Below are 43,498 nucleotides of genomic sequence, written 5' to 3' on the forward strand. Positions count from 1 at the left end.
CTCGGCCTGTCCGTGCTGCTGCTGTCCGGGCATCCGGCCCCGGCAGTGATCGGCGCCGCCGCCGGCGCCGGAGCCGCCGTCGCCCCGGTCGCCGTCCAGGCCGGAGCGACCCTCGTCCCGGCGAGCTGGCAGCGCACCGGCGCGACCCGCGGCGGGCGGATGCGGTGGGTCGCGTACGCGGTCATCTCAGCCGCCTCGGCGATACTGCTCGGCCCCTGGCTGGTCCTGGTCCTGCTCGCCGCCGGTGCCGTCGAAGCGACCTGCCAGGGGCACCGCCCCCGGATCAGGCGCGCTCCCCACCCGGGGCTCGCGCTGGCGGGCTGGGCTTCGGTCGGCACCCTCGGCTCGGTGGCCTGGACCGCGCTGAAGGTCGGCGCCCTGTCCTACGGCGGCGGCTTCGTCATCATCCCGCTCATGCGCGCCGACGCCGTCGATCGGCACCAGTGGCTGACCGGCGACGAGTTCCTGTACGCGGTCGCGCTCGGCCAGATCACCCCCGGACCCGTCGTCCAGACCGTCTCGGTCATCGGCTACGCCGCCGCCGGCATCGCCGGTGGCCTGCTCGCCGCGGTGGTCGCGTTCACCCCTTCGTTCGTGTTCGTCCTCGGCGGCGGCCGGCACTTCGACCGCCTCCGCGCCAACCCGGCCGCGCAGGCGTTCCTGTCCGGGGCGGGACCCGCCGCCATCGGCGCCATCCTCGGCTCGTCGGTCCTGCTCGCCCGCTCCATCACCCACACCTGGCAATGGCCGGTCCTGGCCCTCGCGGCCATCTGGCTGCTGGTGTTCAAACGCGGCGTGGTCAGCGCCCTCATCGGCGCGGCCGCGCTCGGTGTCGCCGCCGCCCTGGCCGGCCTGCCGTTGCACTGAACCCCGGCGGGGTCGGATCCCGGCACATCGAATGCATCAAGCCGATGAGATGTATTCTGCGGATGACACAGACTGGAGGTGTACGTCATGACCGAGCCAGACCTGCGTGCCAGCGTCCGCTACCTGGTCGACGACGTTGCGGCAGCCGTCGACTTCTACACCGCCCACCTCGGGTTCGAGCTGCACACGCGCGCCGGGGACGCCTTCGCGGACGTCGTGCGCGGCCCGCTCCGGTTGTTGTTGTCCGGACCCGCCAGCTCCGGCGCCCGGGCCACTCCCCCGGACGCCGCCACGCCCGGCCACAACCGCATCCACCTCGTCGTCGACGACCTCGACAGCGAGGTCGACCGGCTGCGCACCGCGGGCGTGCAGTTCCGCAGCGCGCCGATCTCCGGCCCCGGCGGCCGCCAGATCCTGCTCGCGGACCCGGCCGGCAACCTCATCGAGCTGTTCCAGCCCGCCGCCCGATAGCGGCCGCAGTCATTCGTACCCCGGTCGCACCGTGAAACCCGCTGTCCGTCCAGGGGAATCGTCGGCCAGGATGGCCTGGTGAACTCATGGGACACGGTGTTTCTGGCCCGGCACGGTCAGACACAATGGAACCTGCAGCGGCGCAAACAAGGCCGGCTCGACTCGGCGTTGACCCACGACGGCGTCGCGCAGGCGCACCGCCACGCGGCGGCCCTGCAGGGACACGGCATCGACGCCATCTTCGTCAGCCCACTCGGACGAGCGGTCGCGACGGCCAGCATCATCAACGACGCCCTCGGCCTGGAGATCGACGTGGTCGACGAGCTGGCCGAGGTCGACCACGGCCAGTTCAGCGGCTTGATCGACGACCAGATCGACACGCAGTTCCCCGGTGAGCGGCAGCGCCGGGCCGCCGACAAGTACCACTGGCAGTTCCCCGGCGGCGAAAGCTACGCCGACGCCGCAACCCGGGCAGCCAGCGCCCTGCACCGGATCGGCCACCAGCCGGCACGACGGCCGCTGATCGTCTCGCACGAAATGATCGGACGCATGCTGCAACTGCACCTGCTCGGCCTCGACCCGCAGGCCGCTCTCGCCCGGTCGCACCCGCACGACGTCGTCTTTCAGATCGATCCGGCATCCCGGGAATGCCACTCCATCGGACCGGGCGGGGTGTCGGCGTGAGGGTGACGGTATTCGCCAGCGCGTCCGCTCAGGCACCCGATCGGTTCGTGCACGCCGCCACGGCGTTCGGACGGGACCTTGCCACGGCCGGCGTGGGTCTGGTCTACGGCGGCGGCAAGACCGGGCTGATGGGCGCCGTCGCGGATGGGGCGCTGTCCGCGGGCGGCGAGGTGGTCGGGGTCATGCCGCAGTCGCTGGTGGACGCCGAGATCGCGCACCCCGGGCTGTCGAGCCTGCGGATCGTGGGGTCGCTGCACGAACGGAAGGCCGCGCTGGCCGACCTCGGCGACGGTTTCGCCGCCCTTCCCGGCGGTGCCGGTACCCTCGAGGAGCTGTTCGAGGCGTGGACCTGGCAGCAGCTGGGTCTGCACACGAAGCCGGTCGCGCTGCTCAACATCGACGACTACTGGAACCCGCTCCTGCACGCCCTGGATCAGATGACGGAGACCGGATTCGTCCGGCCCGCCGACCGTCAGTCCCTCATCGTCGCCTCGGACGCCGCGGAGCTGCTCACCGCCGTGGCGACGTTCGTGCCGCCGCCGGGCAAGTACGACCGGTCGGCGCGGACCGGCACCTCCTGAACCGCGTCGTCGGCCGCTCTCGGCGGCCAGGCTTCGAGTTGCGCGCCGATCGCGACCGCCCGGCCGGGCTCGTCGAACACCTCCTCCAGCACCGCGCCGGCCGCGGTGAGGGACCTGCCGATGAGGAGGCGTTTCAGGTCGACGCCGAACGGCAGGCCTGGGCGATCACGTGCGCCCAGGCCCGCACGCCCGAGGCGAGCGGCACGATACGGTGACTGCCATGGGCGAGGTTGAGGTCGATGCCGAGTCGGAGCGGGCGGCGCGGCTGCTGGCCGCCGAAGTCACCGCGATGGAGCTGTTCGCCGAGGTGGAACGGCGCGGGCTGATCGCGGCGGGACGCCGGGACCGGCAGATCAGCGACGAGATCCGCGACCTCGCGGGCAGCATGTTCGGTGTGCAGAAGTACTGGCACAAGCGGATCGTCCGGTCCGGGCCGCACACGCTGCAGCCGTACAAGGAGAACCCGCCGGACCGCGTGATCGAGGCCGACGACATCGTGTTCGCCGACTTCGGCCCGATCTTCGACGGTTGGGAGGCCGACTTCGGCCGCACCTTCGTCATCGGCGACGATCCGGTGAAGCATCGGCTCAACGCGGACCTTGCGACGATCTTCGCCGCCGGGCAGCAGCACTTCCTGGAGCGGCCCGACATCACCGGCGAGCAGCTGTTCGCCCACGTGCAGCGGCTCGTCGCCGACGCCGGCTGGGAGATCGGCATCCCGCACACCGGGCACACCCTCGGCGAGTTCCCGCACGAACGCATCGAAGGTGACAAGGTCACCTACTACATCACCCCGGGCAGCGACCAGCCGCTGCGCCGTGCCGACGCCGCCGGGCACGCCTGTCACTGGATTCTCGAGCTGCACCTCGTCGACCGTGAGCACGGGTTCGGCGGGTTCTACGAGCAGCTCCTCGACCTCCAGCACCAGCCGAGCTGACCACAGAAAAGGCCCGGTCACTGTGACGAGGCCTGGGTGACGCTGCGGCTGCCGCCGTTGTAGACGATGACGTCGTCGCGGGCGCCGTATTCGGCGAAGGTGGCGAGGGCCTCGGCGCGCAGGATGTCGGTGTGGACCTCGACGCCGCGGGCGTGGAGTTGTTCCTTCCAGTCGGGGCGCATCGGGCCCTCGTCGAAGCCGGTGAGGTGTTCGACCTCGTCGCCCTCGCCGGCGATGACGAGACGGGCGACGCCGGACCAGAGGACGGCGCCGTAGCACATGGCGCACGGGCGCCAGTTGACGGCGAGCTCGACCGGGCCGCGGTCCGGGGCGCCGAGGTTCCAGGTGCCGAGGTGGGCCTGGGCCAGGGACAGCGCGACGACTTCGGCGTGCATCCCGGACAGGCCGCTGGCGAGGACCAGGTTGACGCCCACGGCGAGGATCTCGCCGGTACCGGCATCGGTGACCACCGCGGCGAACGGCCCGCCGGTGCCCTCGCGGTGGTTGCGGCCGGCGAGGCGGTGCGCGACCCGCATCCGGTCCTCGACCTTGGGCAGGACCGCGTCGACGGCGGCCAGCTCGATCGCGACCCAGTCGGGCAGCTGCGCGCCGAAGCGGGTGGTGGTCATCTGCATGGCGGGACCCCGTTCTACGCGGTGAAGAAGTGGCTGAGGCCGAGGCCGCGCAGGCCGCGCCGATACGCGACGGAGCTGCGGTCGGCGGCGATGTTGACCTCGATGCGCGGGTCGAGGGGCAGGTTCTCGGGCTGCTGCACCTCGACGATGCGCCGGTCCTCCTCAAAGACCCGCAGGTTGAAGTCGAAGATCTCCTGCGCCGGCTGGCCGGTGTTGAAGTCCTTCGCGATCGGCGCGAACATCCGGGTGCGGCGCGCCGAGACCGGCGAGGCGGCGTTCATGATGCACAGCCGGCCGCCGTCGGGGAAGTGCACGACCAGGGTCGCGGTGAACGGCAGGTGCAGCGCGAACCGGCGCAGCCACAGGAAGCCGGGCGGTGCCGGGTTCGGCACGCCGTGCGGGACGTTGGGCACGGTGGACCAGTAGTCGACGGTGAACCCGTCGGCGGTGCTGACCGGGTTGTACGCGGGCACCTCCACGTCGCCGGGGTCGCCGAACGTGTCCAGGTGCACGAAGCCGAAGTGGGCCACGTCCAGGAACCCCTCGACCTGCCGTCCGGCGAACGCGGCCACGTCGAACGGCGGGCACGTCACCCGCTGGAAGCCGGGCTCCTCCCACCCGGGCATCGGCGGCACGCCGTCAGTGACGCCGGTCAGGGTCGTCCAGATCAGGCCGTACCGCTCGACGACCGGATACGTGCGCAGGTGCAGTCGCGCCGGGATCTTCGCCGTGGGGTGTGCCGGCACCGCGACACACGTCCCGCCGGCGCCGAAGCGAAGCCCGTGGTAGGCGCAGGCGATGGCGGTACCGTCGCCGACGCCGAACGACAACGGCACGCCTCGATGTGGGCAGAGATCATCGGCAACGACCACGGTGTCACCGGCGCGGTAGACGACCAGTTGCGCGTCGAGCAGTGTCGCCGCGACCGGAGCGGCGCCGACGTCCGCGCAGCGGGCGACCGGATACCAGCCGCGGGCGAGCACGGCCCAGTCGGCCGGCTCGAAGGTGCAGTTGCGGGGCAGCGCAACATCGACGATGGTCATCGCAATGGCTCCAGGGACGTGCGGAGGGCAGGGTGGACCGCGGGTTCAGCGCTGCGGTTGCCAGCCGTGCGCGACCCGGCCACGGGTCCACGCGCTTTGGTGGGTGCGGCGGCGCACATCGGTCACCTGCACTCACCTCCTCGACGCGTCGTCCCGCCCATGCTGCGCGTGCGGCGTTTCACCGAGGTTTCCGCGATGTTGGATCCTGGACGTGGTCGCGGGCGCTCACAGCGGCCGGATCCGGTTCGGGAGGTCTTGGTTGCACGCGCGAACCCGGAACGGCACACCGTGGACACCCCGCTGCGGTGCGGTACTGGCATGCCCGCCGCAGGAGTACAGGTGATCGCAGGCCCGCGCCGGCACGCGGGCCTGTCCTGGGCGCAGGCGTACGCCACCGCGTGGCAGGTCGGGCGGCCGCTCGCACCGGTGTCGCTGCCGGTCGGCGACGCGCTGCGGCACGTGCTCGCGGCGCCGGTCGAGGCGCGCACGGCGGCGCCGGCCTTCGACGCCGCCGCGATGGACGGATACGCGGTCGCCGGTGCCGGACCGTGGCGGGTCGCCGGCAGGGTGCTCGCCGGTGATCCGGAGCCGGTGGCGCGGCTCGATCACGGCGACGCGGTCGAGATCGCCACCGGTGCCCGCGTGCCCGCCGGTGCCGAGGCGGTGCTGCCGTATGAGGACTGCCACCGGTGCGGCGACACGGTCCGCGGAACGCGGACCACGCGGACCCACATCCGGCGGGCCGGCGAGGACACCGCGCCCGGCGACCTGCTCGCACCCGCCGGACGGGTGCTGACGGCGACGGCGGCGGCGGCCGCTGCCCAGGTCGGCGTCGAGCGGGTCCGGGTGCGTCCCCGGCCGGGCGTCGACGTGCTCGTCACCGGCGACGAGGTGGTCCTGCACGGCCGTCCCGGACCGGGACAGGTCCGGGACGTGTTCGCGCCCCTCGTCACCGCGATCACCGACCGGGCGGGCGGGCGGCTCCGCACGTATCGCCGCGTCGAGGACGACCCGACCGCGTTGCGGGCGGCGATCGACACCTCGGATGCTCCGGTACTGGTCGTCACCGGCTCGTCGTCCGTCGGCGTCGCGGACCACCTCCACGACGTCCTCGCCGAGCGGTCGGCGACCTGGCACGTCGACGGCGTGGCGTGCCGGCCCGGCCATCCGCAGGCCCTCGCCCGCACGGCCGACGGACGGTGGGTCGTCGGTCTGCCCGGCAACCCGTACGCCGGGCTGGTCGCCGCCCTCACCCTCCTCGAACCGCTGCTGGCTGCCCTTGCCGGGCACCGCCGCCGCCCGCTGCCGGTGGCCCCGGTCTCCGGCACCGTCAAGCTCTTCCCGGGCGGATGCCGGATCGTGCCGGTCGAAACGGTCGACGACGGTGCCCGCATCGTGCCCGGCGCCCGGTCAGGGAGCCTGCGCGCGGCCGCCTCGGCCGACGCGCTCGCCGTCCTCGACGCCGGCTGGGCCACCGGCACGCCGGCGCCGCTGCTGCGCCTCCCCTGACGAGCCGCTGCTGTTCGATGGCAGTTCGGCCACCGGCGCGCGCCGACCGGCCATCGAGAACCGGACATGTCGCGGAACGGCGGGACCGCACCGATGTGGCAGGTTCGGCTGCGGCGGACCTGCGGCGTGGACGGGGCGGGTTGCGGGTCGCTGGGACAATGTCGCTGTCGATTGGCGGAGGTGCTGCGTGACCGGTGTCGAAGTAATCGTGGCCGCGCTGGTGGCCGGTTCGGCCGCCGGCTCGTCGGATGCGGCGAAGTCGGTGATCACCGACGCGTACACCGGGTTGCGTGACGCGCTGCGGCGGCGGTTGGCCGGGCGGCGCGCGGCCGTCGAGACGCTGGACGCGGTCGAAACCGATCCGCAGGTGTGGCGGGCCCGGCTGGGCGGCGCACTGACCGAGTCCGGCGCCGACCGGGACGAGCAGGTCCTCGCCGCCGCGCGCCGGTTGCTGGAGGCGGCGGACCGGGGTGTCGTGATCGAGGATCACGGGGTCCACATCGGCACGTCGTACGGGCCCAGCGCGAGCACGATCAACGGCAATGTCTCGGTCACCTACGGGCAGGTGCCCGTCCCCCCGTCGGGGCCAGTGGCGTAGCGGGGTCGTCCGCCGCTGGTGCCAGCTCCATCGATCCTGCCAACAGCTTCGGTCCGGTCGGCGTGTTCCACGGGCCGGTCGACGTCCGTGCCTACGTCAGCGCCACGCCTTCGGTGCCGCGTTCGGCGTACCTGCGGCAGGTCGCCCGGATCGCCCCGCCGGTGCTTCGCGGGCGGCAGTCCGAACTGGCCGCGCTGACCGCGTTCTGCACCGACGCGGACGCGGCGCCGTACGTGTGGTGGCGGGCCGACGCGTGGGCCGGCAAGTCGGCGCTGCTGTCCTGGTTCGTCCTGCACCCGCCGGCCGGTGTGCGGGTGGTGTCGTTCTTCATCTCCAGCCGGTTCGCCGGGCAGAGCGACCGGACCGCCTTCACCGAAGTGGTGCTCGAGCAACTGGCCACGCTCCTGCACGAGCCGCTGCCGGCGCTGCTGACCGACGCGACCCGCGAGGCACACCTCCTGGACCTGCTGGCCCGCGCCGCCCGGCACTGCCGCGGGCAGGGCCAGCGGCTGGTCCTCGTGGTCGACGGGCTGGACGAGGACCAGGAGCTCGCCGCCGGACCGCACGGGCACAGCATCGCCGCGCTGCTGCCCGCGCAGCCACCGGCCGGGATCCGCGTGGTGGTGAGCGGCCGGCCGAACCCGCGACTACCGTCCGACGTGCCGGCCGGCCATCCGTTGCGCGACCGGCAGGTCATCCGTGACCTGGCGGCGTCGCCGCATGCTGCGGTACAGCGGGACGAGGCGCGCCGCGAGCTCCACCGGCTGCTGCACGGCACCGTGTTGGAACAGGATCTGCTGGGCCTGCTGGTGACCGCCCGGGGTGGCCTGCGCGCCGCCGACCTCGCCGAGCTCACCGGCACGGAACACTGGCAGGTCGAGGAGCGCCTGGCCGGGTCGTCGGCCCGCACGTTCTCGCCGCGGCCGGGCCTGTGGCGGGCGGAGGAGACGGTCTACGTGCTGGCCCACGACGGGCTGCAGGAGCAGGCCGTGATGTACCTCGCCGACCGGCTCGACGGATACCGGCGGCGCCTCCACGGGTGGGCCGAGACCCGCCGCAGCCGCGGTTGGCGGGACGGGCCGCCCGAGTATCTCCTGCGTGGCTACTTCGAGCTGCTGCGGGCCGGCGGCGAGCTGTCCCGGATGCTCGTCTGGGCGACCGACGCCGCACGCCACGAGTGGATGCTCAGGGCCACCGGCGGCGACGCGGCGGCCCTCACCGAGATCGCCGTCGTGAACACCCGCGCGCTGGACGAGTCGCCGCCGGACCTTGTGGCGTTGACCCGTCTCGCGTTCCATCGCAACCGGTTGAGCAGCCGCAACGAGGGCATGCCCCGCGCGCTGCCGGTGGTGTGGGCCGTGCTCGGCGAACCGGATCGGGCCGAGGCGAAGGCGCGGTCGATCGGGCCGCCGGACAGGATGGCGCAGGCGCTGGCGTCGGTCGCGATCGCGGTGGCCGACGCCGGCGACGTCGAGCGGGCCGCCGCCGTCGCCGAAACGATCACCGACGCGTCCGAGCGGGATCGGGCGATGGCCGGCATCGTCAATGCCCTGGCGGTGTCCGGCGACGTCGAGCGGGCCGAGGCGCTCGCGCGCACCGCGATCCAGCCGGACCCGACCCGCCGGTCCCGGGAACGCCGCCGCGCAGCGGTGCCACCGCCGGCGCCCGGTCCGCTGACCCGGGCGGCGCTGCCCCCGGTCGCGGCGGCACTGGTCCGCGCCGGTGACCTGGATCGCGCCCTCGCGCTGGTGGGCGCCCACCCGCAGCTCGTCGAAGCGCTGGCCGACACCGGGGACGTCGAACGGGCCGAGGCGGTCGCAGCCGCCATCACCGAGCCGGCCGGACGGGCGGAGGCGATGACCGCGGTCGCCGTCGCGTTGACGCGGTCCGGTCGCGCCGACCGCGCGCTGCTCCTGGTCGACTCGCACGTCTCCGGCTTGGCCCGGGTTGCCGTTGCCCTCGCCGACGCCGGCGACGCCGGCACCGCCCGCCTGGTGGCGGAGCGTGCGGTGGCCGCCCTCGCGCTCAGCCTCAACGACAGGCAGCCGACCTCGGCGCTGGTCGCGGTCGCCGACGCCATGACCCGCACCGGCGGCGGCGATCGCGTGCTCGGCCTGGCGCAGCTGATCCCCGACAACGATCAGAAGATCACGATGCAGCTCGCGGTCGCCGCGGCACTGGCCAGCGCCGGCGATGCCGAGCGGGCGGAGACCGTCGCACGCGCGGTGCCCACCCCGTCCTGGTGGTCGGGGACGCACACCCGTACACCACCGGAAAGCGATGAGGCGGCGCTGTTCGCCGACTACGGCAACCCCCACGGTGCGGCCCGGTGGGCCGGGATGATGGCGCGGGTCGTCGCCGCGCTCGGCCGGACCGGCGACGTCGACCGCGCGCGTTCCCTGTCCGGCGCGGCGAGGAACCCCGGCCAGCAGGCACAGATCCTGACCGCGCTGGCCCACGCGCTCGCCGTCGCCGGTCGCACCGACGTGGCGCGGGCCGTGGCCCTGGACGCGGAGACCACCACGCATACGTCCAATCCGACCATCCGCAGTCTTCAGCTCTTCCAATTCGCCCAGGCACTGGTCCAGATCGGAGACGTCGAACGAGCCGTCGCCATCGCTCCCCAGATCGACAAGGACTTCCGGAAGTACGTGCTCGCTGACATCGCCGTCGCCACCGCCCGTTCCGGCGACGCCGATGCCGCGGAACGCGCCATGCGCCAGGTGAAGGAGCGCGGCCTGCGGGCGCGGACGCTCGCCGACGTCGCCGTCGCCCTGGCTCAGGCGGGCAACGTCGACGCGGCCCGCGAGGCCGCCGATCGCGCCGAGGCACTCGCCCCGACCATCCGCTATCCCTTCCAGCGGGTCTGGGCGCTCACTGAGACCGCCGTCGCCTTCGCGCACGTGGGCGACCCCGGCCACGCCATCGCGGTGGTCGACCGGATCGACAGCCGGCGCCGCCGGCCACGGGCGCTCGTCGAGGTCGTCGACGCGCTGATGGAGGCCGGTGACCAGGCGGCGGCACGCGACACCGCCCGGCATGCCGGGGCCGTCGCCCGGTCCGTCGAGTCCCGCGAACGGCAGGCGGAGGCCCTCGCCTGGGCGGCGGCCGCCATGGCCCGCGCCGATGACCTCGCCGCGGCGGTGCAGGTGGCCCGGCAGGCCGTGTCCGCGCTGCCCGACAAGCCGAAGGGCCTCGCCCAGGCCGAGGCGTTGGCCACCGCCGCGGTCGTGTTCGGCCAGGCCGGCGACACCCGCCGGGCGGAGAAGGCCGCACGCCGGGCGGCCCTCGCCGCCGACGAGACCGGTGACCCGGAGAAGCGCGCGGAGGCCCTGACCGCGGCGGCCGTCGCCTACGCCAAACTCGGTCTGCGTCACCGCGCCGAAGCGCTTGCCGGCACCGTCACCGACGACCGCGAGCGGATCGACACGCTGATCGAACTGGCCGACGCGATCCCGGACCACGCCGCCGAGCTGCTCGGCCGCGCACTCCAGCGCGGGACGTGGATCTACAGCATCGGCGGAATCGCCCGGCACTGCCCCGCGGCCGTCACCGCCGTCGCCGACGATCTGGGGATCTGACGTCCCTGCCGGCTCACCCGAGCAGCGCCTCGAACCGCGCAAGCCGGCCGAACATGTCGGGGAGGCCGCGGACGCCGTTGCGCGCGGACTCGCACGACAGCGCGAGGTCAGGGCCGGCGCCCGCCTCGACACCGGCGAGGCAGCGCAGGATGTTCCACCTCGTGAACCCCAGCCAGCCGCCGATCATGAACACGAACCAGCTCGGCCCCGGCGGCGGCAGTGCTCCACCCCCTGCGACGTAGCCGTCGAGGACCGACCGGAAGATGGTGGGCTCGATGACGTCGAAGCCTCGCCCCTTCGCGAGGCTCAGCGCGGTCGAGCCGAGCTCACCGGACAGGTCGAGCGGCCCCGAGAGCTCCCAGTCGAGCACCACCGGCCGGCCGTGCCGAGCGAGCAGGTTCCACGGCTGGATGTCCCGGTGGGTCAGCACGACGGGGCCCGGCCGTTCGCAGGTGTCGACGAGGTGGGCGATCGCGAGGAACGTCTCGACGTGCCCGGCGAGTTCGGCGGCCCACGGCTGCCCGGTCGCCGCCGCCCGCGCGGCGAGCTCGGGCCAGTCCTGTGGCGTCGGCTCCTCGACCGGCACGTGGGTCCACTCGACGTCGAGCGCGTGGATGCGCGCGAGGATCTCACCGATCTCGAACGCGTACGCCGCCGACACCGGCGCCTCGGGCACCTTCTCCCCCTCGACCCACCGGTGGACGAGGGTGCGGTCGCCGGCCGAGATCGGCTCCGGCATCGGGATGCCGGCGGCGAAGGCCGCCCGCTCGAACCTGAACACGTCCTCGAGGTGATACGTCGAGCGGCGGTCGGCGAGGTTCAGCTCCTTCACCGCGAACGACCCCTGGTCGGTGTCGAGCCGATACATGCGGTTGGCGAACCCGCCGTGGACACGGGTCATCGGCCCGATCGGCGCGCCGAGATGCGCAAGATCGTCGTCTGCGGTCACCACGCGATCATCCGCCTCCCGGCGCTCGTCCGGCCGCACGCTCCGACGCGATCAGCACTTCCAACCGCTCCAGCTCAGGGTCGCGCAGACCGACCGTTTCAGTGGTCCAGAACGCCTCGGGATAGATCAGCCGGCCGACCATCCACGGCTGGTGCGACGAAAGCAGCGCCACCAGGAACCCCGGGTCCGGGACGCGCGTCGAGGGCGGGTCGAACCCGAGAGGGGAGGCGAAGGTGAACCCGCGCCGTCCGTAGTACTCCGGGCTGCCCTCGAGGAAAACGGCCGGCGCGCCACGATCCGCGGCGGTCTCCAGCGCCGCCGCGACCAACGCGGTGCCGATGCCCTTGCGCTGGAGGTCGGGACGCACCGACAGCGGGGAGAGCACCATCACCTCGACCAGCTCGCGTCGAGCGTCCACCCAGCCGCGGGAGAGACCGACGTGCCCGACCAGCTCCCCGTCGACAACAGCGACCAAGCTCGCCCGAGCCGCTCCGCTGGTCTGCAGGGCTCGCATCATCTGCACGACGCGCCCGTCCGGTGGCTCACCGAATGCCGCCGAGACGACCTCCTCGGCAACCAGCTCTTCAGCCGGCATCACACTACGGATCTCCATGGCGCGACCCTAGTGTCAGCGGTCGGCCGGCGCACCGCATTTCCCGGGCTTCCACCTCGCGCCCCTCAGCGGGCGTGGCGGTCGTCAGGCCTGCGGGGAGACGGGACGTTCGAAGAAGGTCTCCAGCACCACTGTGGCCTGCGTCCCGCTGACCCCGCCGATGGCGTAGATCCGGCGGAGCACGTCCTGCAGCTGTGCCGTGGTCGTCGTCCTGACCTTCACCAGGACCGACGCGCTGCCGGCGATGACGTGCGCCTCGAGGATCTCGGGGAGCGCCGCGAAGTCGTCGGCCGAGTCACCCATCCACGAGGCCGAGTCGACCATCACGAAGGCGAGGACACCGCCGCCCACCGCGGCCGGGTCCACGTCGACCGTGGTGCGCCGGATGACGCCGCGTTCCCGCAGTTTCCGCACGCGCTCGTGGGCCGCGCCGGCGGAGAGACCGACGGCCTGCCCCAGCCCGGCATACGACTGGCCGGCGTCCTCCTGAAGCCTCGCCACCAGCGCCCGATCGATGTGATCCACGGATCTCCGTCCTGCCTTCACCTGATTTCACCATACAGCATCCTTAGGTTTACGATCTGAGCTGAACAAGGTTCGGTTCGAAGGGAAGGTTCATGAGCGTGTTGTACGAGATGTTCGACGACCGGTTCCGAACCGGGCGGTGCATGAACGGCGACGACCGGCTGGAGGTCCTCTACACCGGCTGCCGCTGGGCGGAGGGACCGATCTACATTCCCGCCTGGCGGCACGTGGTCTGGAGCGACATCCCCAACGACCGGATGCTGCGCTGGGACGAGGAGACCGGCGCCGTCAGCGTCTTCCGCCGCAACGCCGGACACACCAACGGCAACACCCTGGACCGCCAGGGCCGGCTGGTCACCTGCGAACAGGGCAACCGCCGGGTGACCCGCACCGAACACGACGGCACCGTCACCGTGCTCGCCGACCGGTGGCAGGGCAAGCGCCTGAACAGCCCGAACGACGCGGCGGTCAGGTCCGATGGCTCGATCTGGTTCTCCGACCCGGACTTCGGCATCACCAGCGACTACGAGGGGTACCGCGCCGACAGCGAGATCGGGTCCAACAACGTCTACCGCATCGACCCCGCCACCGGCGAGGTCGCACTCGTCGCCGACTGCTTCGGCGCACCCAACGGCCTGGTCTTCTCCGCCGACGAGCGGCAACTGTTCGTCTCCGACACCCGCGCCGGCGTCATCCGGGTCTTCGACGTCCGGGACAACGGCACCCTGTCCGAAGGCCGGGTCTTCGCCGAAGCGTCCACCCGCGACAACGCCCGCTTCGACAACCTCCGCTTCGACGACGCCGGCCGCCTCTGGGCCGCCGCGATGGACGACGGCGTGCACTGCTACGACCCCGACGGCACCCTGCTCGGGCGGCTGCTGGTCCCCGAGTCGGTGGCCAACATCTCCTGGGGCGGCACCAAACGCAACCGGCTCTTCATCACCGCCGAGACCAGCCTGTATTCGGTCGTCATGGGCGTCACGGGCACCCACCCGACCGGACCGGGACGCCGGCCCTGGCTGGATGACACCCTGCGATAGCCTCGGCGACCATGGACGCCGCGGCGCTGATCGCCCAACTCAGCGACCCCGATGCGGCCCGACGGGCCGACGCGAAGACGCGACTGTGTGCTGCCGGGTCGTCTGCGGTGCCGCCACTCGTCGCCGCGCTGCGGCAGGAGACGTCCGAGCGCCCGTACGACGTGGCGATGGTGCTGCGGCGCATCGGCCGGCCGGCGGTCGGGCCGCTCGTCGCCGAACTCGCCGGACTCGCTGAAGCGCGCGCCGGGACGGCCCGGCAGTGGTGCTCCTTCGCGCTGCGGCTGGTCCTCGGCGGCGGCAACGGAAGCGCCGATCTCGACCAGGACCTCATCGCCGCGTTGGCGCACCGGACGCCGCACGTGCGCGTCGCGGCCGTCCTGGCCCTGGAGAACCGCCGGACGTTCAGCCGGGAGGTCCTCGGTGCGCTGTTGGAGCTGCTCGCGGATCGGCATCCGGAAGTCCGGGCCGCTGTGACGAAGGTGTTCGTCGGCCTGGGTGAGCGGGCCGTGCCGGACCTCCAGTACATCCGTTCCTCCGGTCCGGGCCGGCTACGGCCGGGTGCGCTGCGGGTGCTTGCCGAGATCGCCGGGGACCGTGGCCTGCTGCCCGTGGACCTGGCCGCCGTCGAGCGGCTCGTGCGCGTCAAACTGGGCACCGAGTCGGACCGGATGCCGGAGGGTCCGGCGATCCTGGGCCATTGGCTGGCGCTGCCCGGCGCGGACCAGGCGGCCGTCCTCGACGCGCTCGACCTCGTGGATGCGCGTCCGGCAACGATGCGGCTCGGGTATGCGGCCACCCTCCGCGACGCGCAACGCGGACCCGTCGCCGGAAAGCCGTGGGCGGAACGGGTGTTCGTCACGGCGCGGCTGGACGGATGGACGCTTGTCGTCGGGCCGTGGTACGGCCGGTGGGGCGGCTGGCACTGGTATCCCGACGCCTGCCGCGAACTCAGCACCACCTTCGGCGCCGCGCACGCCTACTCCTACGGCGGCAGCCGCCGCGAGTCCGCCTGGCTGATCTGCGAGGACGGGCAGATCCGGCGGTGGCTCGACCCGGAGGACCACACCGCCCGAGTCGGCGCCCGCCTCCCCGTCGAGCGAACCCGCAAGCCCGACGCGTTCGAGGTAGCCGCAGCGATGTCGACGTCACCGACCGGCCCGCACACCGTCCGCGAGGGCGACGGTCTCCTCGCCTTCGTCAGGAACAGCGCCGGACTTGATACGCCGCCAGGTGCTCTGCCGATCTGATCGGCAGAGCACCCGTCAGGCCGACAGGCGGCGCGCGACGGCGGGGATCACGATCGCGGCGGCGACCAGGTGGGCGGTCATGAACAGCGCCTTCGTGGCCGGCGCGGCGGTGGAGAGCACGTCCGGCACCAGCGACAGGGCGGTGAGCGCCACGGTGGTGCGGACGAAGATCCGGCGTGGGTGCCGGGTGAAGCGGGCCAGCACCACGGCCAGGACGACGCCGACCAGCGAGAAGATGGCGGTCAGGGCGCCGAAGCCGCTGACCGGGATGGCCTCGCCGTTCATGGTGAGGGTGATCCCGGCGGCGCGGCCGGCGGCCGCGACACCCGTGGTGGCCATGCTCGCGATGACCGCGGCGGCGACGCCGATCCCGATCAGCACACCGAGGCGTGGGGTGGTGGCGCTGTCCGCGGTGGAGGTGGTCATGCTGCGTTCCCCGTCCCTATAGTGATTGCGTTCTGCAACCACTATAGGGACGAGGTCGAGGGACCTGTCAAGGACGCCAGCGCTGGGACGCCCGGCCGTCACACGGGTTGATCACCAGTCGGGTGCCGTTGCCGGTGGCGCCGTTCTGGGTGTCCAGGCACAGGTTCGACCTGAGGTTGACGATCGAGCCGTCGGTGCGCACCCACCACTTCTGATTGGTCCACGGCGAGCCGGCGCAGTCCCACACCTGCACGGCGGTGCCGGGCGCGGTGGCACTGCCGGGCGTCTCCAGGCATCGTCCGGACCCGGCCGACGTCTGGATCTCGCCGTCGCCGCGGACCGTCCACTGCTGCCACGGCAGGCCGTTGCAGTCCCACAGCCCGACCGCGTTGCCGTTGGCGGCGTCCCCGGCCGACACGCCCTGGATGTCGACGCAGCGGTTGGCCACGCCCGTGATCTGTCGCGCGACCCGTGCCGGCAGGGTGAACCGTTGCGCGCTGTTGCCGACGCAGTCCCAGATCTGCAGCCGCGCACCGACGGTGGTCGAGCCGCCGGGGCTGTCCAGGCAGCGGCCGGACGACGGGTTGACCAGCGAACCGTTCGGGCCCGGCCGCCACTGCTGGTTGGCGGCGCCGGTGCAGTCCCACAGCCAGACCTGCGTGCCGTTGCCGGTCTGCCCGCCCGGGACGTCCAGGCACTTGCCGAGCGCCTCGAGCGCGCCGTCGGACTGCGGCGTCCACTGTTGCGCGCCGTTGCCGTTGCACGTGTAGAGCTGCATCGCCGTGCCGTTGGCCCGGTTGGCGCCGGCCACGTCCACGCACAGCCCGCCCGGGCCGGTCACCGGTCCGCCGGTGAGCGCGGCCGCGTTGAGCGCGACGGGCGCGCCGACGACGACCGCGTCGATGTCCGCGCCGCCGCCGGTCGTGTTGGCGAACGACAGCTGGTTGCCCGCACCCTCGCGCAGCAGCACCGTGACCGACACCGTGTTCGGCACGTCCCAGCCGCCGGTCGGCGGGAACGCCACCACGGTCGCGTCGATGCCGTTCACCGTCATCGTGAGGGTACGGCTGACCGCGCCGCCGTTGGTGTAGCGCAGCTGTGCCTGGGCGTACCCGGTCCGCGGGGCGGTCAGGCCGGTGACGGTCAGCGTGCCGTTGTGCCCGTCGCTGTTGCCCAGGTACCCGACCCGGCTGCCACCTTCACAGGCCGGGCAGGCGATGCGACCCGCGGTGCCGGTCAGCTGGTTGCCGGCCGCCTCGCCCCCGGTGGTGGCGGTGGAGGGCTCCACCCCGGACGCCACGAACATCGCCTGGGTACGCGCCGGCACGAACGCGCTGAACGACTGCTGCACGCCGGTCTGGGTCTGCCCGGTCCACAGGTTGCGGACGGTGGCCGTACCCGACGGGACCAGGCCGAGATCGGAGAACCTCGCGACGATCGGCGCGCCGGTGGTGCCCCGGTTGAACAGCAGCACGGCGCGTTTGCCGGTGCCGGCGAGAACCTTGCTGTACACCTGCAGCCCGGCACCGTTGTCGTAAACCCGGACCGGTCCCAGCCCGGCGGCGTCCTGGTTGACCGCGATCACGTCGCGGTTGGTCAGCGTCTGGCGGGTCTGCGCCGACATGGTGGCCAGGTTGTTGCCGGCGCGCAGCGGGCCACCGAGCATGGCCCACAGCGCCAGGTGTGTGCGGTTGTCCTCATCGGACAGTCCGCGCACGCCGAGCATCATCATGTCGGCGTCGTTGGAGTAGCCGGTGTGCACGGCAAGGGGATGCACGGCCCGGTCGAAGTTCTCGATCACCTGGTCCAGCGAGATCGGTGCGACGTCGGGGCTGTCGGAGGCTCCCGGCCCGATGTCGCCGCTGGTGCGCCACGAGTCCCCGATCCCCGGGCCCCAGGTCCACGGGTCGTCGCGGCCCCACACGCAGATGTTGAGGATCATCTCCCGGCCGGTGATCGCCGAGGCCCGCTGGATGGCCGCGCTCACCTCGGTGTACTGCTGCTTCGGGTTGAGGCCCTGCTGGTCGCCGCCGCACCAGTCCACCTTGACGAAGTCGAAGCCCCACCGCTGGAACTGCAGGAAGTCCTGGTCGTAGTGGCCGTAGCTGCCCTGGTTGGGAAACTTGGGCTTGTTGCGCGGATAGAGCGAGCCGCAGCCCTGCAGGCCGGCGTCGGTGTAGATGCCCGCTTTGAGGCCGCGCGCGTGCAGGTAGTCGGCCACCGCCGCCATGCCCTGCGGCCACTGCTGGGCGTCGACGACGATGTTGCCGGCGCCGTCGCGGTTGCCCTGCCACCAGCCCTCGTCCAGGCCGATGTTGACGTAGCCCGCGTCGCGCATCCCGGCCGCGACCATGGCGTCGGCCTGTGCCTTGATGGTGGTGAAGTCGTACGTGTCGGCGAAGTGGTTCCAGGTGGACCACCCCATCGTCGGTGGTGCGGCCGTCCGGGACGTGGTCGGTCCGATCGCCGCGGCGGGTGTGGCGGCGACGATCGGGACGGCGAACGCCAGGGGTGCGGACAGTGCGACTGCGGCGAGCAGACGCAAGCTCTTGCGGGTCATTCGGCTCCTCGTACTGGCGGGTATCGGATCCGTGTGCCGGACGGCACGGACCGCACGGCAGCCGGCACGTTAGCGCTCACATCGACGCCGGTCGACGAGTTTCGGAACGTCCCGGGACGCGCGTCGCGATCAGACCGATTCAAACTCCGCTGGCTGCTGCTCCGCCGGCTCGGCGGCGTCGCCGGACGGAGCGGAGGGCTTGCTCGCAATGGCTGCCTTGATGGCGACGTAGTACAGCCACCCGCCGAGCAGGACCATGACGGCGGCAGTGGGCCACTGCAGGGCGCCGGGGAGGTACAGCGCCAGGAACCACGACTTCACCTCGAGCCCGGCCGCCAGGACGATCATCGGGACGATGCCCTGCGGGAACAGCGCGATCGAGCCGAACGTCCAGCCGGCGATGGACGCCCAGACCGCCCGCTTCGGCACGTCGATCTTGACCGACGTGCTGGTGCGGCCGGTGCGCATGAGGAACAGCAGCTCCGCGCCGCGCGCCTCCAGGCGGCGCACCGCCACGTTCCCGAGCCACCAGGCGAGGAGGACACCAGTGGCGACGCCGACCGGGACCGCCGCCCAGAGCAGGAAGGCGTTGTCGTACACCGTGCCGAACCCGAGGAGCGCACCCGCCGGGATGCCCGGCAACAGCCCGCCCCAGACCATGAGGTTGGCCTGGCCGGTCGTGTCGCCGTGCTCCAAGGGGTTGTCGGGTCGCTTGTGGGCGTCCGGGCCGGGGGCGAGCGCCACCACGGACACGAGCGCGCCCAGGCCCGCCCCGCCGCCCAGCATCGCCGGCGTGAGGGCCAGCACCCACGGCCAGGTCCAGGTCTGGCCGCTCCAGACGGTGCAGACCACCGCGACGACGAGCGTGATCGGGCCGAAGATGAGCAGGTACGCCAGCTGCCGGCCGCGCAGGTCGGCGCGTTCGCTGCCGGTGAGCAGCGTCATCCACAGCGCCGTGCCGTCCTGACCGTACAGGTTGGACACGGCGGCACCGGCCATGACGGCGAGTGCGGGCGCGGCCCACGGCAGCAGCAGCTTCGAGTCGAAGGTGAGCGGCAGCAGCGCCGTGCCGAGCGCCCAGACGACCGGGACGAACACCGACTGGGTCCGCAGCGGGTCGCGCCACCACGTGCGCAGTTCCTTGCGCAGCATCGGGCCGGCGCTGCCGGCGTACAGCCCGCCGCGGGCCGGGCGCGCGTCGCGCGAGCCACGGATGGTGGCCCGGGCCCGGCGCGGCGAGCCGAGCGTGCGGCTCCAGGCGAGCAGCAACAGCACGATGAGCGCGGCCAGTCCGGCGAGGGCGGCGAGCACCAGCCACCAGTCCCCCGTGTCGGCCGACTCGACCGCGACGAGCGCCCAACCCGACGGGACCGCCCGGACCGTCGTGCGGAAGCCCGGTCCGAAGCCGGTCGTCAACACGCCGGAGACCTGGATCGCGACGTACACCATCCACCCGGACTGGGCGAGCACCATCATCGCGGCGATGACGGCACCGGTGAACGCGGCGCCGGTGCGGGACCTCGCCACGACCCCGAACACGGCCATGGCAACCCGCGAGAGCAGCACGACGAAGATCAGCTGCAGCACGACACCGGGCACCGCGACGAGCGCCGGCACGACGCCGAGGCGGGCGGCGTAGACGATCAGGCTCAGGAACCCCAGGAGGGTGACGGCGGTGGTGATGCCGACGAAGGCCGCGCCGAGCAGGCCGAAGGCGAGCCGCCGGCGGGGCACCGACAGCAGCGCGAAGTGCTCGACGCGCAGCACCGTGGCGCCGCCCCAGATCGGGCCGATGACCCAGCCGAGCGCCCACATGAGGTAGACGGCGGCGAGCAGGTCGGCGACCACGTGCGGGTCGGTGCCGTCCAGGAGGCTGAGCCAGATCGTGGCGCCGGCCAGGACGATGCCGATGACACCGCCGACGACCATCCAGGTGGCCTTGCCGCCGGTCATGGAGCGGCGAAGGATCGCCAGCTTCATCCGGATCAGGATGCCAGCCACGACAGCCCCTCCCCGTGGCCGACCTCGACGCCCACCAGGCGCACGAAGGTCTCCTCGAGGGTGCCGTCGCCGCGCACCTCGTCGAGCCGGCCGGCGGCGACGACCCTGCCCTTGGCCATCACGGCCACCGTGTCGCACAGCTGCTCGACCAGGGGCATGACGTGACTGGACAGCAGCACCGAGCCGCCCGCGGCGACGAACCGCAGCAGGATCGCCTTGAGCGCGGCCGCCGAGACCGGGTCCACCGCTTCGAACGGCTCGTCGAGCACCAGCAGCCGCGGCGCGTGCAGCAACGCGGTCGCGAGGCCGAGCTTCTTGCGCATACCGGTGGAGTAGTCCACGACGAGGGTCCGCTCGGCGTCGTTGAGCTCCATCACGTCCAGCAGCTCCTGCGTCCGCTGCGCCACCACGTCGTCGGGGATGCCGCGCAGCTGACCGATGAAGGTGAGCAGCTCGCGCCCGGTCAGCCGCTCTGGCATCGCAAGCCCGTCGGGCAGGACCCCCATGATCGCCTTGGCCTGCACCGGGTCGGACCACACGTCGACGCCGAACACCTCGGACCGGCCCTCGTCAGGTCGGAGCAGACCGACCGCCATCGACAGCGCCGTGGTCTTGCCGGCGCCGTTGGGCCCCACGAGCCCGAAGAACGAGCCCCGGGGAACCGTCAGGTCGACATGGTCCACGGCGACGTTGTCGGCGAAGACCTTGTGCAGGCCGGTCAGCCGAAACGCCGGCGCCGCCTCCCCGCCACCCGGATGTGACGCGTCGGCATCGTGCCTGGCCAATGTCTCCACCGCTTCCCCTTGGGCTGTCCTCGAGCGTGCACACCCGCGCACCGGATAGCAGACAGGGTAGGTGCGGAGATCCCCCGAGGAGTGCCCCGATTGCGTGTCCGGACCGGATTTCCAAATTGACGTCCGTGGTTGACGCGACATCAACGAGTTTGCCGTAGGGTCCGGTACCGGTCCGGCTTGATGCTGTGTCTTCGGAGGCGCCGGTGTGGAATCGTGTCGAGCGGGCCTTGCGCCGTGCCTATCGCACCGGGACGTTGCTTGACCTCACCGACCGGCCGCCGGGGTCCGAGAATTCGGTGCGGGCCGAGGTGATCGCGGAGCTCTTGCTGGCCGGACCGCCGGCTATGCCCGGGCGGACGGCGCGCGTCGACCTCGCCGGTGCACGGATCACCGGGCGGTTCGATCTCACCGGAGCCAGAGTCGATGCGCCGATACGCCTGCGGCACTGCGTGTTCGACGAGGCGGTCGTGCTTGACCACGCGGAGCTGGGGTCGGTGAACCTCGACGGCAGCACGCTGCCGGGCATCGACACCGAATCGCTGCAGGTGGTTCGGTGGTTCGGCATGCGCAACGCCCGGATCGCCGGGCAAGGCTGGTTCCATCACGTGCGGGTGGGCGGCGGGCTGGACCTGAGCGGCAGCCGGTTCGGTGGTCCGGTCAACCTGCAGCGCGCCGTCATCGAGGGCGACGCCCGGCTCGGCCACGGCGCCGGGTACGCGGCCGGGTTGCGGATGGACGGCACACGGATCGCCGGTGATCTCAGCCTCGCCAAGGCCGACGCGCAGGCGCCGACGGACGGCGCGGCGATCAGCGCCAACGCGGTGACGGTCGGCATCAGCGTGCGGGCGCACGACCTTGTCACCGATGGCGTCGTCATGATGAACGGTCTGCGGGCCGCAGTGGCGATCGTCTTGCAGCGCAACACGCTACGCAATCCAGACGGTGATGCCCTGCTGCTCGTCGAGGCGCAGACCGCGATGCTGACGCTGCGCCTCACACCGTCCTCGGCCGGCATGATCGTGCTGCGTGACGCACACGTCGGGCGACTCATCGACGACCCTGTCGGCTGGCCGGAAGCATGCAGGATCGAGCTGGCCGGCCTGACCTACGAGCGGGTGACCCGCCGCTCCGATGACGCCACGGAGTGGACCGCCGCGCAGCGGCTGACCTGGATGGCCCGATACGCGACCGGGTTCACGCCCGGCCCCTATGACCAGCTCGCCGCCGCATTGCAGCGCGACGGCCGGGAGCAGGAGGCCAGCGAGGTGCGCCGCGTCCGGGAACGCCTGCGGCATCGGGCGATGGGCAGGCTCGGCGCGGTATGGGGTGCGATGCAGGACGTCGCGATCGGCTTCGGCTACCGTCCGGCGTGGGCGCTGCTGTGGCTCGTCGCGGTGCTGGCGGCGGGCAGCGGGTTCTTCGCGTGGAGCGGCCCGCTGCGTCCGATCACGTTGGGTGGGGCGCCGACCTGGGACCCGCTGCTCTACACCCTGGACCTCCTGGTGCCGCTGGTCGATCTGGGCCAGGAGCGGGCGTGGGATCCGGTAGGTGCCGACAAGGCGGTGGCGGTGGCGGTGATGGCGGCAGGCTGGGTCCTCGCCACGACGGTCGTTGCCGGTGCCGGCCGCGCACTGCGCCGCTGAGCCTCGACCAACCGGACGAAGGCCGCCATATGATGCTGGGGTGCTGCTGACCGATCACGTGATCACCGTACCGCTCGACCATGACCACACCGACGGTCCGACCATCGAGGTGTACGCGCGGGAGATCGCCGCCGCGGACGGACGCGACCGGCCGTACCTGGTCTACCTGCAGGGCGGCCCGGGCTTCGAGGCGCCGCGACCGTCGACCCTGCCGTCGTCGCCGAGCTGGCTCGAACGGGCGCTGCGGGACTTCCGGGTCATCATGCTCGACCAGCGGGGCACCGGACGTTCCACGCCCTACGGTGATCCGGGCCCGGACGCTGTCGCGGACGCGCAGCGGCTGGTCCATTTCCGCGCCGACGCGATCGTGCGCGACGCGGAATGCCTGCGGGAGCACCTGGGCGCCCGCCGATGGAGCGTGCTCGGCCAGTCGTTCGGCGGCTTCACCGCCCTGCACTACCTGTCCGTCGCGCCGGACAGCCTCCGCGAGGTGCTGTTCACCGGCGGGCTGCCACCGGTCGGCCGGCCGGTCGACGAGGTCTACTCCGCCACCTTCGACGCGATGCGTGTGCTGGACCGGCGCTACCACCGCACGTATCCGCGGGACGCGGCCCGGCTCCGGGAACTGCTCGACCGCTGCGACGCGGGTGACATCCGGACTCCCGGCGGCGAACCGATCTCCCGCCGGCTGATGCGCACCATCGGCCACCACCTCGGCGCGCACGGCGGAGCGGAGAACATCCACCACGTCCTCGAACTGGACTTCAGCTCCCCGGCGTTCCGGCACGACGTCACCGCGCTGCTGCCGTTCGACGCCCGCAACCCGCTGTACTCGGTCCTGCACGAGTCGAGCTACGCCGACGGCGGAGCCACCCGATGGTCGTCCGAACGCGTCCAGCCGGACGACTTCACCGGCGATTCCGCGCTGCTCACCGCCGAGCACCTGTTCCCCTGGCACTTCCAGGACACGCCGGGCCTGCGACCGTACCGCGACGTCGCCGCCGTCCTCGCGGACCACCCGTGGCCACGCCTCTACGACGCCGACGTGCTGGCCCGGGTCGACGTGCCCTGCGCCGCCGTGATCTACGCCGACGACCCGTTCGTCATCCGGCGGTTCTCGGAGGAGACCGCCGACCTGCTGCCCGGCATGCGCCGGTGGCTCACCGACGAGTACCTCCACAACGGCCTACGCGCGGACGGCAGCCGGGTCCTCGACCGTTTGATGACCCTGGTTCGCGCCTGAAACGCAGTTCAGCGGGTGGCCGTCAGAGGATGCGACTGATTTTGGTGGCCAGGTCGACCAGCGCCCAGCCGGCGACCAGGGTCAGGGCGGCCCTGGCGGTCCAGGCGACCACCGCCGGCAGCTGTTGCCAGACGGTCTGGTCACTGCCGATCCAGCGGTCGCCGAGCCAGGTGACGAGGACGCTCGCGAGCAGCGGGACGCTGAGCGTGAGGGCAACGGCGACGAGTGGTGGGTCGAGCAGGGTGAAGTCGACACCGTCGCTGTGCACCAGCATCGCCCCGATGACGAGGGTCGCCCCGAGCGGCAGGCTGACCCGCCGCCACCACAGCGGACCGAAGCGCAGACCCCGGATGGCGAGCCAGACCAGCCCGCCGATCGCGCCGAGAACGGTGCCGACCAGTAGGAGATTGAGCGTACCGGCGAGCGTGAACCGGCCGATGACGAAGCCGTCGTCGCTGATCACGCCGGTTGCCCGGGGGTGGTTCAGCCGGGCCAGGACCAGCATGAACAGCCGCCCGACGATGCCGCCGGCGACCAGCCCCGTGATGCCGCCGGCCAGGGCGGCGACTCCCAGCCGACGGGCCCACTCGACGCCGGTCGCGAGTGTGGAAGATTGCTGCTGCGGGGTCATGCCGACGCCTTCCGATGGTCAGAGCCAGTGATCGTAGTTTCTTGATCACCTGCCTCGGTGTCGGCTTCGAGCAGGACGGCCGTCCGCTGTCTGACTCACCGGCCTGATCAGCTCACCCTGACGACGACCTTGCCCAGCGCCTGTCCCTCACCCACCCGGGCCAGCGCCTCGGGCACCTGGTCGAGGGTGAAGGTCCGGTCGACGTGGATCTTGAGGTCACCCGCCACGCACCGCTCGGCCACCGGTACGAAGTACGCCGGCCCCTCCTTGACCGCGAGGACACCGATCCGCCGGCGGGTCAGCAGGCCGGTCACCGTGCCGGCGGTCAGCACGCGGAGCAGCGTCGGCACCGATCCGCCGACACACCGGTAACGGCCGCCGGGCGCCAGTGCCCGGCGGTAGGCGAACACCGAGCGGTGCGCCACCAGGTCGAGGATGAGGTCGAACGGGCCACGGCGGGTGAAGTCCTCACTCCGGTAGTCGATCACCTCGTCCGCCCCGACCGCCCGCATGAAGTCGAGCTTCCCGGCGTTGTCGACACCGGTCACGTGCGCCCCGAGCCGCTTGGCGAGCTGGATCGCGAACGCGCCGGAACCTCCACCGGCACCGTTGACCAGGACCCGCTGCCCGGCTCCGGCGCCGCCGGTCCCCTGCCAGGCGATCACACCGGCCTGCGGGATGGTCGACGCCTCGACGAAGGACAGCCCCGCGGGCTTCACCACCAGCACCGACTCGGGGGCGATCGCGTACTCGGCGAACCCGCCCTTGAGCCAGAGGTTGTCGCCGTACACCTCGTCCCCGGCACTGAACCGGGTCACACCCGGCCCGACCGCCTCGACCCAACCGGCGATGTCCGAGCCGAGCGTCCGGCGCGCCGGCGTCCGCAGCCCGCCGATCCGCGAGTAGAGCGGCGTGCCGATCAGCGTCTCCCAGTCGCTGAGGTTGACCGACGTCGCCGCGACCCTGACGAGCACCTGCCCGGCCGCGGGTGCCGGCGTGGGAACCTCTTCGATCCGCAGCACGTCCGGCGGCCCGTAACGGTCGTAGACGACAGCTCTCATCGGCGTCACTCCCCCCACCTCTCGTATCCACGTTCATCTGTAGCACGGTCTCGCACGGCTGCATGGAGTCCGACAGTTCGCTTGCACGCTTGCCTATAGTGATCGACATGGGTAGTCACGCCAACGCTGACGATGAGATCGAACCAGCTGCTGACTACAAGTCCGCCCCGTATCCGACTGAGACCACACACGAGCGCGGCGTCGAGGCACCCGCGCTGCGGCCGACTGAGGCGCGCAGTACCGCCCTCAGCGCCCTGTACGTCGGCGCGGCCATTTGGGCCACCGTAGGATTTGCGATCGGCGTGATACGGCTTGATGACGGTCCAGCGACCACGTCCGCCAACGATGCCACTACCGCCTCGTCGCAGCTCACGGACATGCTCGACACTGCGCATGACGGTCAGACCATTCTGCTCGTGCTGATCTGCCTGCTCGCGGCCACGGTCTGCGTCGCCGTGGCGCAGGTCGTGCACGCGCTGCGCTGACCGGCGACGCGAAGGTCAGCCCGAACGGCCCGCACTCCCAGCCGCGATCCCGGCTGAACACAGCGTCTGTACGCCGATGTACGCGGTCGTACGTGAATGGACGGAATCGCGATCCGGCCGGCGTCCACGTCCGCATCATGTGGCGCAGGATCACGGACTTCGCCTTCGCCGAAGCCGTCTCATCGTCCCTGGGAGTGAGTGACACATGTGGAATTCCCGCGCACGTCGCCTGACGCGCCTGCTCGCCACGGCGGCGGCCATCATCGGGGTCACCGTTCTGCCCGCCGCTCCGGCGCACGCCACCTACGGCCCGCAGTCCGGCACCGTGCACTGGCAGCTGCTCAACAGTGCCGGTAACCAGCTCATCGGCAGTATCGACGGCACGCTCGAGTTCGACGACGGGAACACGAAGTTCCGCTACTCGCTGACCATGTGCCGGCAGAACAGCTTCACGGCGCCCTACGCCAGCGTGTTCGTCAACGGCACGCTCTCGTTCTCGCTGTACCCCGCGTACACCGGCATGCCCGGCTGCGGCGGCGCCACCGCCCTGGGCGGCGTGGTGACCGGCGAGGTCGAAACCGGCAGTCTCGTGCGCAACGTCACCGTGCAGTTCAACGGGTCGTACTACGGTTCCGGCCCCAACGGCTACATGGTCTGGGAGCAGCGCCAGCGGAACATCCTGAAGGACAATCCGTACAACTGAGCCAGGTGCCGTGACGGGTCACAGTGCGATCGGGCGGTAGCGCAGGATCGCGTCGGCGATGGCGGCCGGGGAGGCCTCGGCGAGGTCCGGCGGCGGGTGGAGGACGAGATCGGCCGCGCGTGGGTGGGTGACGTTGGTCTGCAGCAGCAGGAGGTGGTACGGCTGGTCCGCCGGGTCGCCCTCGATGATGCGACGGACCAGCTCGGTCACCTCCGCGTGGGTGATGTCCTGGACCCGCGGCCACGCAGGGCGGGCCGCCTCGAGGGCGAACTCCTCGAGGTCGCGCCACTCCCAGAAGCAGACGAAGTCCGCCACGGTGTAGGCGTGGCCGGTGTCGGCGTTGAAGGCGGCGATCGCGGCGTCGGTCGGCGCCTCGCAGATGCGTTCGATGGCGGCGGACAGCGACGCGAGGCGCTGCGGCGGCACCACCGGCGGCGTGAGCTCCGGGCGCAGCATCACGCGCGGCCCCATCCTGCCGGCCGGCCGGGTCCCGTCAACCGCACGCCTGCCACCCTCTCAGAGGTCCGTGCTGAGCCGGGCGTGGACGTGCATGTCGTGCCAGCCGTCGGCGTGCAGCATGTGCCCGCGCAGCGTACCTTCGGCCGGAAACCCGCAGTCGAGCGCAACGCGGCAGGAAGCCGGGTTGGCGGTGGAGTGCAGCAGGAACACGCGGTGCAGTCGCACCGTCCGGAAGGCCCAGTCGGTCAGGGCACGGGTGGCACGGGCCGCGACGTGAGCGCCGCGAGCGGCGGGCACGACCCAGTATGAGACCTGCGCCTGGGCGGCGAACAGCGCAAGCGTGCGCAGGCTCGCCTGACCGATCGCCCGGTCGTCGCCGGTGCGCACGATTGCCCAGCCGGCGTCGGTCTCGGCCTGCCAGGAGGTGGCTCAGTCGTCGATCCACTGCTGGACCTCGGCGTCGCCGTCGATGCTGCGCATGTGCCAGCGTTGAATGTCGGGCGTGGTGAAGGCCGTGCGGACCAGGTCGGCATCGTCGGCGCGCCAGGGGCGCAGCATCAGCTCGTCGTCGACGGCTATCCGCGGCTGGGCGATGGCGCGCAGCGCGCCGGCCGGAAGTGCGGGTGCGACCAATCGCGGCACATCGACCACGTGGCTGGCGGCGACCGGGTGAGCCAGCCGCGCGGCGGTTCAGGCCGGGTCCTCGCCGGTGCCGTTGAGGAGTTCGACGAGTCGCTGCGGGGCGCCCGCGCCGAAGATGAGCTCGACGGTGTCGTGTGCGGCGATCGCCTCGGCTTCGCTGCGCTGGAACATGACCTCCTCGTACGCCGCGAGCGCGGTCTCGGAGTCGTGGGGGTGCGCGGCGATGAGCTGTCCGAGTTCCGCTCCGTCGAGCATCGCGAGGTTCGCGCCTTCACCGCCGGGCACGGTCACGTGGGCGGCGTCGCCGAGGAGTGTGACGCCGGGGGTGCGGCTCCACCGGTGGCGGTTGGGGAGTCGATGGATCCTGCGCAGGACGGGCGCGGTCTCGCCGCCGGTGATCAGGGAGATCAGTTCGGGCGCCCAGCCCTCGAACTCGGCCGCGATCCGCGTCCTGACGGCGGCGGCGCCGGCGCCGCCGCCGTCTTCGGCTTCGGCTTCGGCTTCGGCTTCGGCGAACCATTCGAGGGATCGGGTGAGGACGACGTACGTGTGGATGACGTTGCCCGCTTCCCGGTGGGCGAGGAATCCCTGGCCGGGGATGAGGGCGTACATCGCGCCGTTTCCGACGGCCTTGGCCGCCTCGGGGTGGCGTTCGTCGACGTCGTGCAGGTACGTGTCGAAGTAGCTCATGCCGGCGTAGGTCGGCTGCTGGTCCGACAGGAGCGGCCGGACCTTGGACCAGGTTCCGTCGGCGCCGACGAGAAGGTCGGAGACCGCCGTCGATCCGTCGGCGAATGTGAGTTCGTGACGGCCCTGCCCGAGGGGCGTCGCCGACCTCAGTTTCCTGCCCCACTGCACGGTGCCGTCCGGCAGCGACTCCAGCAGGATGCGCCGGATGTCTCCGCGGAGCGCCTCCGGGCGCGTCATGGAGCCGTCGTCGGGGAGCTCGGCGAGCACCGCGCCGTGCCGGTCGAGGACCCGCTGGGCGCCGCCGCCCCGGTGGATGATCGAGCGGTACTCACTCGTGAGGCCGGCGATCTCGAGGGCGAGCTGACCGTTGTGCTCGTGGAGGTCGAGCTGGCCGCCCTGGGTGCGGGCGGCGGCGGAGGCGTCCGCGTCGTAGACGGTGACGGGCACACCGTTGCGACTCAGGACGAGTGCGAGGGTGAGTCCGCCGAGGCCTGCGCCGACGACGGTGACGTGAGTGGTCATGGTCTTCCTTCCGAGCAGTTGATTGGACCGCTGGTCCACTCCCCTACTGTTGGACCAGCGGTCCAAGTCTGTCAAGATGAGCTTCATGACCACGCCGGCACCGCGAACGCCCAGGCGCAGCGACGCGCTGTCCCGGGAGCGCATCGTCGAAGCGGCCATCGAGGTCCTGGACACAGCGGGCGAGAGCGGCCTGACCGTCCGCGCGGTCACCGCCCACCTGTCGACCGGTCGCGGTGCGATCTACCACCACGTCACGAACAAGGACGAACTTCTCGCCGCCGCCGCGGACGGCGTCATCAGCCAGGTGATGGCCACCGCCGTGGGCGACGAGGACCCCAGGCGGGCGGTCCGCGCCCTGGCGCTCGGGATCTTCGACGCGATCGACGACCACCCGTGGGTGGGCACCCAGCTCCCCCGCGATCCGTTGCAACCGGCCGTCCTCCAGATCTGGAGGAACCTCGGCGTCCAGTTGCACCACCTCGGCGTCGCCGGTACGGCGTTGTCAGACGCGGGATCCGCATTGGTCAACTACATCCTCGGCGCGGCCGCCCAACACGCCGCGGGCGCCCGTCGCGTCCCGGACGACGCGGCCCGCAAGGACCACCTCGGACGCATCGCCGCACAGTGGGCGCAACTCGACGCCCATCCGCTCATGCGGGAGTCAGCCGCGCTCCTTCACGAGCACGACGACCGAGCGCAGTTCCTCGCGGGAGTGGACATCTTCCTCGCCGGTGTCCTGCACCGAAAGGGCGGCACAGCTCCGCTTTGAACACGGCGTGGCCGTCACCCGAACCTGGTCCATTCCCCTTCGGAGACCACCTCGACGGAGCCGTCGACGACCGCGATGGCCGTCTGCTCGTCGATGGCGTACGCCGGCGCACCGAGGTCCGCGGCCCAGCGCTCAGCGTCCGCGGGGGTGTTCGTCGGGAACGCGTTCAGGTGCGGGAAGATCGAGAAGTCGACGACGCCCAGGGTGCGATCGTCCGGCGCGGACGGCCACTCGACGAAGTACGAGCCGATCCGGGGCGTCATCACCATGCTGCCGGCACTCACGCCCACCCAGACCGCGTCCAGCGACGGCAGCAGCTCCGCCAGCCCGGACTCCCGCATCCAGTGGCACAGGTACGTCGCATCGCCGCCGTCGACCAGGAGCACGTCGGCCTGCCGTACCCACGGAACCCAGCGTTGCGCACCGATCGTGGGCAGCGCGGTGAGCTCGAGGACACCGAGCGACGCCCAGCCCAGTCCGGTCAGGTGCCGGAAGTCGGGGTCGGCGGCCACGAAGCCCCGCACCGACGCCGGCCCGCACATCGGGTGACCCCACTGCGCGGTCGGGACGCACAGCGCGTGGGACTCCTCGACCGGCTTGCCGAGCAGCCGCACCAGTGCGGCGTGGATGCTCGGGTTGGTGACCCCACCCGATGTCAGCAGCAGTTTCACGACACCTCCAGATTCACGGTCATCTTAGGCGGTACTCCCGCCGTCAGGTGGCCGTGACGGTGTAGGCGCCGCTCGCGCAGCCGGTGACCCGCCAGCCGCCCGGGACCTGCTCGGCCGACGCGTTGGCCACGCTCGTGGTGTGCAGGCGTGGTGCGGTTTCGCCGGGGAACCAGATGTCGAGCTGGCAGTTGGCCGGGGCGGGCGCGGCGGTTGCGGTGATCCGCAGTTCGGTGCCGCGCGGGCCTGCCGTCAGTGATTCGAGGTGACCCGGGAAGGCTCGTGGGTACGCCCGCGACAGCGGCACGGCGAAGGGTGCCGGTGGTGGGCTCGACGCGCCCGTGCGGCAGCTGACCGCGACCAGGTTGCCGGACGTGGCCGCGTCCGCGCCGGTCTCCGGCGAGCCGCAGCCCTGCCGCCATACCCAGAACGCGCCGCCGATGCCGAGCCGGTCCTGGGCCGCGGCGAACCGTTGCACCTTGGCACCGTCCGCGGCGGGTTCGCCGAACCAGCCCCATTCACCGGGCCACAGTGCGGCGCCGTAGGCGGTGGCTGCGCGGGCGGACACGGTGAGATTCCGTTCGATCGACGCGATCGTCAGGCCCAGGCTCTGGTCCATGCTGATGGACTCGCTGTACGGGTGCGGGGCGAACACCAGTTGCCGGTCCGCGGTGAAGCCGGGCGGTGGGGTCACGTCGAAGCCGAGGCCGGACCACAGCACGCTCGGCTGGAAGAACACGACGTGAGGGAACCCCCGGGCGGCGTCCTCGGCCGCGCGGATCGCGGTGATGGCGGCGTCGTAGAACCGGCCCAGCAGCAGCCCCGAGCTGATCGGCGGGTTGGGCCCGATGCCCGGCTCGTTGAGCAGGTCGTACCCGGCGACGGCGGGTTCGTCGGCGAAGGCGCGGGCGACGAACGCCCAGGTCCGGACGAGCTCGGTCTGGATGCCGTCCCGGTCGGAGTACAGGTTCCCGAACGCCGTCGCCACCGCGGGCGCGAGGTCCCGGGCCAAGAACTGGCAGTGTGCCGTGCCGTCGGTGATCGTCGCCCAGGCCGGCGCACCGTCCCAGCCGGTCGTCGGCGTGGTGCCGCCGCCGCACTGCTCGGTCGGCCGCGCGAGGGCGTTGCCCCACGCGTCCTGGTGCATGTCCAGCACGGTGTAGATCCCGTGTTCCTTGGCACCGGCGACCGCTGCCTGGATCTCGCGGAGGTACGACTCGTCGAACCGGCCCCGCTCGGGCTCCAGCCGCGACCATGACATGCCGAGCCGGATCACGTTGAAGCCCATCGCCGCCATCTGGGCGAAGTCACCGTCGGTCAGCGGCTGCGTTGCCGGTACCGCCGGATCCCGCAGGTAGTAGTCGATCAATTGGTTCACGTTGACGCCCCGGAGGATCACCTGCCGGCCGGTGACGTCGCCGATCGTGGCCATCCCGCCACGATCGGACGCCGGGCGCACGAGGAGCCGTTGCATACCTCCGCCGCCCGCGACGGCGGTGAAGGACGGCGGTCCGGGCCGGACCGGTGCGCCGATGACCGGCGCGAGGGCGAGGAGCAGCACCCCGACCAACACAAGAGGGCGTGGTAGCGGCACGGACCGCCACCGCCAGCCGAGCGCCACCAGGAGTCCCGCCGCCAGGCCGATGGCCGCGCCGTAACCGATCCCGGTCGCGACGCCGATCAGCGCGGTGCTGATCCACCAGTCGTCCGGCCCGGCGCCGACAAGGTGGTCGGACAACGGCGCGAGTGCCGCGTCGACGACTCCCAAGGCGAGGCCGGCGACCACCGAGGCCAGCCACACGATTACGCCGCCGTCGCCGCCGAGCGGGCCGGCTTCGGGCAACCGGCGCCCCAGGGCGCGGACGACCGCCGCGACGACGGCGAGGAACACGGCCATGCCGAGGAGGAATCCGAGCACACCGTTGGCGGCGGTCGGGGCGACGAGGAATCCCGCGAACGCGTACCCGACCGGCCCGCCGCGCCACCACTGCGCCGCCGGTCCCACCGCGGCGAGCGCGGCCACGACGAACACCACCAGCACAGACGCGCCGATCGGCCGCGCCGCTGGGGGCTCGACCCGGGAACGGGCCGCCGGGCCGAGCCGGAAGGCGAGCGCGGCACCGGCCGCGACCACGGCGCCGACGACGAGGTACTTCAACGCCGCGAAGCCGCTCGTGCTCATCGCGTACCGCAGCGCCGTGCCGACGGAAAGGTGCTTCCCCAGGAGCGGAGTCGCTGATACGAAGCCGCTCGCGGCGCTCGCCAGGGCGCTCGCGCCGACGGTCGCGACCCAGGCGGCGGCGAACACCCACCGGGCCGTCAACCAGCGGCCGACGAGCAGGATCGGCACCGCCGCGCCGGCCAACAGGACCGGGAGCCCGACCACCAGGGGTGCCCAGCGGTAGGCACCGCCGGTGCCCGCGAGCGGCAGCCCCCGACCCCCGATCGGCGCGAGCAGCCCCGAGGGATCGGTGGCGGCACCGACCGCGACAACGGCGACGAGCAGCACGACCACGGTCACCGCGGCACGGCCCTGCGGTGCCGTCCACATCCGTCTGAGAGTCATAGTGAACGCGATTCTTACTCGCGTTCGACGGTTTGTCAGCCCCCGTCCGCGCCGACCAACCCCGGTGCCGGTCAGGCAGCCGCGCTCCCCTCATGCGACATCGAACAGTCGAGGACGAGCGCACGAACCGTTCGGGCGTCTGCCGCCGCGGTGTGCTCGGCGCGATTGCCGAGGCCGGCAGTGAGGCGCTTCCGAGCCGGGCTGGTCGCGAGCGGCTGGGACCTGCCTGTGCGTTTACGGGCTGAGCTGCGCAAATGCTGGACGTCAGTTCACCGTGTGATGGCCGGGGCGTGCCTGGCCGCCGCCGTGCAGAGTGAGCTGACCCCGCTTTCATGGACCTTCTTGATCATGGCCTGATGGCCATGGGGAGGGACATTCGTGCCGGCACCGAAGAAGTATCCCGACGAGCTGCCGCAGCGGGCCGTGCGGCTGTATCGCGAGTAGGACCCGAAGCCAGTCGTCCGACGGCTGACTGAGCAGCTCGGCGCGAACACTGGCTCCCCCGCACACTTCTGCCGAATTGCGTGCGGTCAGACCCATTCGTCACTCGGATCCGCCCACTCTGCCGGGATCTATCCTTACTTGTTCGCCCGCAGCCACCGGCGATGGGTAGCCGCGGCGATGCCGTGCACCAGCCGGATCAGGTCCGCTGCTCCCTCCGCGTCGTCAGCGCGGCGCACCGTCGTGAGGATCGGCGTCACCTCGTGGAGTTCGACGTTCCCGCTCAGCAACACGAACTGGAGCACCAGCCCGGCCAGGCGAGCGTTGCCGTCGTCGTATGGGTGGTAGAACGCCACATCGAGGTAGGCCCGGGCCGCACGGGCCGTCACCGGTGTTTCCTGGTCGGTGGCCTCTGCCAGGCAGAAGGCGAACCGATGTTCGGTGTCGGCGTGCAGCCCGTACCGCTCCCGGCCGTTCTTCGCGTACGCCGGTGCCCGGCGGAACGCCACGACTGGGACACCACGGACGATCCGGTTCCAGCGGGCCAACAGGTCCGCGGTGAGGTCGGCGCCGGTGGCCGCCTCGCGCCGCACGTCGTCGTACGCGGTCAGTAGCCGGCTCTGCCGTTGCGGGCCACGCCCGGCGGCGCCGTGGGCGAAGCAGACGAAGCCGTCGCAGACGGCGGACACCGGCGTATCCGAGTGCGGGACGACATCCCGCCAGGCCACCTGTTTCCGCACCTGCTGCCACACCGCCAAGTGATCAGGCGTGGTCAACGGCCACCCGCCGGGCCAGGTCCTCGGCCACCGACTCCACGACCGCCCTCCTCGGCTCCACCCAACTGTCAAATCGGCCGGCGACCGCGTGCTCGATCAGTTCCGCCCTCCGGGTGGCCTCGATGCCGGCCGCCTCGAGGAACCAGCCGAGCACGGTCATGCAGCAGCCGTACCAGCCCGACTCGTACTGCGTGCGGTCACCGACCGCGGTCACCAGGTGAGCGACCGCACGTTCCCAACCGTCCAGGTCGCCGGCGGGCAGCGGAAGGAACCGGTCGAACCGCTCCGTCAGATCGTCCGGCCAGTCACGCCGCTCCGCTTCGGATGGCGCTCGCCGGCGGTTCGAGAGCTTGCCGTTCAAGCCTGACCGACCGGGGCGACGCCCAATGCAACAGACCCCTCCTACGCCATGCCGGATTCCGAGGGTGGGTTCCACGCGGATATACACTCGGGATATATACCGAGTGTATATCCGCAGTGTATGGTGGCCGCATGAGCGTTCCCCTCACCCTCCTCGGGCTGATCGAGCGAGAGCCGAGCCATGGCTACGACCTCAAACGCGACTACGACACGTTCTTCGGCCGGGGCCGACCGTTGCCGTTCGGCCAGGTCTACTCGACCCTGGGCCGCCTCGCCCGCGACGGAAAGGTCGTGATCAGCGACGTCGAGGCCGGGGACGGCCCGGACCGCAAGCGGTACGTCATCACCGATCTCGGCGCCACGGAGGTCGACGCCTGGCTCACCGAGCCGGTCGAGCCGGAGCCGCACCTGCAGACGGTGCTGTTCTCCAAGGTGATGCTGTCGCTGATGCTGCAGCGGCCCGCGCGGGAGTACCTCGACACGCAGCGCGCCGCGCACATGCGCAGGATGCGGGAGCTGCACCAGATCAAGAAAGGCGACGACCTCATCGAGGCGTTGCTCGCCGACCACGCCCTCTTCCACCTCGAGGCCGACCTGCGCTGGATCGAGCTCACCGTGGCCCGCCTGGACCACCTCGCCCAGCTGGTGCGGCGATGAGGGGCCAGGCGATCGTCGAGGCCCGGGACGTCGTGCTGTCCTTCGGCGAGACGCCGGCCCTGCGCGGGGCGACGTTCGCCGCCGACCGCGGGGAGATCGTTGCGGTGATGGGGCCCAGCGGCTCCGGCAAGACCACGCTGCTGCACTGCCTGGCGGGGATCCTCGCGCCGACCGCCGGCGAGATCCATTTCGCGGGCGGGCGGATCGACAATCGCAGCGAACACGACCGCAGCAGCCTGCGGCGCGAGCACTTCGGCTTCGTGTTCCAGTTCGGCCAGCTCGTTCCGGAGCTCACCGTCGAGGAGAACGTGGCCCTGCCGCTGCTGCTCGGCGGCGCCCGGCGGGCCGCGGCGCTCGCTGAGGCGCGGGGCTGGCTGGAGCGGCTCGGCCTGTCCGGCGCGCACGCCCGCCGCTCCGGCGAACTGTCCGGCGGCCAGGCGCAGCGGGTCGCGCTCGCCCGCGGCATGATCAACCGTCCGCAGGTGCTCTTCGCCGACGAGCCGACCGGCTCGCTCGACTCGCTCACCGGCGAACACGTGATGGACCTGCTGGTCGCCGCCGCCCGCGAACACGGCACAACGGTCGTGCTGGTCACGCACGAGCCGCGGGTCGCGGTCTACGCCGACCGCGAGGTCATCGTCCGCGATGGACTGGTGCATGCCCTCGCCGCCGATCGGAGCGGGTCGTGATTGGCTTCGGCCTGCGCCTCGCCGTCGCCAGCGGCCGGGAGGCGCTCGTGCGTTTCGTCGTGCTCGCTGCCGCCGTGGCGCTCGGCGTCGCGCTGCTGCTGGCCACCGTCGCCGGGGTGCACGCGCTGGATGGTCAGTTCGGCCGGTCCGGCTGGCAGCAGGCGAAGTCCACGGCCGGCACACCCGCCGCCGACCCGCTCATGTGGGTGAACCGCTGGGGCTACTTCGAGGGCCGGCCGCTCGACAGGATCGACGTCGGGCGCACCGGCCCGGCCGCGCCGGCCGTGCCGGGCATCCCGGCCGCGCCGGCCCCCGGGCAGTACTATGTCTCCCCGGCCCTGCACGACCTGATCGTGAGCCGGCCGGCCGACGAGCTGGCATCCCGCTTCCCGGGCCATGAGGCGGGCCTCATCGACGACTCGGCCCTGGCTTCGCCCGACTCTCTGCTCATCATCGTCGGCCGGACCGCGCACGAGGTCGGCGGTATCTACGGCGCCCACGAGGTCGCGTCGGTCTCGACCGTCGCCCCGCCGGTCCCGGTCGCCGCGATCAACCTGGTGCTCTCCGTCATCGGCGGCGGACTGCTCTTCCCGGTCCTCATCTTCATCTCGACCGCGACCCGGCTCGCCGCGACCCGACGCGAGCAGCGCTTCGCCGCCATGCGGCTGGTCGGCGCGACGCCCCGGCAGGTCAGCACCCTCGCCGCCGTCGAGTCCACCGCCGCGGCCGTGCTCGGCACCGCCGCCGGGTTCGCGCTGTTCCCCGCGCTGCAGGCGATCCTGGCGCGGTACCCGCTGACCGGCCAACGGTTCTTCCCGTCCGATCTGTCGCTGCGGCCGCCCGAGATCCTGATCGTCGGCCTCGGCGTCCCCGCAGCCGCCGCGATCGCCGCCCGGTTCGCCATGCGCCGCGTGCGCATCTCCCCGCTCGGCGTGACCCGTCAGGTCACCCCGAAGCCGCCCCGCGCCTGGCGGCTGATCCCGTTGCTCGCCGGCCTCGCCGAGCTCGCATACTTCATCGATCGCAGACCGCACACCTCCAGCGGCCAGACCGCGGCGTTCCTGCCCGGCCTGCTGCTGATCATGGCCGGGCTGGTGATCGCCGGCCCGTGGATCACCATGGTCGCCGCCCGGTTCATGGCCGGCCGCGCCCGCCGCCTGCCGACGCTGCTCGCCGCCCGCCGCCTCGCCGACAACCCTCAGGCCGCCTTCCGGGCCATCAGCGGCGTCGTGCTCGGCCTCTTCGTGGTCAGCGTCGCCACCGGCGTGATCACCACGCTGGTCGAGCAGCGCGCCGTGCCGGAGACCCCGCTGTCCGACGTCACCATGACCCAGTCGTTCCACGGCGCCGACGGGACGGAGGTCCCCGACGCACTGTTGGAGCGGCTGCGCGGCGTCGAGGGCGTCACGTTCGCACTCGTACTGCACGACAACCCAGACGACGGCGCCGACAGCCCGTCCAGCGTGATCCCCTGCGCAGACCTGGCGCGGATCCCCCAGTACGGCCGGTGCGAGCCGGGCGCCGCCGTCGCGCAGATCTGGGACAACCTCGTCGGCTACGACCCAGGCCGCGCCGGGGTGGGCGCAGCGACGGTGTGGCGGGCCTCCGCGGCCACCGCCGAGGACGTCGCCGCCCTACCCGTCGACGGCGTCGTCGTCGGCCTGGACGGCACCTCGACGGCGCACGAGCGGGCACGGACTGCGCTGCAACTCGCCTTCCCCGACCTGGCCGTGTCGGCCGGCAGCACGACCGACTTCAAGGGCGACTACCGCAACCAACTCAACCAGTTCCAGCAGCTCGCCAACGTGACTATGCTGTTCAGCCTGCCGATCGCGGCCTGCAGCCTCGCGGTGAGCGTCGCCGCCGGCATCGCCGACCGCAAACGACCGTTCGCGCTGCTGCGGCTGACCGGGGTACCGCTGCGAGCCCTACGCCGGGTCGTCGCCCTGGAGAGCGCCGCGCCACTGCTGGCGGTCGCGGTACTGGCCGCGGCCGTAGGCTTCACGGCGGCCCAGCTGTTTCTAAGGGCGCAGATGCGGTACACCATGAGCCCGCCGCCGGTGAGCTACTACGTGCTCACGGCGCTCGGCCTCGGGGTGGCACTGACGATCATCGCCGCCACCCTGCCCCTGCTGGACCGTGTGAGCGGCCCGGAGACGGCCCGCAATGAATGACCGGCTGCGCTGACCGCTTCGGACAACCCGTGGATCAGCCGTCGTTCGACGACTACCTGCGGTTCCGGACCGGCGACCCCCACGATCGACGGCATTATGGGTAATACATGATCTTGAGTCAGAAGTCCAGCTCAGCATCCGATTCCCGGCAGGTTGATCATGAAAGGGTGGAAACTCCGGCTAGGCATCCGCATCTGCCGCCGACCGTGCGCTGCGGCTCGCCGTGTCGTCACGCTCCGTATGCCACCCCGGCGGCCACGTCCGCGGTCGGTGCGCTCTCGTGCCGATGTGCGCATGTTGGCGGCTCGGGCGCACACTGCCGCGGTGGATATGGGAGACGTGGGCGCGCGGTTAGTGGGTCGATTTGGTCCCGAGGTTGAGGGGTGGCTCGCTGAGGTCCCGACCCTCGCTGCGCGGCTGGCCTCCCGGTGGGGACTCGTGCTCGGTGAGCTGTTTGAGAGTGGCGCCTCATCTCTCGTCATGCGCTGTCGATGGCCCGACGGAACGCCAGCGGTTCTCAAACTCAGTCCGGATCGGGCACTGTTGACCAAGCAGGTGGAGATGCTGCGCGTGTTCGCGTCATCGGGTCGGGTGCCGGCCGTATTGTCCACCGATGCGGAGGCCGGGGCGATGGTGTTGGAGGAGGTCCTACCCGGTACCGAGGCCGAAGACATGCCAACGACGTCGTTGCCGCAGCTGTGGGGAGAGTTGCTTGCCGCACTCCACACCGTGGCCCCGCCCGCGCAATGGCCGTGGGATCTGCGCGGTCGGTGTGACGAGGCTTTCGTCCGGATCGGCCGGAGGCTGTCCGAACCAGCCATCGGTGCACGAATCGATCAGGCCGCCTGGCAGCGGTCGATACGGCGCTGTGAGACGTTGCTGGACACTCAGGCCACGCTCGTGTTGTTGCACGGCGATCTGCACCTTGGCAATGCCCTGGACGGCGGCCCGTCACGGGGTCTGGTCGCGATCGATCCGAAGGCGTGCGTAGGCGATCCGTGCTTCGACGCCGTCGACTATGTGGTGGCCGGTGCCGGACACGAGGGTGTCGAGGCCCGTTGCCAGCTGGTGGCGACCGCGTGCGGGCTCGATGGGGACAGGCTGTATGCCTGGAGTCGGGTGATCGCACCGATGGTAGCCATCGCGCACCTCACCTACGGCGGTCCAGAGCCGGTGATCGACGAACTACTCGCTTTGGCTTGTTGATCCCAAGCGAATATCCGCCGAGGTCCGAAACGACTGCGCGACTACATCCACGACTCGATCATCAACGCCCGCGGCCACAACATCGAGCGGATACCACACCGGCGTGACGGCACAACCACGCCCGCCCGCGCCCGAACGACTCGGAGGGGCGTCCGGATCTGCCGCCGGTCGGGCGCTGTCGCTTGGGCAGTGATAGTCACACTGCGTACGCCGTCCGGGCCGCACGCCCAGCGGAACCCGCCGGGCACTCGTGCCGAGGTCAGCGCACTCGATCGTGCTGCTGACGCGCGGCTCATTCACCAGAGGGGCGCCTGATCAGGCTGCAGGATGACTCGGTGTTGCTCGGCGGCCTCGGCCCGTTCCCGGTCCCAAGACTCGGGCCCCAACCTGAGCCCCGGCCTGGCCCAGACGTCATGGGAGTCACCCGCCAACCAGGCACCGAACCATTCAGGCAGAGTGCCGCCGAGACTACGGTGTACTTATGGTGATCATGGAAGTGCACAACGACTCCGCCGGGTGGCTGGTGCTCTGGCTGGAACCGTTGGGAGAGGACCGCTGGCTGAAGCCGGACGAAACGTTCCACGTCCGCTCCGACTATGACGGCGACGATGCACCCTTCACCGTCGACCGCTTCGAGAACGACGACCGGGCGGCCGGCATCGCGAACATCGCCGTTTGGGTGAACGAAGGAGACTCCCAAGTCACCGACAGCAGCGGCACCCGTCTCGAGTGCGGCCATCAGCGCCCAGAGGAAGTCACCAGGAAGTGGAACGCGCTGCTGCAGCAGATGCGCGGCGACATGGCGTCGAACCCGATTCCGGAGGGAGGCCCGAGACGGAGCTTCTACGTTGACCGAGGTCACTCTGTGACCGATCGATCGCCTATCCGGAGGCCGTGAACCGGCCAGCGCCCGGCGCTTGCGGCTTGATCGACCCGGCTCAGATCTCACCGGCTGCGCTCATAGCCGCGAAGCGCTCGCCGCGGTCAGCATGGTGATCAATGACCGCGTCGCGAATACCATGAACGGGTGTCAGTGCCGTCGTGCAGGCCGCAAACCGTGGGTCCCACCGCGCGCCGACCTGCGCTGCCAGGCCAGGGAGCAGGTCGGCCGGGCAGAGGATCCGAGCACGGTCGTGCTGGACACCCAGTCGGTCCGGGCGGCGAACCATGTCCCGGCGGCCACGACCGGCACCCGGGCTCCGCAGATGAATAGCAGTCCTAGTCCTCGAAATGGGCGTTGAACTGGGCAAACACTGCTTGCCCCGGTGACGGGGCGTGTCACTAGGCGAAACGGCCACTTCAACGCCCGGCCAGCTGGTGACCTGCGGCTTCACCGCCGTCGGTGCCTAGAACCGCCGCTCAACTGTGGAACGTGGGACCCGGCCTCGCGGTCGCCATCGGGGTCCTGATCCCGGTTCCACCGGCCTATCGATGGTATTGGTGGAACGATGGAAGGCGTGGGAACTGCGACAACTGCTACGCCTGCTATCTCGCCGCTTGCTGGCGAGCCGATTGATCGTGCCGATGCTGAGCGGCTCGCGGGAGTGCTGAAGGCATTCGCCGATCCGGCCCGGCTGCAACTGCTCAGTCTGATCCAGTCCGCTCCGGCGGGCGAGGCGTCCGTGAGTGACCTCACCGCGCCGCTTGGTCTATCCCAGCCGACCGTGAGTCATCACCTTCGGATCCTCACCGAGGCCGGCCTGCTCGAGCGCGAGAAGCGCGGCGTCTGGGCGTACTACCGTCTGGTGCCGTCCGCGATCGCGGCGATCGCCGACCTGTTGACACCGCCCCGCAAACGGGCGACGAAGAGGGCCCGCTGAGCGGCACTGTCGAAGGCCACGAGCGCGCCAAGCAACCGACCGCGCGCCGGTACAAAGCGCGCCCAATCCACCAATGCCCTTGATCAGGTGCACGGATCTGCCGCCGTTGGTGCGCGGCGGCAGGCCAGCTTGTTACCGACCGTGTCTGGCGGCGGGCCTTCGCTCCTGCCGCGATGTTCGCGCGGCTGGTTCTGGCGTTGGCTTGCGTGGGGACGGGTGGCGACTGGCGCTACAACTCGTGCCATGTTCCGAGATGGTCGGCTGAGCCGTTGAGAATGATGGCGTGCATGAGCTGGAAGGCGTGATCGGTGTCGATGACGAAGTCTGCGGTGAAGGTGCCGGTCTCGTCGAGGATCGGTACCTCGATGGGCTCGTCGGAGCAGGCCGTGCCGTCGCTGCCGAGGAGGAGCACGTGCTCGGCGCTGGCGAAAAGATGGACGACCGCGTAGTCGGCCCGGAAGCCGATGGCGAGGTAGGGGTAGTCCAGCTCCGGGAACCCGGCCTCGGCACTCATCACGGTGCGTGAGCGGAACGCCGGTTCGGCGACAGGCCTAGCCTTTGCCGCTGTCGGTGGCGCCCGAACTCGCGAACGAAACCACGATCACCTCCTGCTCCCTACCGAGATCCGTGCGCTCACCGACGGTCTGTGTTCGGGTGCTGGTGATGCTCGGCGAGTTGCTTCAGGTTGAGCAGTTGCCGCCGAGCCATGACCAGGTCGCCGATGGACAATCCGAGGGCTGTCCAGCGTTTCGTCTGCATGACGACCTTCATGAGCAAACGCGTCGCGGAGCGTTCCTCAGGCACGAGGACGTAGGACATGACGGCCGACATGATCGTGCCTGTCAGTTGCTTGCCTGGGTCGACCGAGAGAATCCTGCCCCGCTTCCGGCCGCCGGCAGTCGTGAACGCTTCTCCGACCCGAGGATCGGCAAGCCCCAGCAACTGTTGCGGTGAGCGGCGGCCGAGATTGTCGATCCAGTCGTAGGAGTACGGCGCGACCCTCACCTGCGCAAGCCACGGCCATACCGCCGCGGCGGGCGCTTCGACCCGCACCCCGCGCCAGGCTTGCAGGGCGGGAGACACGACGAAGTCGTCGCACGGATAATGGAGCAACGTCTCACTGTCGGACACGCCCCACCTGTCACCGATCATGCATCCATCATTCATCAGGCTCGACGTCCGCCCATGCCGCAGACGAGGGCGTGCAAAACCACCCGGTCGTGCTTCAGGAATAGATGTCTCCCTCACCGGCGGGCACCATGTCCCAAAGTGTGTACGCCCACGCCCGCTGGACGAGCAGGACCGGGCGGGTGAGCACGACATCGCCGGCGCGTTGGACGCTTGTGATGATGCCGAGTTCGTCGCTACCGGCGTCACCGCCCGGCGAGTACCGCAGCGGCATCCCGCGCGCCCCCAGATAACCTGTCAGGTCGGCCTCCCACTGGGAGGGCGGCTGCCCGACCAGCCGCATGCCGTCGAGGATGACCTGCGGGCCGTACCGCGCGTCGGGCACGACGCAGTAGAGGCCGTCCGGCTGGTCAAAGTACAGGTAGAGCGCCGTCTCGTAGGCGGGATCGCCGTGCCGCCGGAACAAGCCATTCTGATCCCTGGCGCGGGAATCCGGTGGTGGGACGTAGCCGGTGAAGCCGTCCAGCGCCGCAACGGCCTCGTCGCCGGTCATCCCGAAGCGCAGCGGGCCCACGCCGACCGTCGGGACGTAGTTCCACTGCTCGCGGTCGCGCTCCGGGAGCACGGGCCAGAGGCTCATCTCAGGTCTCCTCGGCGGCGGGCGCCGCGTCACCCGGCGAGGGTACGGAGCCGGCGTGTGGCTCGGTGACCCAGGGTGGCGATCTGCTGGAGCCGAGCTGTCCTCTCGGACACCGACGAGATCCGGTTGACCCTGCGAAGGTGGATGCATGCAGCAACAGCCACGACGATCTCGATCTCCTCGTGTCGTTCTTGCGCTGGGCTGCTGATCGCGAGCGTGCAGACGAGGCCAAACGATCGGCGGTGATGGGCACTGAGTTCGCTGAATTCATGAAGTGGCCGCTAGACGTTGTCGAAGTGACCGACGCAGAGCGCGGCCGAATCCCACGAAACGTGATCGAGGACGAGCCCGCACTGCAGGAGGAAGCGGTCGACCAAGCACCCAAACTCGCCGCACGCTTCCAAGCCATCGTGACCATCGCCGTCATCGGCGAGTGGCTCTGACCAGACTCATGAAACGCGCCC

General features: G+C 71.4%; 44 protein-coding genes and 2 pseudogenes (1 of these 46 running past the window's edge). 24 read left to right on the top strand and 22 right to left on the bottom strand.

All coding sequences use genetic code 11. The features are described 5' to 3' along the window. The 6 genes from chrA to Dsi01nite_RS51210 form a co-directional block, all read left to right on the top strand. Window positions 1-867, top strand: partial view of a chromate efflux transporter gene (chrA, locus tag Dsi01nite_RS51185; protein ID WP_203853785.1) — the 3' portion only. The gene continues 342 nt to the left of window position 1, outside the view; 867 of the gene's 1,209 nt are visible here — the last part of the coding sequence; its start codon lies beyond the left edge, outside the window; it ends in the stop codon at window positions 865-867. 87 nt (window positions 868-954) lie between these two features. After that, a complete protein-coding gene (locus tag Dsi01nite_RS51190; protein WP_203853786.1) occupies window positions 955-1,338 on the top strand; it encodes a VOC family protein in 384 nt (127 codons plus the stop codon). A gap of 78 nt (window positions 1,339-1,416) precedes the next feature. Beyond that, the gene (locus tag Dsi01nite_RS51195; RefSeq protein ID WP_203853787.1) at window positions 1,417-2,022 is read left to right on the top strand and encodes a histidine phosphatase family protein; all 606 of its coding nucleotides are present in this window, start codon (window positions 1,417-1,419) and stop codon (window positions 2,020-2,022) included. Beyond that, the gene (locus Dsi01nite_RS51200; protein WP_203853788.1) at window positions 2,019-2,603 is read left to right on the top strand and encodes an LOG family protein; all 585 of its coding nucleotides are present in this window, start codon (window positions 2,019-2,021) and stop codon (window positions 2,601-2,603) included. The genes Dsi01nite_RS51195 and Dsi01nite_RS51200 overlap by 4 nt, the downstream gene beginning before the upstream one ends. A 38-nt stretch (window positions 2,604-2,641) precedes the next feature. Beyond that, the gene (locus Dsi01nite_RS51205; RefSeq protein WP_203853789.1) at window positions 2,642-2,818 is read left to right on the top strand and encodes a hypothetical protein; all 177 of its coding nucleotides are present in this window, start codon (window positions 2,642-2,644) and stop codon (window positions 2,816-2,818) included. Between the two features lie 5 nt (window positions 2,819-2,823). Continuing rightward, window positions 2,824-3,540, top strand: a complete 717-nt coding sequence (locus Dsi01nite_RS51210; protein WP_203853790.1) for a M24 family metallopeptidase — start codon at window positions 2,824-2,826, stop codon at window positions 3,538-3,540. A gap of 17 nt (window positions 3,541-3,557) precedes the next feature. Here Dsi01nite_RS51210 and Dsi01nite_RS51215 read toward each other — a convergent pair whose 3' ends face one another. Together Dsi01nite_RS51215 and Dsi01nite_RS51220 are read right to left on the bottom strand one after the other, a co-directional pair. After that, window positions 3,558-4,175 carry a nucleoside deaminase gene (locus Dsi01nite_RS51215; RefSeq protein WP_203853791.1) on the bottom strand — a complete coding sequence of 206 codons (618 nt, stop codon included), beginning with the start codon at window positions 4,173-4,175 and terminating at the stop codon, window positions 3,558-3,560. A gap of 14 nt (window positions 4,176-4,189) precedes the next feature. Then, the gene (locus Dsi01nite_RS51220) at window positions 4,190-5,218 is read right to left on the bottom strand and encodes a Rieske 2Fe-2S domain-containing protein (protein ID WP_203853792.1); all 1,029 of its coding nucleotides are present in this window, start codon (window positions 5,216-5,218) and stop codon (window positions 4,190-4,192) included. Window positions 5,219-5,557: 339 nt separating this feature from the next. Here Dsi01nite_RS51220 and Dsi01nite_RS51225 point away from each other — a divergent pair, with 339 nt between their 5' ends. The 3 genes from Dsi01nite_RS51225 (at window position 5,558) to Dsi01nite_RS51235 (ending at window position 10,906) form a co-directional block, all read left to right on the top strand. Next, entirely contained in the window at window positions 5,558-6,727 is a 1,170-nt protein-coding gene (locus tag Dsi01nite_RS51225) for a molybdopterin-binding protein (RefSeq protein ID WP_203853793.1), read from the top strand. Between the two features lie 187 nt (window positions 6,728-6,914). Beyond that, a complete protein-coding gene (locus tag Dsi01nite_RS51230; protein WP_203853794.1) occupies window positions 6,915-7,325 on the top strand; it encodes a Het-E N-terminal domain-containing protein in 411 nt (136 codons plus the stop codon). Window positions 7,326-7,387: 62 nt separating this feature from the next. Then, complete coding sequence (locus tag Dsi01nite_RS51235) at window positions 7,388-10,906, top strand: P-loop domain-containing protein (RefSeq protein WP_203853795.1); 3,519 nt, start codon at window positions 7,388-7,390, stop codon at window positions 10,904-10,906. Window positions 10,907-10,919: 13 nt separating this feature from the next. Here the strand turns inward: Dsi01nite_RS51235 and Dsi01nite_RS51240 are convergent, their stop codons facing one another. From Dsi01nite_RS51240 to Dsi01nite_RS51250, 3 genes are all read right to left on the bottom strand, one after another. After that, window positions 10,920-11,855 (bottom strand): phosphotransferase, encoded by a 936-nt coding sequence (locus Dsi01nite_RS51240; protein WP_203853796.1) that lies wholly within the window; start codon window positions 11,853-11,855, stop codon window positions 10,920-10,922. Window positions 11,856-11,862: 7 nt separating this feature from the next. Continuing rightward, window positions 11,863-12,468, bottom strand: coding sequence for a GNAT family N-acetyltransferase (locus Dsi01nite_RS51245; protein ID WP_203853797.1), 606 nt, complete (start codon window positions 12,466-12,468; stop codon window positions 11,863-11,865). An 84-nt stretch (window positions 12,469-12,552) separates the two neighbouring features. After that, window positions 12,553-12,993 carry an Lrp/AsnC family transcriptional regulator gene (locus Dsi01nite_RS51250; protein ID WP_203853798.1) on the bottom strand — a complete coding sequence of 147 codons (441 nt, stop codon included), beginning with the start codon at window positions 12,991-12,993 and terminating at the stop codon, window positions 12,553-12,555. Between the two features lie 92 nt (window positions 12,994-13,085). On the opposite strand from Dsi01nite_RS51250, the gene Dsi01nite_RS51255 reads away from it, so the two are divergent. Next, window positions 13,086-14,033, top strand: coding sequence for an SMP-30/gluconolactonase/LRE family protein (locus tag Dsi01nite_RS51255; RefSeq protein ID WP_239137024.1), 948 nt, complete (start codon window positions 13,086-13,088; stop codon window positions 14,031-14,033). A gap of 11 nt (window positions 14,034-14,044) precedes the next feature. Next, entirely contained in the window at window positions 14,045-15,280 is a 1,236-nt protein-coding gene (locus tag Dsi01nite_RS51260; protein WP_203853799.1) for a HEAT repeat domain-containing protein, read from the top strand. Window positions 15,281-15,295: 15 nt separating this feature from the next. Here Dsi01nite_RS51260 and Dsi01nite_RS51265 read toward each other — a convergent pair whose 3' ends face one another. The 4 genes from Dsi01nite_RS51265 to Dsi01nite_RS51280 form a co-directional block, all read right to left on the bottom strand. Continuing rightward, window positions 15,296-15,706, bottom strand: coding sequence for a DUF6069 family protein (locus Dsi01nite_RS51265; protein ID WP_203853800.1), 411 nt, complete (start codon window positions 15,704-15,706; stop codon window positions 15,296-15,298). A gap of 67 nt (window positions 15,707-15,773) precedes the next feature. Further along, on the bottom strand, window positions 15,774-18,266 hold the full coding sequence (locus Dsi01nite_RS51270) for a ricin-type beta-trefoil lectin domain protein (RefSeq protein WP_203853801.1): 2,493 nt from the start codon (window positions 18,264-18,266) through the stop codon (window positions 15,774-15,776). 129 nt (window positions 18,267-18,395) lie between these two features. Next, on the bottom strand, window positions 18,396-20,267 hold the full coding sequence (locus Dsi01nite_RS51275) for a hypothetical protein (protein WP_203853802.1): 1,872 nt from the start codon (window positions 20,265-20,267) through the stop codon (window positions 18,396-18,398). Next, on the bottom strand, window positions 20,252-21,052 hold the full coding sequence (locus Dsi01nite_RS51280; protein WP_373318954.1) for an ABC transporter ATP-binding protein: 801 nt from the start codon (window positions 21,050-21,052) through the stop codon (window positions 20,252-20,254). Before Dsi01nite_RS51280 ends, Dsi01nite_RS51275 begins: the two co-directional genes overlap by 16 nt. Before the next feature lie 476 nt (window positions 21,053-21,528). Here Dsi01nite_RS51280 and Dsi01nite_RS51285 point away from each other — a divergent pair, with 476 nt between their 5' ends. Together Dsi01nite_RS51285 and Dsi01nite_RS51290 are read left to right on the top strand one after the other, a co-directional pair. After that, on the top strand, window positions 21,529-22,704 hold the full coding sequence (locus Dsi01nite_RS51285; protein WP_203853803.1) for a pentapeptide repeat-containing protein: 1,176 nt from the start codon (window positions 21,529-21,531) through the stop codon (window positions 22,702-22,704). A gap of 40 nt (window positions 22,705-22,744) precedes the next feature. Then, window positions 22,745-23,947: an alpha/beta fold hydrolase gene (locus Dsi01nite_RS51290; RefSeq protein WP_239137026.1), complete on the top strand. Its 1,203-nt coding sequence runs from the start codon at window positions 22,745-22,747 to the stop codon at window positions 23,945-23,947. Window positions 23,948-23,969: 22 nt separating this feature from the next. Here the strand turns inward: Dsi01nite_RS51290 and Dsi01nite_RS51295 are convergent, their stop codons facing one another. Both Dsi01nite_RS51295 and Dsi01nite_RS51300 read right to left on the bottom strand, forming a co-directional pair. Beyond that, window positions 23,970-24,578 (bottom strand): hypothetical protein, encoded by a 609-nt coding sequence (locus tag Dsi01nite_RS51295; RefSeq protein WP_203853805.1) that lies wholly within the window; start codon window positions 24,576-24,578, stop codon window positions 23,970-23,972. Between the two features lie 107 nt (window positions 24,579-24,685). Continuing rightward, window positions 24,686-25,639 (bottom strand): NAD(P)-dependent alcohol dehydrogenase, encoded by a 954-nt coding sequence (locus Dsi01nite_RS51300; protein WP_203853806.1) that lies wholly within the window; start codon window positions 25,637-25,639, stop codon window positions 24,686-24,688. A gap of 107 nt (window positions 25,640-25,746) precedes the next feature. Here Dsi01nite_RS51300 and Dsi01nite_RS51305 point away from each other — a divergent pair, with 107 nt between their 5' ends. Continuing rightward, window positions 25,747-26,124: a hypothetical protein gene (locus Dsi01nite_RS51305; RefSeq protein ID WP_203853807.1), complete on the top strand. Its 378-nt coding sequence runs from the start codon at window positions 25,747-25,749 to the stop codon at window positions 26,122-26,124. A gap of 205 nt (window positions 26,125-26,329) precedes the next feature. Beyond that, entirely contained in the window at window positions 26,330-26,827 is a 498-nt protein-coding gene (locus Dsi01nite_RS51310; protein ID WP_203853808.1) for a hypothetical protein, read from the top strand. 18 nt (window positions 26,828-26,845) lie between these two features. On the opposite strand, the gene Dsi01nite_RS51315 is transcribed toward Dsi01nite_RS51310, so the two are convergent. From Dsi01nite_RS51315 to Dsi01nite_RS51325, 4 genes and pseudogenes are all read right to left on the bottom strand, one after another. Continuing rightward, a complete protein-coding gene (locus tag Dsi01nite_RS51315; RefSeq protein ID WP_505661200.1) occupies window positions 26,846-27,283 on the bottom strand; it encodes a bacteriocin immunity protein in 438 nt (145 codons plus the stop codon). 60 nt (window positions 27,284-27,343) lie between these two features. Beyond that, window positions 27,344-27,694: pseudogene (locus Dsi01nite_RS58755) on the bottom strand (GNAT family N-acetyltransferase); the annotation flags it as partial. A 21-nt stretch (window positions 27,695-27,715) separates the two neighbouring features. After that, on the bottom strand, window positions 27,716-27,928 hold the full coding sequence (locus tag Dsi01nite_RS58760; protein ID WP_308442151.1) for a GNAT family N-acetyltransferase: 213 nt from the start codon (window positions 27,926-27,928) through the stop codon (window positions 27,716-27,718). A gap of 48 nt (window positions 27,929-27,976) precedes the next feature. Continuing rightward, window positions 27,977-29,140 (bottom strand): FAD-dependent oxidoreductase, encoded by a 1,164-nt coding sequence (locus Dsi01nite_RS51325; RefSeq protein ID WP_203853810.1) that lies wholly within the window; start codon window positions 29,138-29,140, stop codon window positions 27,977-27,979. 85 nt (window positions 29,141-29,225) lie between these two features. Here Dsi01nite_RS51325 and Dsi01nite_RS51330 point away from each other — a divergent pair, with 85 nt between their 5' ends. Further along, window positions 29,226-29,909, top strand: a complete 684-nt coding sequence (locus tag Dsi01nite_RS51330) for a TetR/AcrR family transcriptional regulator (RefSeq protein ID WP_203853811.1) — start codon at window positions 29,226-29,228, stop codon at window positions 29,907-29,909. Between the two features lie 14 nt (window positions 29,910-29,923). On the opposite strand, the gene Dsi01nite_RS51335 is transcribed toward Dsi01nite_RS51330, so the two are convergent. From Dsi01nite_RS51335 to Dsi01nite_RS51350, 4 genes are all read right to left on the bottom strand, one after another. Further along, window positions 29,924-30,580 (bottom strand): Type 1 glutamine amidotransferase-like domain-containing protein, encoded by a 657-nt coding sequence (locus tag Dsi01nite_RS51335; RefSeq protein ID WP_203853812.1) that lies wholly within the window; start codon window positions 30,578-30,580, stop codon window positions 29,924-29,926. Between the two features lie 43 nt (window positions 30,581-30,623). Beyond that, window positions 30,624-33,143, bottom strand: coding sequence for a glycoside hydrolase family 5 protein (locus tag Dsi01nite_RS51340; protein ID WP_203853813.1), 2,520 nt, complete (start codon window positions 33,141-33,143; stop codon window positions 30,624-30,626). A gap of 578 nt (window positions 33,144-33,721) precedes the next feature. Next, window positions 33,722-34,324, bottom strand: coding sequence for a Fic family protein (locus Dsi01nite_RS51345; protein ID WP_203853814.1), 603 nt, complete (start codon window positions 34,322-34,324; stop codon window positions 33,722-33,724). Between the two features lie 22 nt (window positions 34,325-34,346). Next, window positions 34,347-34,721, bottom strand: a complete 375-nt coding sequence (locus Dsi01nite_RS51350; RefSeq protein WP_203853815.1) for a hypothetical protein — start codon at window positions 34,719-34,721, stop codon at window positions 34,347-34,349. 131 nt (window positions 34,722-34,852) lie between these two features. On the opposite strand from Dsi01nite_RS51350, the gene Dsi01nite_RS51355 reads away from it, so the two are divergent. From Dsi01nite_RS51355 to Dsi01nite_RS51380, 7 genes and pseudogenes are all read left to right on the top strand, one after another. After that, window positions 34,853-35,377, top strand: a complete 525-nt coding sequence (locus Dsi01nite_RS51355; protein WP_203853816.1) for a PadR family transcriptional regulator — start codon at window positions 34,853-34,855, stop codon at window positions 35,375-35,377. Beyond that, complete coding sequence (locus Dsi01nite_RS51360; RefSeq protein WP_203853817.1) at window positions 35,374-36,066, top strand: ABC transporter ATP-binding protein; 693 nt, start codon at window positions 35,374-35,376, stop codon at window positions 36,064-36,066. Before Dsi01nite_RS51355 ends, Dsi01nite_RS51360 begins: the two co-directional genes overlap by 4 nt. Further along, window positions 36,063-38,240, top strand: a complete 2,178-nt coding sequence (locus Dsi01nite_RS51365) for an FtsX-like permease family protein (protein ID WP_203853818.1) — start codon at window positions 36,063-36,065, stop codon at window positions 38,238-38,240. Before Dsi01nite_RS51360 ends, Dsi01nite_RS51365 begins: the two co-directional genes overlap by 4 nt. A 330-nt stretch (window positions 38,241-38,570) precedes the next feature. Then, the gene (locus Dsi01nite_RS51370; RefSeq protein ID WP_275423498.1) at window positions 38,571-39,446 is read left to right on the top strand and encodes an aminoglycoside phosphotransferase family protein; all 876 of its coding nucleotides are present in this window, start codon (window positions 38,571-38,573) and stop codon (window positions 39,444-39,446) included. A gap of 481 nt (window positions 39,447-39,927) precedes the next feature. Beyond that, window positions 39,928-40,344, top strand: a complete 417-nt coding sequence (locus Dsi01nite_RS51375) for a hypothetical protein (protein ID WP_203853820.1) — start codon at window positions 39,928-39,930, stop codon at window positions 40,342-40,344. 181 nt (window positions 40,345-40,525) lie between these two features. Beyond that, window positions 40,526-40,645, top strand: a pseudogene (locus Dsi01nite_RS58765) (IS5 family transposase); the annotation flags it as partial. 249 nt (window positions 40,646-40,894) lie between these two features. Then, window positions 40,895-41,266, top strand: a complete 372-nt coding sequence (locus Dsi01nite_RS51380) for an ArsR/SmtB family transcription factor (RefSeq protein ID WP_203853821.1) — start codon at window positions 40,895-40,897, stop codon at window positions 41,264-41,266. Between the two features lie 229 nt (window positions 41,267-41,495). Here the strand turns inward: Dsi01nite_RS51380 and Dsi01nite_RS51385 are convergent, their stop codons facing one another. From Dsi01nite_RS51385 to Dsi01nite_RS51395, 3 genes are all read right to left on the bottom strand, one after another. Continuing rightward, window positions 41,496-41,783: a hypothetical protein gene (locus Dsi01nite_RS51385; protein WP_203853822.1), complete on the bottom strand. Its 288-nt coding sequence runs from the start codon at window positions 41,781-41,783 to the stop codon at window positions 41,496-41,498. Between the two features lie 116 nt (window positions 41,784-41,899). Beyond that, on the bottom strand, window positions 41,900-42,418 hold the full coding sequence (locus Dsi01nite_RS51390; RefSeq protein WP_203853823.1) for a polyketide cyclase: 519 nt from the start codon (window positions 42,416-42,418) through the stop codon (window positions 41,900-41,902). Window positions 42,419-42,491: 73 nt separating this feature from the next. Further along, window positions 42,492-43,034: a hypothetical protein gene (locus tag Dsi01nite_RS51395; RefSeq protein ID WP_203853824.1), complete on the bottom strand. Its 543-nt coding sequence runs from the start codon at window positions 43,032-43,034 to the stop codon at window positions 42,492-42,494. A 140-nt stretch (window positions 43,035-43,174) separates the two neighbouring features. Here Dsi01nite_RS51395 and Dsi01nite_RS51400 point away from each other — a divergent pair, with 140 nt between their 5' ends. Further along, on the top strand, window positions 43,175-43,477 hold the full coding sequence (locus Dsi01nite_RS51400; protein ID WP_203853825.1) for a hypothetical protein: 303 nt from the start codon (window positions 43,175-43,177) through the stop codon (window positions 43,475-43,477). Window positions 43,478-43,498 lie beyond the last annotated feature (21 nt).

Origin of the sequence: Dactylosporangium siamense, assembly GCF_016862795.1 — a bacterium.
Lineage (GTDB): Bacteria > Actinomycetota > Actinomycetes > Mycobacteriales > Micromonosporaceae > Dactylosporangium > Dactylosporangium siamense.

Excerpts from the sequence above, each read along its gene's own strand:
- Dsi01nite_RS51295 (WP_203853805.1), bottom strand. The coding sequence starts at position 24,578 with ATGACCCCGCAGCAGCAATCTTCCACACTCGCGACCGGCGTCGAGTGG.
- Dsi01nite_RS51390 (WP_203853823.1), bottom strand. The coding sequence starts at position 42,418 with ATGATCGGTGACAGGTGGGGCGTGTCCGACAGTGAGACGTTGCTCCAT.
- Dsi01nite_RS51315 (WP_505661200.1), bottom strand. The coding sequence starts at position 27,283 with ATGCTGCGCCCGGAGCTCACGCCGCCGGTGGTGCCGCCGCAGCGCCTC.
- Dsi01nite_RS51370 (WP_275423498.1), top strand. The coding sequence starts at position 38,571 with ATGGGAGACGTGGGCGCGCGGTTAGTGGGTCGATTTGGTCCCGAGGTT.
- Dsi01nite_RS51220 (WP_203853792.1), bottom strand. The coding sequence starts at position 5,218 with ATGACCATCGTCGATGTTGCGCTGCCCCGCAACTGCACCTTCGAGCCG.
- Dsi01nite_RS51325 (WP_203853810.1), bottom strand. The coding sequence starts at position 29,140 with ATGACCACTCACGTCACCGTCGTCGGCGCAGGCCTCGGCGGACTCACC.
- Dsi01nite_RS51255 (WP_239137024.1), top strand. The coding sequence starts at position 13,086 with ATGAGCGTGTTGTACGAGATGTTCGACGACCGGTTCCGAACCGGGCGG.
- Dsi01nite_RS51360 (WP_203853817.1), top strand. The coding sequence starts at position 35,374 with ATGAGGGGCCAGGCGATCGTCGAGGCCCGGGACGTCGTGCTGTCCTTC.
- Dsi01nite_RS51245 (WP_203853797.1), bottom strand. The coding sequence starts at position 12,468 with ATGGAGATCCGTAGTGTGATGCCGGCTGAAGAGCTGGTTGCCGAGGAG.
- Dsi01nite_RS51265 (WP_203853800.1), bottom strand. The coding sequence starts at position 15,706 with ATGACCACCTCCACCGCGGACAGCGCCACCACCCCACGCCTCGGTGTG.
- Dsi01nite_RS51380 (WP_203853821.1), top strand. The coding sequence starts at position 40,895 with ATGGAAGGCGTGGGAACTGCGACAACTGCTACGCCTGCTATCTCGCCG.
- Dsi01nite_RS51215 (WP_203853791.1), bottom strand. The coding sequence starts at position 4,175 with ATGCAGATGACCACCACCCGCTTCGGCGCGCAGCTGCCCGACTGGGTC.
- Dsi01nite_RS51260 (WP_203853799.1), top strand. The coding sequence starts at position 14,045 with ATGGACGCCGCGGCGCTGATCGCCCAACTCAGCGACCCCGATGCGGCC.
- Dsi01nite_RS51310 (WP_203853808.1), top strand. The coding sequence starts at position 26,330 with ATGTGGAATTCCCGCGCACGTCGCCTGACGCGCCTGCTCGCCACGGCG.
- Dsi01nite_RS51190 (WP_203853786.1), top strand. The coding sequence starts at position 955 with ATGACCGAGCCAGACCTGCGTGCCAGCGTCCGCTACCTGGTCGACGAC.
- Dsi01nite_RS51300 (WP_203853806.1), bottom strand. The coding sequence starts at position 25,639 with ATGAGAGCTGTCGTCTACGACCGTTACGGGCCGCCGGACGTGCTGCGG.
- Dsi01nite_RS51210 (WP_203853790.1), top strand. The coding sequence starts at position 2,824 with ATGGGCGAGGTTGAGGTCGATGCCGAGTCGGAGCGGGCGGCGCGGCTG.
- Dsi01nite_RS51270 (WP_203853801.1), bottom strand. The coding sequence starts at position 18,266 with ATGACCCGCAAGAGCTTGCGTCTGCTCGCCGCAGTCGCACTGTCCGCA.
- Dsi01nite_RS51330 (WP_203853811.1), top strand. The coding sequence starts at position 29,226 with ATGACCACGCCGGCACCGCGAACGCCCAGGCGCAGCGACGCGCTGTCC.
- Dsi01nite_RS51355 (WP_203853816.1), top strand. The coding sequence starts at position 34,853 with ATGAGCGTTCCCCTCACCCTCCTCGGGCTGATCGAGCGAGAGCCGAGC.
- Dsi01nite_RS51375 (WP_203853820.1), top strand. The coding sequence starts at position 39,928 with ATGGTGATCATGGAAGTGCACAACGACTCCGCCGGGTGGCTGGTGCTC.
- Dsi01nite_RS51395 (WP_203853824.1), bottom strand. The coding sequence starts at position 43,034 with ATGAGCCTCTGGCCCGTGCTCCCGGAGCGCGACCGCGAGCAGTGGAAC.
- Dsi01nite_RS51340 (WP_203853813.1), bottom strand. The coding sequence starts at position 33,143 with ATGACTCTCAGACGGATGTGGACGGCACCGCAGGGCCGTGCCGCGGTG.
- Dsi01nite_RS51305 (WP_203853807.1), top strand. The coding sequence starts at position 25,747 with ATGGGTAGTCACGCCAACGCTGACGATGAGATCGAACCAGCTGCTGAC.